Raw genomic sequence first — 57,671 nt, 5'->3', positions numbered from 1 at the left:
GCGGGATAGATGATGCTGCGGATGAACGCGGAAATGATGCGCCATGAAACCAATTTATTTAATTGATACGAATATCTTGTGTCAGTGGTTGACGGCGTACATGCCCAGCTTTCAACAAGATAATCCGCATTTCCGCCTCGTCAGCGCCAATAAAATCCGCCAGTTGATTGAAGGCGGCGATTATCGCATTTATGTACCTGATGTGGTGTGGGCGGAGTTTTTAGGTGTCACGCTACATAAAAATATGGATGTTTCCGCCGATTTTGAGCAGTTTCAATTTTGGTTGTTCCGTTATCAATCCTATATCAAACAGATGCAAGGGTTTATTATCCGCCAGCATCAGTTTTTTCAGTGGCCAGATACAAAGAAATCTCCGCATGTATTGGCAGCAAATTTAAGCGATGATGCGCAACTAGTGAATTTGCCAACGTTTCAATGGCTGAAAAATAAATCTGAACATTACGCCGGGCAGATTAAATTATTGGATGGCATGGATGCCACGATTCTGATTTATTTAGATGCGCTGGCGCAATTGCATCCGCAGCGCATCATCACGCTTTACACTGCCGATAAAGCCTTGGCGCAGATTTTAGCACGGGTAAAAGTGCGGCATAGTGACTGGTTTGCCCAGAATACTGCCGCAAGCTATGCGCTCAAATAAGCGCACGGCTGGCGCTATAAAAAACCCGCTCCCAATTGACTTGGTGAGCGGGTTTTTATTTGCTTCGTTGCACCGTTTGCGCCACAATTATCAGACTGATGCCAGTATCTGCTGTGTTTAAGAGTCTCTCATGCCTCTGTCTTGGAATAAAATCAAAGATCGTGCTCTGCACTTCTCGCGGGAATGGGTAAATCAAGACTCAATCAATCTAAAAGCTGCCGAGCGCATGGGTTTATTGCATGACAAATTAAAAAGCAGCGGTTATGTCGGTCATGCGTTGGAAGTGTATCTGGTGCGGCTGGTGTTTTGTTTATTTGCCGAACACACCGGCATTTTTGAAATGAATCAGTTTCAAAATTTAATTGAGCAACGCACTGCTGAAGATGGGCAAGATTTGGCGCAATGGCTGGCAAATTGTTTTGAAGTATTGAATACACCGCACGAAAACCGTTTAACCCATCTTGATCCGCAGCTTGCTGCGTTTCGTTATATTAACGGTCAATTGTTTGCCGAGCATTTACCGACTGCTGCCTTTGATCGGGAAATGCGCAATCTATTATTGGAAGGTTGCGCTTTGGATTGGGGGCGGATTTCACCTGCGATCTTTGGCGCGTTATTTCAAGCGGTGATGGATACTAAAAACCGCCGCCATCTGGGCGCACATTACACCTCGGAAACCAATATCTTAAAATTGATTAAACCGTTATTTTTAGATGAACTACGAGCTGAATTTGAGCGCGTGAAACGGCAGAGCAAAACCAATTTGTTTGCATTTCAGGAAAAGCTCGCCAGCTTAAAATTCCTTGATCCCGCTTGCGGCTGCGGCAATTTTCTGGTCATTGTCTATCGGGAATTACGGTTGCTTGAATTGGAGGTGTTGCGGGCACTGTTTGGAGCGTCTAAAGATTTATCAATTGGCGTGGGTGAGTTTAACATTCTGTGCAATGTGAATCAGTTTTATGGGATTGAAATTGAGGAATTTCCGGCACAGATTGCGCAAACAGCATTGTGGCTCACCGATCATCAGATGAATCAAGTGGCTTCTCAGGAATTCGGCAAAAACTATTTGCGGATTCCGCTCACCCATTCCGCAACAATTCGTCATGGCAATGCGCTACAAATTGATTGGCGCGAGCTGGTGCCGCCATCAGGATTAAATTATATTTTAGGGAATCCGCCGTTTGTTGGCTCAAAATATATGAGTGATTCCCAACGTGCAGAGGTTGCTAGTATTTTTCACGCGGTAAAAGGCGCGGGCATTCTCGATTTTGTTTCCGCTTGGTATCGTCAAGCGACGGATTACATGACAGATAATCCAGAGATTAAAACCGCGTTTGTTGCAACCAATTCAATCACCCAAGGCGAACAAGTTGGCGTGTTATGGTCAGATTTATTAAAACGCGGCGTTAAAATTCATTTTGCGCATCGCACGTTTCAATGGTCAAGTGAGGCAAAAGGTAAAGCAGCAGTGCATTGTGTGATTATTGGCTTTGCGGTGCGTGATGTGGCGAATAAGTCGCTGTTTGATTACGAAACAGCGCAATCTGAAGCAACAGAAACTAAGGTAAAAAACAATATCAACCCTTATCTTATCAATGCAGCCGATATTGTGGTTAATAAACGCAGTAAACCAATTTGCGACGTTCCAGAAATGTGTTTTGGAAATCAACCCATTGACGATGGCAATTTTATTTTTTCTGCCGCTGAGAAAAAACAGTTTTTAACGGAAAACCCAACAGCGGAGCAGTTTTTAAGATTATTTTTAGGGGCGGAAGAATTTCTGAACGGTGGCGAAAGATGGTGTCTGTGGTTGAAAGACGCTAAACCGGAAGAGTTGCATCGGTTTCCTACGATAATGCGCAGACTTGAGTTAATCAGAAAATTCCGCTTATCTAGTAAAAGGCTCGTAACCCGACAACTCGCAGCAACGCCAAATCTTTTTGCGTTTATTTCTCATCCTGATTCTGATTATCTTGTTATTCCAAGAGTGTCATCTGAGCGAAGACATTATATTCCTTTGGGATTTGTTGATTCACAAACAGTCGTTAGCGATGCAGCACTTATTGTTCCTCATGCAACGCTTTATCATTTTGGCGTTTTAACTTCGGCAATGCACATGGCGTGGATGCGCACTGTATGCGGTCGCCTAAAAAGTGATTATCGCTACTCCGCGAGCATCGTTTATAACAATTTCCCGTGGCCGGAAAAAATCACTGGTCAACAGCGCAATACAATAGGACAGGCGGCGCAAGCAGTATTAGATGCGCGTGCGCAAGCGCCGAATGCGTCACTTGCCGCGCTTTATGATCCATTAACGATGCCGGTTGAATTAGTCAAAGCACATCGCCAAGTGGATGCAGCCGTTGATGCGGTCTATTCTAAACAGAAGTTCAGTGGCGATGCCGAGCGCGTGGCTTTTCTATTCGAGCGGTATCAACAACTCACTGCGCCGCTTGCGCCGCAAAAACCACAACGCCGGAAACGTGTTTAATCGGTTTTTTGTTGATTGCAGTTGACAGCTTTTAATGACTGTGGTCTTCTATGTCTCAGGTGCTAAAGAACACCTCAGTAAGCGTTATCACACACGACAGCTATGTGCTTTAATGTCTCCAGTTTTCGCTGGGGGTGCGGAGAAATAAGGGGAGAAATCCCACGAATAATCCCGCCGTCTTACTGCGGTCTTTAGCCCCACAGCGGCCCTTCGGGGCTTTCTTAAAGAGAATCAATTTTAAGGAGTCCTTCATGGACAACTGTAATATCATCCCCTTTTTATTCGGACAACAGCAAATTCGTGTTATCACTGATGATAACGGTAATCCTTGGTTTGTTCTGCGTGATTTGCTAGATGGCATGGGTAGTTCAACCACGACTACTAACGCGATTGAGTCTATAAAACGAGGTCTTGGAAGAAATTTTAATAAAGTTATACCAATTCAGACAACAAGGGGTGAACAGCAAATTATTATTGTTGCTGAACCTGCCGCAACATATTTAGTTGCGAGATCGAATACTGAACGCGGACGTAAGCTCAATCGTTTTATTCATGTTGAACTGCTACCAGTAGCTAAAAAATCTTCCGAGTTAATTTATGCTCTAAATAACTTTGAAATACCTAACAATTTGCCTGATATGTACGTTTACGCCATTCGGGAAAAAAATACTGGAAACATTAAGCTAGGTATTAGTAAAGACCCTGAATCTAGGCTGCAACAACTACAAACAGCCAATTCTGGTGAACTTGAACTGGTAGCTTATCGCAAAGCGGTTAATAAATTTCAAGACGAGAAAAACATTCACCAGTTAGCGGCTGATTATCATATTCGTGGGGAATGGTTTACTTCTTCTGCATTGAAAGTGATGCAGTGACAAAAAGTTTGGAGTTTAATTGCAGCGGTTGGAGACATTTATTGCTGACCACGCGCTGCTGAGTACCAACCCGCAATAACGCATCGGCGCTATAAAAAACCCGCTCCCAATTCACTTGGTGAGCGGGTTTTTTTATGCGGTATCTTCACTTAAACGGCAGCATTTACTGTAATTTGCGCAACTGCCATGCGCATAGCGGCGCTACATGACAAATGAAACAGTAGCCGTTATGATAGTCATGCGTTAGCCGTGTCTTTCGTGCGACTGGTTTTTGATTCCGGCGATAACAACAGCATTGAGAAAAACAACATTGATTGCCACTTAAAAAACGAGCGTTGAGACCATGACTGAATTAAGCACGCTATATCAAACTGATTATTCCGCTTGGGCAACACGCAATGCTGAATTGCTCCGCGCTGGGCGTTATGCAGAATTGGATGTTGAGCATTTATTGGCAGAATTGAGCGATATGGGTAAAAGCGAACAGCATGAGCTTGAAAACCGGTTGACGATTTTGCTCGCACATTTATTAAAGTGGGAATATCAATTAACGACTTTAAGCGCACGCTGGCGCGAATACAAAGGTGACAGTTGGCGTGCAACGATTATCGAGCAACGCAACCGCTTAAATACACGGTTAAAAAAATCACCCGCGCTTAACTCACTGCTTGCTGTAACGATTATTGAAGCCTATGCTGAAGCGATGCAATTAGCCAGCGATGAAACGCAGTTGCCAATTGCTACTTTTCCGCCAGTTTGTCCTTATTCAATCGCACAATTATTGGATAAAAATTATTATCCCAGCACTTTCGATCATTAAATGTCCACACCTGCTCCCTTTCAATTCCCCGGTATTCATCCCGAACTCAAGACGTTAATTGCGTTGCGCGGACAAGCGCAGCGTCTCAATCTCGCTCCGCGTGGGCGCGTGTTGGCGATTCGCAGCGGCGGTCATCTGTCCCGACTGCGCGGGCGCGGCATGGAATTTGACGAAGTGCGGGTGTATCAGCCCGGCGATGATCCGCGTCACATGGATTGGCGCGTCACCGCTCGCAGCGGCATCCCGCACGTCAAGTTATTTCGGGAGGAGCGCGAGCGCCCGGTGTGGCTGCTGGTCGATCAAAGCGCCTCGCTGCAGTTTGGTAGCCGCGTCGCTTTCAAAAGCGTGATCGCCGCCGAAGTCGCCGCCGTGCTGGGTTGGGCGGCAGTGGAGCGCGGCGACCGCGTGGGCGGCTTGGTGTTTGATGAACAGCACCAGTTTTATCGCCAACCTGCGGCGCGTAACGCCGGTTTATTGCCTTTATTGGAGCGCCTCTGCGCCGCGCCCCGCGCCAGCAGCAACGGCTATTCCTCAGTGATGGCAGCGGCGACTGCGTTGGCGCGACACCTGCGCCCGGGCAGTTTGCTGGCCGTTATCAGCGATTTTGCGGGCATTCACGCAGAGCACAGCGCCTGGCTCGGACAACTCACCGCTGGGCATGAAGTGGTGCTGATTTTGATTTACGACCCGCTGGAAGCGGTCGCGCCACCGCCGGGGCGCTATCTCATCAGCGATGGACGCCAGCAGCGGGAGTTGGATGTAACCCGCGCCGATCAGCGCCGCGCCTATCAACAGATTTTTCAGCACCGGCTGACCACGTTGCAGCAGCTCGCGCAGCGTCATCGGGCGCACTTGCTGCAAGTGGCGACCGATCAACCGGTCGCAGCAACGCTGGCGCAGGGGCTGGGTGCGCGGCTGAGGACGCCGCGATGACGCCGGAGACTGCGTTGGAATTACGCGCTTGGCATCTGCCGGAACCGATGAGCTGGTGGCCGCCCGCGCCGGGCTGGTGGCTGGTTGCGGGAGTATTGTTATTGATGATCTGGCTGCTGTGGCGCGGCTGGCAGCAGCGCCAACGTCGCGCCAGCACGCGGCAGGCATTGCGGGAATTGGCGGCGCTGCACGCGCAATTTCAGGTCGATGGCGACGGACGCCGCTTTGCGGTTGAGGTGTCACAACTGCTGCGGCGGGTGGCGTTGACGCGCTGGCCAGCGCCGCAGGTCGCCGGTCTCAGCGGACGCGCATGGTTAGAATTTCTTGATGCGAGCGGCGGCGAGTTTATGGACAGCACGGCGGGACAGGTGCTGCGTCATGCGGCATATCGGGCGGATGCGGTGCCGGCGGCGGATGCTGAACGCTTGCATCAAGCGGCGCGGGAGTGGATTCGCAAAGCGCATCCGACCGCCCTTTTTCAAAGAGAGAAGATGTGATGCTCACTTTTGAATGGCCGTGGCTATTACTCACGCTCCCGTTGCCAGTGTTGGCGCGATGGCTGCCGCGAGCGCCAGAAACCATCGGCGCAGCATTGCGCCTGCCGTTTTTTGCGCAATTGCCGAGCGCCAGCACCGCGCCAGCCGGTCGTGCGCATTGGCTGCATTTATTGCTTGCGGGGCTGGCGTGGACGTTATTGGTGCTGGCGGCAGCGCGTCCGCAATGGCTGGGCGAACCGCTCGGACTGCCGGTTGCTGGACGCGATCTGATGTTGGCGCTCGACATCTCCGGCAGCATGGAACAGGACGATTACGAGCTGAACGGGCGAGCAGTGTCACGTTTGGCGGTGGTGCAGGCGGTGGCGAGTCGGTTTGTGCAGCGCCGGGCGCACGACCGACTGGGGCTGATTCTGTTTGGCAGTCAAGCCTATTTGCAGACGCCGCTGACCTTTGACGGCGCGACGGTGGCGACGTTGTTAAATGAGGCGGTGATTGGGCTGGCGGGGCGCGAGACGGCGCTCGGCGATGCGATTGGGCTTGGCATCAAACGCCTGCGCGAGCAGCCAGCCGGTCAGCGGGTGTTGATTGTGCTCACTGACGGGCAGAACACGGCGGGCACTTTGGAACCCATCGCGGCGGCGCAGTTAGCGGCACAAGCGGGAGTGCGGGTTTATACCATCGGCATCGGCGGCGGTGAGTTGGGCGTGCGTACGCCGTTTGGAATCCGGCTGCGGCGACAAGGCGATGATTTTGATCCGGCGACGTTGCGGCAAATCGCCTCGCTCACGGGTGGGCAATTTTTCGCTGCGACCAACCGCGAGGAGCTGGAGGCGGTGTATGCCCAGCTCGATGAATTGGAACCCACCGACCGCGAGCAGCGGATGTTTCGTCCGCAGCGAGCGTTATTTCTGTGGCCGGCAGCGGGCGCATTGCTGTTGAGCGTAGGTTTGGCGCTGGCGCGGTGGTGGCGGCAATGACACAGCCAGCGCAGTTGAGGACGGAAACGCTGGCGCTGGCAGTGATTGCGGCGCTGGTGCTGTGGCGGTTGGCCATCGCGGCGCTGGTGCCGGTGACGCAGGATGAAGCCTATTACTTTGATTGGGCGCGACAGTTAGCGTGGGGTTATTTCGATCATCCGCCCGGGGTGGCGGTGCTCGGACTGACGACGTGGCTGGAGCCGGGTTCGGCAGTGATGGCGCGGCTCGGTGGTCTCGGCGCTGGACTGATCACGCTGTTGGTGCTCGCCAGTTTTTATCGTCATTGCGGTTTTACGCGGTACGAATTGGCGCTGGCGCTGCTGGTGGTGGGCACGACGCTGCCGGCGTTAATCGGCGGGGTTATCACCACTCCAGATACGGCGCTGGCATTGGGCTGGGCGCTGGCGCTGCACGAAAGTGAGCGGGCGTTGGCGGGAGCGCGACGGCGCTGGCTGACGGCGGGTGCGGCGATGGGGCTGGGGCTGCTGGGAAAATACACGATGGTGTTGATCTGCCCGATTGTGCTGTGGGCGCTGCTCCGCCACGATTGGCGGGCGCTGCGGACGCCTTGGCCGTATCTCGGCGCAGCGGTGGCGCTGATCGTGTTTGCGCCGCATCTGCTGTGGAACGCGCAACACGACTGGCTGACGATGCGGTTTCAACTGGGGCACGGTTTGGCGACGGATATGGGCACGTTGGCGGCGACGCAGTTGCCACCGCCGGAGCCGTTATCCAGCGGTGAGCGGGTGGCGAGCGTGGCGGAATATGTGGCGACGCAGTTGGGATTGTGGGGGGCGCTGCTCGTTGTGATCGGGCGCAAAGTGGTCAGTGGTGTGGATGCGACGGCAAGGCGGAGCATGTTGGGTGAGATGACGCCGCCCGCGCGGTCGTTGCTAGTTGCCGCGACGTTGTTTCCATTGGCATTTTTTGGCGTGATTGCCAGCTTCAGTTCAGTGGAGGCGAATTGGCCAGCGATGGCGCTGTTGACGGCAGCACCGTTACTGGTGCGTTGGGTCGGCGACTGCTGGCGCTGGGTGTTGGGCGCAGCAGTGGCTAATGTGTTGATTGTGAGCATTTATGCGGTGCAGGCGACGACTGGCATCATGCCGCTGCCGGAGGGATTCAAGCGGTTGGGGCGCGAAACGCACGGCTTCGCGGAATTAGCCGCTGTCGTGACGATGCTGGATGCGCCGGTGTTTGCAGATCGCTATCAAACCACGGCGATGCTGCGCTTTTACACGCACAATCAAGCGATTACCCAATGGCCGGGGCTGACGCGCCCATCGGAATATCTGCGCGGTGAAACTGCGCCGCGAGTGGCGCTGGACACCATTAAACCGCCGTTGTGGATAGTTGCCCGCGCTGCGCAGTTGCCGCCGCAGCCGGGGTTGCATTGCACGATGAAGCGCGCAGTGACGGCGTGTCCACCCGGATCAGCGCCGACTGCGCCCTGTCCCCAGCCGCTGCAAGTGTGGCATCTGCATTGGTGCGACACGAAACGCTAGACACAAAAAAAGGCGGAATCACCGCCTTTTTTTATAAGCCCGCAACCACGCGATTAGTCTTTTACCCACTCGCCGAAATTGTCAGTATTTTTCTCCTCACCATCGCCGTAGCCCGCTTCATAGGCATCGTTCAGACGTTGTTCTTCGCGCTTGGGGTTTTGAAGGAAGCCGCACTGCCAACCTTGAATGTATTCATCATCGACGCCGAGTTGTTCCATTTTGGTGACGGCGTCGTAGTAAAACTGGTTCATTGTTTCCGGTCTCCGCGCAATTCCGCTTGTTGTATGAGGTCAGTGCATAAGAATACAGCGTTACTCTAACAGGCGACAAGCCAACGCGCCGTCGGCATAAGCACGGGCGGCGTTGGCAAGCCGTCGGTCGAGAGAGTGGTGATAAAAATAGTGAAATCAGCGGTGCTGCGCTGACGCGGTGGTCAATGCGTGGCGCGGCAGTTTGGCATCATCATTGCCGAAGCAGACACCGCCGCGCCAGCAGCGCCAGATGAATGCAGCAGTGCGTATTGATCGCTAACGCCGCTGAATGCAATACGCAGCCAGAAAATGGTGCAGCAACTGCTGGCGCAATCATGCCATAACCGTTGTTTTAACAAACAGTTAATCTCTGAACTAAAGCAATTAACACGCGCCGCGGGCAATAAAAAACCCGCCACTCGGCGGGTTTTTATGTTGAAACGAACGCTTAAAGAATATAGCCGCGTTCGTCGTGTTGCGAGAGATCAAGACCAATTGTTTCTTGCTCTTCGTTGACCCGCAAACCAATCGTTAAATCAAGCAATTTGAGAATGATATAACTCACCACTGCCGTATAAACCAGCGTGACCAAGACGCCCTTGGTTTGTGTCCACAATTGACCGCCGATGGTGACGCCTTCTGCCAAGCCCGCTCCGCCCAAGCTCGCCGCTGCGAATACGCCCGTCAACAATGCGCCGATGATGCCGCCCACCGCGTGAACGCCAAACACGTCCAGCGCGTCGTCATAACCGAGTTTGCGTTTCAACTTGGTGGAGGCGAGAAAACAGATCACGCCTGCGCTCGCACCAATCGCTAATGCACCCAGCGGTCCGGCGGTGCCCGACGCGGGAGTGATGGCGACTAAACCGGCGACTGCGCCAGAAGCAATGCCCAATACGCTGGCTTTACCGTGACTGATCCATTCTGCAAACATCCACGCCAGCGCCGCCGTTGCGGTTGCGACCTGCGTCACCAACATCGCCATACCTGCGCTCTCATTTGCCGCCACTGCGCTGCCTGCGTTAAACCCAAACCAGCCCACCCACAGCATCGACGTTCCGATCACGGTGTAACCGAGGTTGTGCGGCGGCATCGCGGTGGTCGGATAGCCTTTGCGTTTGCCCAGCACCAGCGCCGCCACCAAGCCTGCGATGCCCGCGTTAATGTGAACGACGGTGCCGCCAGCGAAATCAATCACGCCCCAATCCCACATCAGCGCCCCGTTGCCGCCCCAAACCATGTGCGCAATCGGCAGATAAACCAGCGTGAACCAAATCCCCATAAACAGCAGCAAGGCTGAGAACTTCATCCGCTCGGCAAAGGCACCGACAATCAACGCCGGCGTGATAATGGCAAACGTCATTTGGAAGGTCGCAAACACCGTTTCAGGAATTGCCAGCGTCAAACTCTCACGGGTCACGCCGCCGAGCAGCACCTTGTCAAAACCACCGATAAACGAATTGAGATTGACCACGCCCTGTTCCATGCCAACGGTGGAAAAAGCGAGGCTGTAGCCATACAGCACCCACAGCACCGTCATCAGCGCCGTGATCGCAAAACACTGCATCAAAATCGACAGCACATTCTTTGCCCGCACCATGCCGCCATAAAACAGCGCCAGCCCGGGAATCGTCATAAACAACACCAACGCAGTTGCCGTCAGCATCCACGCGGTATCGCCGCTGTTGAGCGTGGGCACTGCTTCCTGCGCCAACGCCAGCGTCGGAGCCAGCGCCAGCACGCTCGTCAATACTGGCGCGGCAACCTTCAGATTTCTTCGCATCATCACAACCTCCGGCGATGTCGTCATAGCGCGTCAGAACCGGTTTCGCCGGTACGGATACGCATCACTTGATTGAGTTCAAACACAAAAATTTTGCCATCGCCGATTTTGCCGGTACGCGCCGCATTACTGATGGCCTCAATCACCTTCTCAACCATCTCATCATCCACCGCGATTTCCAGCTTAATTTTCGGCAAAAAATCCACAACATATTCCGCGCCGCGATACAGCTCGGTATGCCCTTTTTGGCGTCCAAAGCCTTTCACCTCAATCACGGTAATGCCCGACACGCCGATGTCACTGAGTGCTTCGCGCACATCATCGAGCTTGAAGGGTTTAATGACGGCTGCAACCAATTTCATAATGCTGTGTGCTCCGAATCAATACCGGGGCAATTGCGCCCCGGTGAGTGGGTTGATGTCGTGACTGGCAGAATTAAACCCTAAAACGTTTTATTCCAACCAATCCAGATTTTGGGGTCTTCATCATACATATCTGGCTCATCACCATCGACCTGATCATAATTCAAACTGACGGTTCCGAAGTCGCCCGCATCGCGGCTCACTGATAGTCCCCAATGGGTATAATCAACCACCTGCGGCGCATCAAAATCGTAATAACCAGCGCGAACATTCAGCTTGAGGTTATACATCAAATTGAAATTCAACGCGCCGTTGTAATACAAATCGCCAACGTCATAAGGCTCTGTGTTATCGGCCTGTCCATAGATGGTATAACTCAAACCGAGAGTTAAAAATTGGTAGGTGACGCTGCCGCCCAATTCCGCCATATCGGCATCATCAATATCGGGATAACCGACATAAAGCAGATTCACGTCATAGCGCAAATCATCATTAACCGCACCACCAAAGCCAGTTTTCAAATCGACTTCATAATTGGTGTCATCGCCAACGCCGAAATCCACATTTGAAACCCAAGCGCCAGCATATAAACCGCTGGCGTGGCTGTAATCCAAACCGCCCTGCACCGCTGGTTGATTGTCGGTCTGGGTGAGACCGCGCCAGATGTAATTGCTGACCACGCCAAAATTCGCGGTGACGGTATGCGGACCGCCGTCTTCAGCAACTGCGGATTGACCGGCGAGTGTTGCGCATACGCCCATCGTCAACGCGGCGCGGGTGAGTGTTGCTTTCATGTAAAAAAGCCTCAGATGGTCCAAGCGAATCAATGAATAAACACGAGAACTAACCGCTGCTTGGATAAAAACAGTTAGCCGCGTTGACACGAGGTCGTCAGCATATTACATGCCACTTATGAACTGCGGCAAAAACAAAACACTGTGCCCTGCCGTGTCGCTCCTGATTGTCGCATTCGCACCAATTTGATTCGCTGGGTGACGCGCCTGATTTGACGCTGCCCTGCAATAGGGCGCTGCGAGCGGGCGCGGGCGGCTTATACTTTGCAGCAGTTAAATGAGTTGTCAGTTGTCGGTTGTCAGTAAAAAATCACCGCCAACTGATCACTCGTTTAACCACCTCATTCCTCGTTTTCATCCTTTTATTCAGGACTTTTGCCATGTTTGATCCCAAACAGTTTGATGATGTATTGCAACGCTTTTCCTCCGCGTTGCCCAAAGGATTGCAAGTGCTGCAAGACGACGTGCAGCGCAATCTCCGCGCTTCGCTGGAGTCTGGATTGGCGCGGCTGGATTTAGTGACCCGCGAGGAATTCGAGGTGCAATCCGCCGTTCTCGCCCGCACTCGCGCCAAAGTCAGTGCGCTGGAAACGCAGGTCGCCGCGCTCGAACGGGCGCTGGCTGCCAAACAACCCAGCGCCCACTGAACGCAGCGCACTCGTGGCACTGTGTACCCTGTACAGCCGCGCTCGCGTTGGCATTCACGCGCCAGCAGTCACGGTGGAAGTTCATCTCGCCAACGGACTGCCGTCACTGTCGATGGTCGGGCTGCCGGAAATGGCGGTGCGAGAAAGCAAAGATCGTGTGCGCGGGGCGCTGCTCAACGGTCGTTTTCGCTTTCCCGACGGGCGCGTCACCATCAATCTCGCGCCTGCCGATCTGCCGAAAGAAGGCGGACGGTTTGATTTACCGATTGCGCTCGGCATTCTCGGCGCGTCAGATCAAATCGTCACGACTGCGTTGCAGCGGTATGAATTCATTGGTGAATTAGCGTTATCTGGCGCACTGCGTCCGGTCAACGGCGTGTTGCCGGTGGCGCTGGCAGCGCGTGCTGCGGGACGAGAATTAATTTTGCCGCACGCTAATGCCGCTGAAGCCGCGCTGGTCAACGGTTTGGTGCTGCGTCCTGCCGGACATCTCAGCGAGGTTTGCGCCCATCTCAACGGTCAACAGCAACTGCCCGAATTCATGCCGGAGCACTCGCCGCGTCAGGTGGAGCCGAGTTATCCCGAATTGGCGGAAGTGCGCGGGCAAGAACACGCCAAACGCGCTTTGGAAATCGCCGCTGCCGGGGCGCACAGCCTGCTGTTGATTGGTCCGCCCGGCACGGGAAAATCCATGTTAGCCAATCGCTTGCCGGGCTTGCTGCCGCCGTTGACGGAAGATGAAGCGTTGGAAACGGCATCAATTCGCTCGGTGAGCGACCGCGATTTGTTTGATCCGAGCTGCTGGCGCGAGCGTCCGTTTCGGTCGCCGCATCACACTGCGTCGGGCGCGGCGCTGGTGGGTGGCGGCAGCAATCCGCGTCCGGGCGAAATCTCGCTGGCGCATCAAGGCGTGTTGTTTTTAGACGAATTGCCGGAATACGACCGCAAAGTGCTGGAAGTGCTGCGTGAGCCGCTGGAATCCGGTCATATCGACATTTCCCGCGCAGCGCGGCAGGCGCGATTTCCAGCGCGATTCCAGTTGATTGCGGCGATGAATCCGTGTCCGTGCGGCTATTTGGGCGATCACAGCGGACGCTGCCACTGTTCTGCCGACCAGATTGCGCGGTATCGCGCCCGCATTTCCGGCCCGCTGTTAGATCGGATTGACATGCACATCGAGGTGCCGCGTTTAGAAGTGGCGCGGCTGGCTGGCGCTCGTCCGCTGGATACGGAAACGACCGCGCAGGTGCGAGCGCGAGTGATGGCGGCGCGGGAACGGCAACAGCACCGGGCTGGCAAGCCGAATAACGTGCTCGGCCCAACGGAGATTGAGCGGGATTGTGCGTTAGATGACGCCGGACGGCGCTTGATGGAGCAGGCGTTACAGCGGCTGGCGCTGTCAGCGCGGGCGTATCACCGCATTTTGAAAGTTGCCCGCACCATCGCCGATCTTCACGCCACGCCCGCAATCACGCTGACGCATTTGAGTGAAGCGATTGGTTATCGGCGTTTGGATCGCGGGGCTGGTGGAGCGACTTGAGTTGACAGTTAAAAACCTAAAAAAATTGCTGAACTGTTGTCACTTTTTTTTAATCACCAGATTAAAAAATAACCACTCATTTTTAATGCGCTTTACTGACAACTGCAAACCGACAACTGACAACTTATTAAAAAGCGAGTGTGCCATGATATTACCGTTCAAAGAACATCCTTTGCGCCATCAGGGCGTGGCCGAATTACACGCCCGCACCTATGAACCGCTGACTGCGCCAGCGCGGGTGTCGCATGTGGCGATGCTGTGCGGCGAAAAAGGCAGCGGGCGCAATCAAACCCATCTCAATAAATTGCTGGCGCATTACGGCTTGCCGCAGCCAGCAACGCTCGATCAACATTATTTTGCACGGCTCGGCGATATTCAAATGCGCTGGGAACGCCACACCGAATTTGTGACCTACACCTTCAGCAAAGTCGGCGCGTATGACCATCCATTTGATCCGCCCGTGCTCGCCGAGCTGCCGCCCGATTGGTTGCGCGAGCTGCCGGGCGAAGCGGTGACGGTGGTGGCGCTGGCGCTGGATGCCGCGACGCAGCCCGAACGCAGCGCGGAAGAATTGAGCGCGTTATTCGCCGAGAACACCCTGATCGGCTCCGAAGTCGTCGGTGGCGCAGCGCGGGCGTGGTCAGATTTGCGGATTCATCCCGACGGCGTCTCGCGGATGTTATTGCGCGATCAAGGCTTGTCGCCCAATCAAGCCGGGCGGCTGGTGAAACGCTTTTTGGAAATCAACGCCTATCGTGCGATGGCGCTTCTGGGCTTGCCGGAAGCGCGAGAAGCCAATCTCACGCTGGCGCAGGCAGATCGGCGACTGGTCGGCGTCGCAGCGCGGATGACTGACGAGGCGCTGGGGCACGGCGTTCCTGATGCGGAATTGTTGGCGGAATTGACCACGCTGGCAGCCGAGATCGAAGCGGTCGCAGCGCGAACCAGTTCCCGCTTTGAAGGCTCGCGGGCGTATTACAGCGTCGTCGTGCAACGCCTCGACCAATTGCGGCAAAAGCGCATCGAAGGTCTGCAAACGTTCAGCGAATTTCTTGATGCCCGCCTCGCGCCAGCGATTGCCACTTGCAGCTCAACGGCCAAGCGCCAGCAAGGTCTCGCCGAACGCGCAGCGCGACTCACCAGCTTGCTGCGAGCGCGGGTGGAAGTGCGGCTGCAAGAGCAAAATCGCGGCTTATTGGAATCAATGAATCGGCGGGCGCAATTGCAACTGCGCTTGCAAGAAACGGTGGAAGGCTTATCCGTCATCGCCATCGGCTATTACGGCGTCGGCTTAATTGGCTATTTACTCAAAGGTTTAGAAGCGCACGGCGTCCCGATTCATGCCACCTACGCCACCGGCTTAATGGCACCGGTGATCGTCGGCTTGGCATGGTTTAGCATTCGGCGCATGAAAGAACGCTTGCTCAATGATGACCTTAACGACGACTAGCCGGGCGCAGCGTCAACTCGCCAGCGGCCAGCGTCAGCTCCAAATGCTTGAGATACGACATGCCCAATAACACCCGCTCGCCGGGCAAATTGGGCAACACCGTTGCCTTGACCTGCGCGGCAACAAAACCGCCGACGTTCACGTGCTCCAGCCACGCCGTCCAATGTTCCACGTTGCCATTGCCCGTCATACTGACCCCGCCGGGCAACAGCACCAGCCGCAGCCGCTGCGCCAGCGCGTGCGATAACGCCACATCCACCGAACCGGTATCAATTAAAAACTCCACCGGCTCGCCATTGATGGTGCCGCCGGTGACGAATTGATCGACCTGATTCGGTTTTAATATCACCTGCAACGTTCCCGCCGCACTCACTGTCGCCACCGGCTGCGGATTGGGATTATCACTGGGATTAAAAAAGCGCACCAACAGAATAGGCAACAGACTGACCAAGACAAATACCACCCCGCCACTGAATTGACTCAGCCACGCGGAGCGTTTGAAACCAGCGGTTAATTTGTTCATCGCACCCTTGCTCCGTGATTGACCAATTTGACGCTATTATCTGCCGACAAGCGCCCATCATTTCCACAACTTGCCCGTGAATGAATTGAACATGCCCGTCTCTGCGACCACCACCAAAACCACTGCTTTTGGCATTCTCGGTGCCATTAGTTTTGCCCACTTATTAAATGACACCATGCAATCGTTAATGATTGCAATTTATCCGCTGTTCAAAACCGCATTTCAGCTCAATTTTGCGCAAATCGGTTTAATCACTTTGGCGTTTCAATTCACCGCCTCACTGTTGCAGCCTTTAGTGGGTTTATACACCGACCGGCATCCTTTACCGTTTTCACTCGCTGCCGGCATGGGCTGCACCTTTTTAGGGTTAATTACTCTGTCATTTGCCAGTAGCTTTCCCATGTTATTAGTTGCAGCAGCAATGGTTGGCACCGGTTCAGCGGTCTTTCATCCTGAAGCCTCACGGGTCGCACGCATGGCATCAGGCGGACAACACGGGCTGGCGCAGTCAATCTTTCAAGTCGGCGGCAACACCGGCGCAGCACTGGGGCCGCTCCTCGCTGCCGCCATCGTTTTGCCGCACGGTCAACGCAGTATCGCCTTGTTTTCATTGATCGCTTTACTGGCGATGGTGGTTTTAACTGGCGTTGGGCGCTGGTATCGCCAGCAGCAGCAACGTCCGCACCCAGCGGCAGCCACCGCTGCTGCGCCGCTGCCGCAGCGCCAAATTGTGCAAACGGTCTTGGTGTTATTGGGGCTGATGTTTTCCAAGTTTTTCTATTTCGCCAGCATCAGCAGTTATTTACTGTTTTATTTGATGACGCATTACGGCATCACCACCCAAACTGCCCAATATCATCTATTTTATTTCTTCTTTGCAGTCGCTGCCGGTACGCTGTTAGGTGGCCCCATTGGCGACCGCATTGGTCGCCGACAAGTGATTTGGGCGTCCATTTTAGGAGTTGCGCCTTTCACTTTAGCATTGCCGTATGTGAGTTTAGAAATGTCGGCAGCTTTAACCATCATCATTGGCTTTCTATTGGCGTCTGCATTTCCCGCTATTGTCGTATATGCCCAAGAGTTAATTCCGGGGCGTGTGGGCATGATCTCAGGTCTATTTTTTGGCTTTGCATTCGGCTTGGCGGGAATTGGCGCAGCGATTTTAGGGCAGGTCGCCGATCATTGGGGTATTGAAACGGTGTATCACCTGTGTTCATTCCTGCCTTTACTTGGGATTATTGCCGTGTGGTTGCCAGATTTGCGCCGCACATCACGCGCTTAAAAATGACAATTTAAGCGGCGATGGTGAATGGTGGGGAAATTGCGGCGAATGGATTCCTGATATTCACGATCAATGGCGCTGCAAATAAAACCGCGACCGCGTGGCACCTGCGCGAGCACCGTGCCCCACGGATCAACAATCATGCTGTGACCGTGCGTTTCGCGCCCGTTGAGATGAAATCCGCCCTGCGCGGCCGCGACCACATACGCGAGATTTTCAATCGCTCGCGCCCGCACCAAGGTTTCCCAATGCGCCTTGCCGGTGATCGCAGTGAACGCGGCCGGAATCGCCACCACTTCGACGCCCTGATCCAGCAAGGTGCGAAATAATTCGGGGAAGCGCAGGTCATAACAAACGACGACGCCCAGCCGCCCAAACGGGCTATCAAGCACCAGCGTTTGCGTGCCATTTTCGATGGTTGCCGATTCGTGATACCGCTCGTCTGCGCCCGGCAGCGTCACATCAAACAAATGCACCTTGTCATAACGGGCGACGCGCTCGCCCTGATCGTTGTAAACCAAACACGCAGCGCGGGCTTTTTGCGGATCGTTGGCCACCATCGGAATGGTGCCGCCCACCAGCCAGATGCGCTGTTGTTTGGCAACCCGCGCTAAAAATGCCTGCAACGGGCCGTTGCCATCGCTCTCACGCAGCGCGAGTTGATCCTGATCTTTTTGCCCCATAAAGGCGAAATTTTCCGGCAAGACCACCAATTTCGCCCCATTCTCAACCGCCTCTTTAATCAGCCGCTCGGCCTCGCCGAGATTGGCGTTGATATTGGGGCCGGTTGCCATTTGAATTGCGCCAATTTTTTGTTTCATCGTGATGTTATCCATTGCTGATATCAAATCACCGCGCTGGCGTTTGATAGTAAAGGTGGCGCTGGCAACGTGTGATTGTTTCAGCACCATTTTTGGAATTCAGTGCGCTATTGCGCGTCTCAAACTGCTTATTAAAAAATTGTGTATTTCATAACGCACATTCATCCTCTGAAATCGCATTATTTCACTTCTCAGGCGCAGCACCCTCACGGTGGCGCTGCGCAAATTGTGCGCCCAACACCTCCAGCAAGCGATTCACATCAGCGGGGCTGTGCGCCGCCGACAGCGTGATGCGCAGGCGAGCAGTGCCGACCGGCACCGTTGGTGGGCGAATGGCGCTGACAAAAATCCCCGCTTGTTCAAGGGCTTGACTCCACGCCAGCGCCAGCTCACTGCTGCCCACCAGCAACGGCTGAATCGGCGTCACCGAATCGGCCAGCGGCAATCCCAACTGCGTCGCGCCGTGTCGAAATTGCGCAATCAGGGCGCGTAACTGTTCCCGTCGCCAGTCTTCTTGCATTGCCAAGCGCAAGCTCACGCGGGTGGCTTCTGCCAGCGCCGGCGGCATGGCGGTGGTGTAAATGTAACTGCGGGCGCGTTGAATCAGCGTCTCAATCACTGCATCAGCACCGGCGACGAATGCGCCAAAGGTGCCAAACGCCTTGCCCAAGGTGCCCATCAAGATCGTCGTTGCTGCTGGGCGCATTCCAAACTGTGCCAGCGAGCCGCGCCCGCCGGTTCCCACCACGCCCAGCGCGTGCGCATCATCAATCACCACCCACGCGCCCGCGTCCTGCGCCAGCTCCATGAGCGCAGGCAGAGGCGCGAGATCGCCGTCCATGCTGAATACGCCATCGGTGGCGATCAGGCGCGGCGGCGGTTCGGTCAGCAGGCGCTGGCGCAGGATGGTGAGGTCGGCGTGGGGATAACGGCGCAAGGTTGCCTGCGCGAGCTGCGCCCCATCCAACAAGGAGGCGTGATTGAGACGGTCGGCAGCGATGCGGTCGCCGCGCTGCGTCAGCGCAGTGAGGATGCCGAGATTGGCCATGTAACCGGTTGAAAATAATAGCGCCCGCTCGTAGCCGGTGAAGGCTGCCAGCTCCGTTTCTAGCGCGTGATGGGCGCTGGTGTGACCGCTGACCAGATGCGCGGCTCCGCTGCCGACGCCCCACCGCGCTGCGCCGAGCTGTAATGCGGCGATGAGGTCGGGATGATTGGCAAGTCCGAGATAGTCGTTGCTGCAAAAGTTGAGCACGGCGCGTCCGTCACTGTTGCCGTGCGGTTGTGCTGGCGCGTCCTGCACCCGGCGGCGGCGGTACAGATGCGCCGTTTCAAGGGCGGCGAGTTGGGTGGTGAGGGCGGACAGCGTGGACATTAGCGGGCGGCGCTGACGGCGTTGGCAAGCTGGGCGTAGTTGGCGACGCTCAAATTCTCGGCGCGTAAACTGGGATCAATGCCGGTGGCGGTAAATAATTCGGCGCTGACGACTTTGGACAGGCTGTTGCGCAGCGTTTTGCGGCGTTGCCCAAAGGCGGCGGCGACGAGGCGAGCGTGGAGCGCGGGATCATCAATTGGATACGGCAGCGGGTTGAGCGGGCGCAGTCGCAAAAATGCCGATTCGACTTTGGGGGCGGGGGTGAACGCGCCAGCGCCGATCCGCAATAAACAGCTCGCCTGACAGCGGCTTTGCACCATCACTGACAGCCGTCCATAAATTTTGTCACCGGGCGCGGCGACGATCCGATCAACCACTTCTTTTTGCAGCATTAAATGCAGATCGCTGATGCAGTCGGCGGAGTCCAAAAAGTGAAACAGCAGCGGCGTAGAAATGTTGTAAGGCAGATTGCCGACGACGCGCAGCCGTTCTCCGGCACTGACCAACGTGTGCAGATCAAATTTGAGCGCATCGCAGTTGTGAATGCGCAACGCCGGGTCGGGAAACCGCTGCCGCAGCGGTTCCAGCAGATCGCGGTCAAGCTCCACCACGTCCAGCGCCCCCGCTGCCGCTAATAATCCGGCGGTGATGGCACCGGTGCCGGGGCCGATTTCGAGCAGGCGTTCACCCGGCTGGGCGGCGATGGCGTGATGAATTTTGGCGATAACGGCTTGATCGTGCAGGAAATTTTGACCAAAACGCTTGCGGGGGTGGTGGGGCATCGAAGTGGGTATCGGTTGTCAGTTGTCAGTTGTCAGTTGTCAGCGGAAATCGCGGTGCTGTCAACCACTTGTCTGAGGCGCTGGCGCAGGTGGCGCTGAGTGTCGGGATCAAGCGCATCGCCGAAGAGCGGCAGCGCGACGCGCCGCCAGCCGAGTTGAAAATTGAGCACGATCAGCGGTTGACTGATAAAGGTCGCTGGCGTCAGTTGCGCCACGCTGGTCGCGCCAGATTGCCAAGTCAGTTGCCACCGCTGATCTGACCGCCACAGCGCGGAGTGAATGGAACGCGCCGTGCAGCGCAGAACATGCTGGCGCAGTGCGTGGACGGCGCAAATCACGACGGCGGTTGCGAGTAAAATCGTTGTTAAATCAAGCGGAAACGTGGCGATCACGCCCAGCGCCAGCGCGTGCGTCGTCGCAATCCAACCCGCCAAGCGCCACGAGCGGCGCGGTTGAATTAACAGCGGCGGCACAGCATAAATAGTCATTGGCGCTGCGCTGCGGCGATAATTTGCGCCACCACTTCGCGCACCTGCGGCTCTGGTGGCACGGCTCGCGCCAGCAACCAATCGCTCAATTGCACATCGGACGCAGCCAACAACTGCACAAACGTCTGGCGCTGCGTCGGATTCAATTCGGCATAACCCTGTTCGAGAAATCCGCGTAATAAATAATCAAGCTCCAACATGCCGCGCCGACATTGCCACCGCAAGCGACAAATAGCAGTCAATTCAGCGTCTTGTTCAGAAACAGTATTCATATAACCAGCCAGTGCGTTATTAAAAAATAGAGAGTGTGACATTCAACTACCGACAACTGACAACTCACTTAAAAGTCCGCCCCGCTATCAATTGCAGTTTACACTGCGCTACCCGATAGCGATTTCTGCCATCCCCCTAAAATAGGTCTTTTATCATGCTACGTACTTGGTCAGCGGTATACAACGTTGGTATTGATGACATTGATCATCAGCATCAAGGTTTTTTTGCAGCAGCGCATCGTTTATATGACGATATTTTGGAGCGCGAAGGGAAAAATGCCGTAGAAGACGCAATGGCATTTATGCGCAATTATGCGGAAGAACATTTCCAGACTGAGGAAGCGTTCATGCGCAAACATGAATATCCCGGTTTGAAAGAGCATTTAATGCTCCATGCTGGATTTTTTCGGCGACTGGATGAGTTAGAAAATGATTTAATGATGTTTGGCCCCAGCCAAGCATTAGCAGATCGCGCTTTGGATATTACGCAAGATTGGCTCATTGACCACATCGCGGATGAAGATATGCTGTATTCATTGCATGTAAAAGCCAAAGGCGTCACTGATTTAAGGGCAATTTGAATAAAAGCCCCCCTTTGAAAAAGGGGGGTTGGGGGGATTAGTCAATCGGCAGTTGGTTATTTAACAATTAACCGCCTTATCTCAAATCCCCCCAACCCCCCTTTTTCAAAGGGGGGCTTTTTTGCTTGTTTGAGTGGAATAGACATGAAAGAACCGCTAACAAAGCCCCCCTTTGAAAAAGGGGGCTTGCTTGAATTCAACAGCGCGGCTGATAACGCAAATCCAATGTATACGGCTGCTCACCCGCTGGCAATTCTGGCGGCGGATCAATCACTCCTGCCGTGTGTCCCATCACTCGAAACCGCGCAATCCGCCGACTTTCCGCCTCATAACTATTCACCGGAAACCGCGACTCGCTGCGCCCGCCGGGATGCACGACATGATAGGTGCAGCCGCCGAGACTGCGCTGATTCCACAGATCAACAATCTCAAAAATCAACGGGTTATGCGCCGGAATCGTCGGATGCAACCCCGATGGCGGACTCCACGCTTTAAACCGAATCCCCGCGACAAACTCCGCTTTGCGACCCGTTGGGCGCAGCGGCACCCGCCGTCCGTTGCACACCAAGACATGCCGCTCACCAACTAAGCCGTTGATTTTGACCTGCATTCGTTCGACCGAACTGTCCACAAAGCGCGACGTGCCCTGCGCAGTGACTTCTTCGCCCAAAACGTGCCAAGGTTCAATTGCAGTGCGCAATTCCAAATGAATGCCTTCGGCAGTGACGAGATCGCCGCAGTGCGGGAAACGGAATTCAAAAAACGGTTCAAACCATGCCGTTTCAAGCGGATAACCAGCGCGACGCACATCGCAAATCACGTCTTCAAAATCCAACCGCGCAAAATGCGGCAATAAAAAACGGTCGTGTAATTCAGTGCCCCAGCGAATCGGTTTGCGCGTATAGGGTTCTTGCCAAAACCGCGCAACCAATGTGCGCAATAATAGCATTTGTGCCAAACTCATTTGATAATGCGGCGGCATTTCAAACCCGCGAAATTCGACCAAACCTTGGCGTCCAGCCGCGCTGTCTGGTGAATAGAGTTTATCAATACAAAACTCAGTGCGATGGGTATTGCCGGTGACATCCGTTAAGAGATTGCGCAGAATGCGATCCACTAACCAAGGTTGCGGAATTGCGCCCGTTGGCATCTGTTGAAATGCAATGTCCAATTCATATAAACGATCATCGCGGGCTTCATCGACACGCGGCGCTTGACTGGTCGGGCCAATAAATAAACCCGAAAACAAATACGATAAACTCGGATGATGTTGCCAATACGCAATCAAACTCTGCACCAAATCAGGTCGGCGCAGCAGCGGACTGTCTGCTGGCGTCGCGCCGCCGAGCGTGACGTGATTGCCACCGCCCGTGCCGGTGTGGCGTCCGTCCAGCATGAATTTCTCGGTGCCCAGCCGCGTCAGTCGCGCTTCGTCGTACAAAATCCGCGTGTCGCGCACCAGCGCATCCCAACTGTCTGCCGGATGAATGTTGACCTCAATCACGCCGGGATCGGGCGTCACCGCCAATTTTTGCAGACGCGGATCACGCGGCGGTTCATAGCCTTCAATGATGATCGGCAGTTGCAACGTTGCCGCCGTCTCTTCGATGCACAGCACCAAATCCAGCCAGTGCTCCAAATGCGTCAGCGGCGGCAAAAAGCAGTACAGCCGCCCCTCTCGCGGTTCCACGCACAGCGCGGTACGAATCAGCTCCGGCGGCAGCGTGTCTGGCAACGCGAGCTGCGCCCGCAGATCAGGCGAGATGGGGCCAGAACGCGCTGCATGACGCACCGCTTGTAACTTTTGCTCGCACATGGTTTGCGGCGGGATGGACACGCGATGCTGGCTGTAACGCCGCGCCAGCGCGTCAAACGGCGAGCGCAGCGGCGCGACCGGTTCCAACGGATTGCGCTCAGGCACTTGATCTAGTTCACTTTCTGGTACATGCGGCAGCGCATCCAGCGGCAGCCGGAATCCCAGCGGTGAATCGCCCGGAATCAGAAATAACGTGCCGTCGCGCAGCGCCCAGCGTCCACTTTTCCAACTGCCGGCAGCGCCCACGCCCCACCACCGCAGCGGCAGCACAAAACCCGCAATCTGGTTTAAGCCCTTGTTAAATAACCGCGCAATGCGCTGGCGCTCGTTGGGATCATTCAGTTTGTTATCCAGCGGATCGACGTTGACCGGCAGCCGTGCCTCGCGCCACAGGTAATACCAAACGTCCTCATGCGCGGGCGCAGCGTGGTCTGGATCAACGCCGAGATGCGCCGCGAGGGTGCGGATAAACCGCTTGGCGTCTGCCGCAGTGTGTTGATAATCTTGATTTTCTTGCCCCAACAGCGCCGGATCGCGCCACACCGGCGTACCATCTTTGCGCCAATAACAAGACAGCGCCCAGCGCGGCAACTGCTCGCCCGGATACCATTTGCCCTGACCGAGATGGAGCACTCCGCCCGGCGCAAACTGCTGTTGCAAGCGCCGCAGCAACTCCTCCGCCAGCGGTTTTTTTGTCGGGCCGAGCGCGTCGATGTTCCATTCCGCGCCTTCCATGTCATCAACCGACACAAACGTCGGCTCACCGCCCATCGTCAAGCGCACATCGTTGGCGTTCAGTTCGGCATCGACCTGATGCCCCAGCGCCTCAATCGCCGCCCACTGCTCCGGCGTGTACGGCTTGGTGACACGCGGGTCTTCATGGATGCGGCTGATATCATTGTGAAAATAAAACTCCACCTCGCACTCATCGGTTGCGCCGCTGATCGGTGCGGCACTGCGCGGCGCGGGTGAACACGCCAGCGGAATATGCCCCTCGCTGGCAAACAGCCCCGAAGTTGGATCAAGCCCAATCCAGCCAGCGCCGGGCACATACACCTCCGCCCACGCATGTAAATCGGTGAAATCTTTTTCCGGGCCCGACGGGCCATCCAGCGCCTTCACGTCAGCGGTCAACTGCACCAGATAGCCAGAGACAAACCGCGCTGCCAGCCCCAGATGGCGCAGAATCTGCACCAACAGCCAGCCGGTATCGCGGCACGAGCCTTTACCGCTGCCGAGCGTCTGCTCGCAAGTTTGCACGCCCGGCTCCAGCCGAATCACATAACCGATGTCAGCTTGCAGCCGCTGATTCAAATCAACCAGAAAATACACCGTCTCGCGGCGGGTAAGATTCACTCCGGCCAGCCATTTTTTTAATAACGGGCCACTTTCAGTGCATTCCAAATAAGGCGCGAGTTCTTGGCGCAATTCCGGTTCATATTGGAATGGATAATAAAAGGCGTATTCTTCGAGAAAGAAATCAAAGGGGTTAATCGTAATCATCTCAGCGATGACATCAACCTCAATGGATAACTTGCGCGTTTTTTCTGGAAACACGATCCGCGCTAAATAATTGCCAAAGGCGTCTTGCTGCCAATTGATGAAATGTTCTGCGGGTTCAATGTTTAACGCATAAGAACGAATGGTGGTGCGGCAATGCGGCGCGGGACGCAGGCGCACAACATGCGGCGACAGAGTTACCGCCCGATCAAAGCGGTATTCAGTTTTATGATTGAGCGCAACCAAAATCGACATCTGGGGTGAATTCCTTAACGTGAGTGCGGCAGAATTAAGCAGAAATCATGCCGTGTGGCAAAACAGGCTCACTGCGGCACTTCTGGCTCTGGCAGCGGGGCGGGCGCAAGGTCTGGAATCCGGTGCGATTCATCAAACCACGCGCCGAGATCAATCAAGCGGCAGCGGTGGCTACAAAACGGACGCCACCGCGCCGCTTCATTCCAAATCACCTCAGCGCCACAGTGGGGACAATGCACTACAAGTTCAGTCATTCGGTGCAACCTCAATTAACCGGCAATAAAAACGGCAGAGTATTTTGTGCTGAAATTGCATTTGCAACGCAGCGTTGTTGTGATGAATTGCGCAGTCACGGCGCTATATTTTTTAATTCAATTTGGACATTGTTTGGAATGAATCATCGCTTTCTATTGCTCATCGTATTGAGTGTAGTAGTGCCACTTGCGCCAGCAGCGCCAGCCGCTGCGCCCGCACCGCGTATCGGTTTGGTGCTTGCTGGCGGCGGTGCCAAGGGTGCCGCGCATATCGGCGTATTAAAAGTGTTGGAAGAATTGCACATCCCGATTCACGCCATCGCCGGCACCAGTATGGGATCGCTCGTTGGTGGTGCGTATGCCGCTGGTATGACGGCGACGGAATTGGAGCAGCGGGTGACGCAGGTGGATTGGGATGTGTTGTTTGATGACGATCCGCCGCGCCCCGTTTGGCCGATGCGCCGTAAAGAAGCCTCGTTGACGCCGACTTGGAATTTTACGGTAGGCGTGCGCGACTGGCAGTTGCAATTGCCCAAAGGGGCGCTGGCGGGACAGCAGGTGCAGCTATTTTTCAACGATTTGGTGCGCGAAGTGGAGATGATTCACGATTTTGACGCGCTGCCAATTCCATTTCGCGCCGTCGCCACTGATTTAGAGCACGGCACGCTGGCGGTGTTTGCGCGTGGCTCCTTGCCGATGGCGATGCGCGCCAGCATGGCAGTGCCGGGCATCTTTGCGCCGGTGGAATGGGAACAGCATCTGTATGTGGACGGCGGGCTGGTGCGCAACGTGCCGGTAGACGTGGCGCGGGCGATGGGCGTGGATGCGCTGATCGTCGTCACGCTTGGGAGTGGGCTGCTGCCGCGACAGCGCCTCAACAACATTCTCGGCGTTACCGAGCAGATGATCGCCATTTTGACTGAGCAAAACGTGGACACCTCGCTGCGCCAGCTTGATCCGCGCTGCGACGTGTTGATTGAACCCGATCTCGGCGACATCGGCGCTGGTGATTTTGCGCGGGCGGCAGAAGCCATTCAAACCGGCATTGTCGCCGCTCGCCGCGCTGCGCCGCAGTTGGCGCGGTATCGCCTCAGCGCCGCTGCGTATGCGACATGGCGACAGGCACATGCGCGTCCCGCCGCGTCCCCGCTGCCAGTGACGAAGGTGCGCATTGTCGGGCTGGAACAGGTGAATGCCGGCATCTTTGCGGATTTGCAAACCATCCACAGCACCCAGCCGTTTGATCGGGCGCGTCTCGCGGCGGATTTGCAGGCGCTGTATGGACGCGGTGATTTTGAGCGTCTCAGCTACCGCTTTACTCCAGATGACGAGCGCGGCTCCACGCTGGTGATTGATGCGCTTGAAAAACGCTGGGGGCCGGGTTATCTCAGCTTTGGTTTGGATTTACTGAGCGACAATCAAGGAGATAGCCGTTTAGGACTGCGCAGCACCTACGATCAAACATGGGTCAATAGTTGGGGCGCGGAATGGCGCAACCTGCTGACTTTGGGCAATGCGCCACAAGTGAGCAGCAGCTTTTATCAGCCGCTGGCGCTGGATCACCCGATGTTTGTGGTGGCAGAAGTGGATTATGTGCTGCAACCCACCAGCGTCTTCGTCAACGACCAGCGGCTGGCGCGTTACGACGTGAGTCGCCACCAACTTGGGCTTGATGTCGGCACCACGCTGGGGGCTGGCGAGTGGCGAGCGGGCGTGTTTGGGCGGCAGACCACGACGGATTTGGACACTGGCAGCGCGGTGCTGACGGAAGAATCCCGCACCGCCATTGGGCTGCACGGGCGACTGGTGTACGACACTTTAGACAGTGCGGGTGCGCCGCGCTCCGGGCAGCGGCTGACGTTGGACACTCACGCGCCGCTGCGGGCGCTCGGTTCGACGCGCGACTACCGCCGCGCCAAACTGACGGCCACCGCTGCGCACAGCATTGGTGCGCACACGCTGGCAGCGCGGATGACGCTCGGCAGCGGTTTTGGGAGTGAATTGCCCTATGACGAGCAATTCGCATTAGGTGGTTTTTTACAATTATCTGGCTATGCCAATGAGCAATTTCGCGGTAACGATGTCGCTTTTGCAGCCTTGAGTTATTACCGACAAATTGCCTCATTGCCGCCACCATTAGGGCGCGGTTTATATGCAGGCGCATCATTAGAAATGGGCTGGTTATCTGCCAGCCAGATCACATTACAATCGGGAATGAATACCGAACTCACACCGGCAGCAACGCGCTTGGGGAGCAGTCTTTTTTTAGGTTCTGATACTTGGGTTGGTCCCGCATATCTAGGCATTGGTTTTGCAGAAAGCGGAGCGCACACGCTCTATCTTTTAATTGGTCAACCCTAAATTGCTGCGCTCGTTATGCGTTGGGTTGATTGCAACAACCCAACCGACTGCGCCCAATTAAAAGACGCAGCAGGTTAAATTAAACGGCACATTGGCGGTGCATTGGCTCACCCGCCCCTCCGCATTCACAGTCATAAACCGCACGCTATAGCGATTTTTATGCCCGCTGATTTCAGGATAGCGTTCTTTAGTCGCCGCCACGCGCACCCGCAATAATTGCGCGGGAGCTTCGGGATTCAATGCTTCTTGAAAAAAACCACCTTCTGCTATTTCCGAACGCATCGCCGCACTGCTGCGAATTAACGATAAAATCAATTGCACCGCCTCAATCGCTGGCTCCAAATCATCCAGCCAATGTGTAAATCGCGCTTGATGCACGTCGGGAGCTTGCAATAACCAATAATGATATTGCGGCAAATCAAAGCTACACGCGCCACCGGGTAAACTGCTGCGTTGTCCAATTGCTTTCAAAAAGTCATCTTCACGCGCATTCAAACCAATTGGGCTATAAAAACGCCGCAGCCGCTCGCCAGCGGCTTCCAAGTTTTGCATCACCTGTTCCAAAGCGTGCGCATTGACATTCGGTTGCTTACTAATGCGCTGTAAGCTGGTGGAGATGCGTTCTAATTCTTTAATAATTTCGTTTTTCAAATCAGAACGCGCCGTCACCATAACCAAATCAAGCAGAGTTGTCGTCGCAATGCGCAATGCCGCGACATCGGTTTGCGCACGAAAATGACGGAGTTGTTCATCCAGATGTTCAATCCGCAAAAAGGTGCGGATGCGTTCATTCAGCGGATGTTCAAAAGTGATTAAAATCGACACGATGCGTTCTCAAATAACGAAATGGCACGAATGAAGAGCAAGGGTGAATTAGCGTTTTTTGGACATCAGTGTATCCAACAACGCGATGAAATTACGTTTTGCTTTATACTGCACCCGCAACGCATTGAGATACTCAAGCAATGGTTGCTGTTGATTCAACGCGAGCATCAAAGTTGCAATTTGTTTAATCACTATCATCGCTTCTTCATACGCGGATTGTTTTGTTTTATCAACGAAGGTAGGCACGATCTGCTGATAAATGACAAGCGCATCTTGAGGACGGGTTGATGCGAATGCATCAGCAGTTTTCATTAGCAAACTCTGCTCGCAAAACCCTTGCTGTATCGCAGCATGTGCGGCATCAAGATCGTTTTCCCACAGCGCAATTTCAATGCGGCGTGAATAATTAGGTGTTTTGCCACCTGGTTTCCATGCTCTGGCAGTACTTGCAGCCTGCATGATGTCGTCATTCAGGCAATTCAACGCGCGCTCGCGGTATTCAGACCAATTACCAACGGCGCTCGTTACTGTATGTAACCGTTGATAATCTGTTAATGAAGGCTGTTCTAAAAATTGCGCCCACGCGAGTTGCGCGGCTTCATCATTGCGCCCGCGTTCGAGATAGGCATCAATTAAAAAATTGCGCAAACGATTATCCGGTTTTTCGGGAAATGCTTGCAGACCACGCTCTGCCCAATCGAGCGCTTTTTCCGGTTGTTGCGCTTCAGCCCAAATCTTAGCGATGTTCAGATAAGCATAAGCAGATGATAAATCAGTGGCATGGATCGCTACCAATTCCTCAGTGTCACCGAAGGCTTCGGCTAATGTTTCCATGATGCGTTTAATCTTAAAGTATTGGCTGTCGTAATTAGTGCGTGTTGGAAGATGGGCATATTTGCGCCATTCCATTTCTGCTAATTCCCGATACCGCTGCAATCCAATTTTACCCAGTGCTTCGCTATAAGTAATCGGATCGAAGCTGTTCGCAGTTTCTGATGGCGTTATTTCCAATTGAAAGAGGCGATCAGCCAATACGCCGGGCTCAATTGGTGCCAACAGACTGGCTTGTAAATGCAGCTTTCCTAAACGCTCATCAATACTAAAAATGTCGCCTTCTTCATCGTAATCGCTAAGATCGTCTCTGGTTTTTTCAAGTCGTTCCATAGCATATTCAGTGAGTTCAAGCAGCGTCATTGCGCCGTTTGGCGTCAACAATTCTTCTAATGAATCAATGGTTTCGTCGAGACCAGTGATAATATTTTCAATTCCATTGAGACCCGTAAAGCTGTTGGTGTGGGTAGCTTTTTCAATGGCTTTCCGCAGCGTCTTTAACGTGTTGGCGTTCACCTCTGGCGGCTCTGCTTTCAGTAGGAGTGAGCGGTAAATTCGCTCATCATACTTGGCAACATCCAATAGAATTTTGATCAGCGTTTCTGGTGATTGAATTGCGAGATAATCACGGATTTTCTGCCAAGAATCTGTTGGCAATGGTTCATCAGTGTGATTGAAGTCGGTAATACCCGCCAGCCACGTTAAACCCACAGCGACGCAGTGTTTGCAAAAGTAGCCATCATTGGCATGTGGGCAGTTGCAGTCATACGCCAATTCGCCGCGTTCTTCCCATAACTTGACGTTATACAGCTCGGTTCCTTGGACTTGCGCGGTAATGCGGTCATCCTTGACCTGTAGTTGTTTGATTGCGCCATTTGTACAATAAGATTCACCGCGCCCAAAGACTTTTTTTCCGGCAGCGGATTTCAGTGTTGCAATGGTGATTAAGTTGGTGAGCATGGGATGTAAATACCAAATTAATTTGTGGGGCGCTCAATCATACCGTTGTGCAAATGGCGCTAAAACTTGCGGTTAGCTCCGCATCACTACTGGCAGAGTCGCTAAATTAACGGTGCCATATTGACTGCTAAAGGTGATTGAAGTGCCGCCACCTTGTTGTTGAGAAAAACCGCCAATCTGATGGTCTAATGTGTCATAGACCCAGCAATTGCCGCCAGTATCTACTGCCAAGCGCCGACTATTGGCGAAATAGGCATATTTAAGATTGTTTTGTGAACCCGTTGCGCTCGGTATTCCCAATTCTGGCGGCCACCAATTCACTGCGGGATCAGGAACGAATAAGCTGGATTGTCCAAATGCGCCACCCGCAGTTTGCGTTTGGTTATGAACGCCGCCTTGGGTTTGTGATTGAAAACTGCCGCTGGAAAGTAACCCCGGTTGGCGAGCGAGTACATTGGCAATCTCACAACACAGCGCATCAACGCGCCCTTTTAAGTGCTGATTGAACATGTCGCCCAGCATAATCATGCCGCCGCTCATCCATTGTCCATTGCCGCCAAATTCAAAATGTCCAAATTGCGCCATCGTGCCATTGCCATTGCGCACCGCAAGCAGCATGTGCGTGACCGCGTCGGTGCTAAACCCGTGACGGGCGGCGAGTTCGGCAACGAGACTTTGCCCGGCGGAAGTAAGTTGTTGCATCGACTGAACCTTTAAGGTGAATGAAAAACACAAATAGGCTAACACGCACGGCGCACTTCTAGCGGATGTGACGGCAAAACCGCTGCAAGAACGGCTATGATTTAGCGCCAGCGCGAGTGGTGCGGGCGCTCTGCACCGGACGCGATTTTATCCATTGACCACACGATTTGCGGAGCTTGATTCCATGCGCCTGATCCAGGAAGCCCTGACGTTTGATGATGTTCTTCTCGTGCCCGCGCATTCGCAGGTGTTGCCCAATGAGGTGAGTTTTCACACCCGCTTGACGCGCCAGATCGAGCTGCGCATTCCGCTGGTGTCGGCGGCGATGGATACCGTCACCGAGGCGCGGCTGGCAATTGCGATGGCGCTGGAGGGCGGTATCGGAATTATTCATAAAAACATGAACATCGAGCGCCAAGCCCGCGAAGTGCTGGCGGTGAAAAAATACGAGAGCGGGATCATCCGCAATCCGATCACGGTCGCGCCGAATATCAGCGTGGGCGAGGTGTTGGAACTCACTCATGCCCATAACATTTCGGGTGTGCCGGTGACGGAAAACGGCAAATTGGTCGGCATCGTGACTGGGCGCGATTTGCGATTTGAAACGCGGATGGATGCGCCGGTGGCGGCGATTATGACGCCGCAGGAACGGCTGGTGACGGTGCGCGAGGGCGCGAGTCGCGCTGATGTGCTCAAACTGCTGCATCAACATCGGATTGAAAAGGTGTTGGTGGTCAACGATCAATTTGAGCTGCGCGGGCTGATTACCGTCAAAGATATTCAAAAAGCCAAAGATTTTCCCAAAGCGTCGCGGGATATGCAGGAGCGGCTGCGCTGCGGTGCGGCAGTCAGCGTCGGGCGCGGCACTGAAGAGCGGGTGGCGGCGCTGGTCGCGGCGGGAGTGGATGTGATTGTGGTGGATACCGCACACGGGCATTCGCAGGGTGTATTGGATCGAATTCAATGGGTTAAAGCACATTATCCCGATTTGCAGGTCATCGGTGGCAATATCGCCACAGCGGATGCGGCACTGGCGCTGCGCGATGCGGGCGCAGATGCGGTGAAGGTGGGGATTGGTCCGGGCTGTTTTGCGGCGGGTACGCGGGTGTTGATGGCGAACGCGACTTATAAAAACATCGAGGACATTCGCGCCGGCGAGCGCGTGATTAACCGCGACGGGCAGCCAGTGACGGTGGTCAAAGCGTGGTGTACCGGCATTCGTGAAGTGATGCAGATTCGCCACAGCGCCTCATTTTTGGGCACGTTGGCGACGCCGGATCATCGTTATTTGGTTGGCGATTTAAGCACTGCCAGCGCCGCGACCGTCACATCAAAGGGTTACGCCAACGTGCTGGAGCGCCCGACGCGCAGCGGAACCACTAAAATCGGCTGGCAAGCGATTGGTGAAGTCGAACGCGCCACCTGTTTATTTCCGCGCCAAGTGCAATTTGAATTGCCTGCTGCGCTGAAAATTGATCTCGGTGCAAATAGCGTTTGCGATTCTTATGCGCTCGGTTATTTATTCGGTGCTTTCCTCGTTGGAGGTAACACTGAATCTGCACAAATCCATTGGACAATTGCGACTGATCAAGCATCTGTTGCAGACAAATTGAATGCTTGCATTGGAACAGTCAGCGGCATTCAACCTGAGCAAACGCTGTGCGCCAATAGCATCGCCATTGATTTTAGTTCGCTGCAATGGGCGCGTTTGCTGGCGCAGTTTGGCGATCAGACGGATAGGCATTTACCCGCTGACTTATTATGCGCTAATCCAGAATATCTGCGCGGATTACTAGATAGTTTGATCGAAAACTCCGGCTACGCAGCTCGTAACAGTTTTATTTGTTTTAGCAGTACCTCGCAGAGTGTGGTCGAACTTTTCAATGTGCTGTGCCTTATTATTAAAGGCAGCCTGCCCAGTTGCAATATGGACTCAACAGGAATCATTGACGATGAGAATGATTGTACAGATTGCCGCGATTATTACTGTGCAGACCTAACTGTTTTACCGGAAAAAGAACCGACCAATCATTATCAGGTCTTAAAAATTCTTGATCGCCAACCGCTCAATCTTGCGCTGCCGGTATATGATATCGAAGTCGATTGTCCGACCCACAGTTTCATTGCTGACAACGCAATTGTGCATAATTCAATTTGCACCACGCGCATTGTTGCTGGCGTCGGTGTTCCACAAATTACTGCCGTTGCGAATGTCACCGAAGCATTAGAAGGCAGCGGGATTCCGGTAATTGCCGATGGTGGATTGCGCTATTCGGGCGATATTGCCAAAGTCATTGCCGCTGGTGCGCATAGTGTAATGATTGGCGGCATGTTTGCGGGTACTGATGAAGCGCCCGGCGAAGTCGAGATTTATCAAGGGCGGTCATATAAATCCTATCGCGGAATGGGTTCGCTCGGTGCAATGGGTGCGAATGAAGGATCAAGTGATCGCTATTTTCAAGAAGGGACGGCGAAAGAAAAACTCGTTCCCGAAGGGATTGAAGGACGGGTGCCGTATAAAGGCAGTTTGGTGAATGTGATTCATCAATTAGTTGGTGGTTTGGGTTCCAGTATGGGTTATACCGGCTGCGCGACGATTGAAGAAATGCGCACTAAACCGCAATTCGTGCGCGTGAGCAGCGCCGGAATGCGCGAATCGCACGTTCACGATGTACAAATCACTAAAGAAGCGCCGAATTATCGCATTGATAGTTAATGAATACTTGTGGGTGCGCGTCCAGAATATGCTGCCGCGCTCCTTATTCTGTCATTAGGAATTCACATCATGTCCCAGCCACTGCCGCCACCGCCATCTCTCATCGTGCCGCCACATCCGCAGTGGCCGCCATTAACGGCGGCGGCAAAAGCCGAGCTGAAGGCGGAGATTCGCGCCCTGCTCCGCGCCCAGAACGCGGTGTTGGTGGCGCATTACTACACCGCTGACGATTTGCAGGAACTCGCTGAAGAAACCGGCGGTTGTGTCGCCGATTCGTTGGAAATGGCGCGTTTTGGTGCTGCCACTGACGCTGCGATGGTGGTGGTGTGCGGCGTGCGCTTTATGGGCGAGACCGCCAAAATTCTGAATCCCGAAAAGCGGGTGGTGATGCCAGATTTAGATGCAACCTGTTCGCTGGATGAAGGCTGCCCGGCAGCGACGTTTAGCGCCTTTTGCGACGCCCATCCTGAGCACACCGTTGTCGTGTATGCCAACACCAGCGCCGAGGTGAAGGCGCGAGCGGATTGGGTGGTGACTTCCAGCATCGCGCTGCCCATCGTTGCGCATCTCAAGGCGCAAGGTCAGAAAATTTTGTGGGCACCGGATAAACATCTCGGCCGCTACATTCAACGGGTGACGGGCGCAGACATGCTGCTGTGGAATGGAGCCTGCGTGGTGCATGAGGAATTCAAAGCGGTGGCGCTGGAGCGGGTGCGCAAACTTCATCCAGATGCCGCCGTGCTGGTACACCCTGAAGCGCCAGATGACATCGTGGCGCAAGCAGATGTGGTGGGTTCCACCACGCAATTGATTCAAGCCGTGACTACGTTGCCCAACCCGGCGTTTATCGTCGCCACCGATGCGGGCATTTTTTGGAAGATGCGCCAGCTCGCGCCACATAAAACCTTGCTGGCAGCGCCCACCGCAGGCGAAGGCGCGACCTGCGAAAGTTGCGCCCATTGCCCATGGATGGGCATGAATTCATTGCACAATTTGGCGCAGGTGTTGCGCGAGGGCACACAAGAGATCGTGATTGATGCGGCGATTCGAGAGCGGGCGGTGGTGCCGATTCAGCGGATGCTGGAGTTTGCGCGGATGCGCGGCATCGGCAGCACCAAAGCGGTTACTGCGGCGAGCAGTCAGTAGCGGCTTGCGCGGTCAACGCCACGAAACGGCGGCAGTTTTCAACCAGATCGCTGCCGTGTGCGTGAAGATCGCCGCCGATCAATAACATGCAGTCGCGCCCATAAAATGCGACCAATTCGTTGACGCGCTCCAGCGTCATCCCGCCGCCGGGCACCGGAAATATGGGGCGTAGATGATTCAACGGTGCGCTCGCACCCGCCACCACCTCGCGGCATTCCTCCGGCGTAAACGCAAAACGCCCGCCCCAACTTGGAAAAATCGTGCCATCTGCGCCCGCCAAACGGTTGAGTTGTCCAAATAATACGCGGTGCGCGATGCCCGCGTCGGAATGCAGGCACAGCGTGCCCTGAAAAGCGGGATGGCTGAGAATTGGCAGCGCCAAACTGTCGTCATCTGCCAACTCGCGCAGCGCGTCAAATCCCGCCAAGCCGGGGCAAAACAGCAAACCCCCCGCGCCAGCCTGTTTAGCGAAGTGAGCGCGGCGCTGAATGGCAGCGGCTGGCGCAGTGACGTTGGGAAAATACAGACACTGCCGTCCGCTCTCGCGGTTCGCTCGCGCCACCGCCGCCGCGCACTGCGCAACCCGCGCTTCAAACGGACAAAACGCCTGATCGCTCAAGCCGTGATCGTCCTTAATCACATCCATCCCGCCGAGCGCCAATTGATAAGCCAACTCCGCCAGCGCCAGTGCTGATAATCCCATTGGTTTCAAGGCTGTACATAACAACGGACGGTCGTACACGTTGAGCAAAGTACGCAGCCCGCTGCTGCCAAAACGCGGCCCGCGATACTGCGCGGCGAGCGCGTCCGGCAGCGCGAAGTGGATCAAGCGCACGCCGGGCTTGATACTGACATTGCCAAACAACACGTTGAGCAACTGCGTCAACTCGCGTCCGGCAGCCTCAATTGGATAACTGATGGCGACCACAAATGCAGCGGAATCGATCTGGTGTAGCACCGCCACCTGTCCGATGATGTGGTCACGAATCACCGGATCAGTGACCAACGCGGCAGGAAATTCAATCGTTTGCTCAATCGCAATGTCACGCGCCCGCTGCGCAATTTCAGCGGCGGGGCATTGAATTTGATAATGCGCAACAAAACGTTCACCACTGAGCGCATCGCTAAGAATCATTATGGCGTATCCTCATTCACCGTTAGTTCTATTGTTTATCAACAACACATCAATTTATAACACATCATTGGAGCATCATCATGGCAATTACTTTAACGGCTGCTGCCGCCCAACACGTTATTAAAACGATTGCGCAACGCGGGCAAGGCGTGGGATTACGTTTAAGCGTCACAGAAAGCGGCTGCCAAGGCTTATCTTATGTCGTGGATTTCACCGATCAAGTGACTGATGCCGATCAAGTCTTTGAAAGTCATGGCGCGTGCGTCATTGTGAGCCACGATGATCTCCCGCAAGTGGATGGCACCGAGATTGATTTTGTGAAAAAGAATCTGCTGCATGATACCTTTGAATTCCACAATCCGCAGGCAAAAAGTAGTTGCAATTGCGGCGAGTCTTTCAGCGTTTAATTGCGCTCCGCATCAACACGAGTGCCGCCAATGTATCACGCCGATCTGCAACACATCATCGACGACTTTGAATTATTAGGTGATTGGGAGCAACGCTATCAATACCTCGTGGAACTCGGCGAGCATTTGCCAGCGATGCCGGTAGCATTAAAAACGCCCGCGCATCGCGTGATTGAATGTATGAGTGTTGTGCATGTTGCCGCCCAACCTGATCCCGCGCAACCGGAAATTCTGCATTATAGCGGCGATTGTGACACCGCTATTATTAAAGGTGCGGTAGCATTATTAGTGGGGCTATTGTCGGGGAAAACAGCAACCGACATTATCAATTTAGATGTTGATGCGCTGTTTCAAGAATTACAACTCGAAGAGAATTTGAGTCCTAATCGGCATGTTGGCATTTACGCAATCGTCAATAAAATGAAAGCGCAAGCGGCAGCACTGCAATAGCGCAACGTGCATATCAGCGCGGCGCGGTCATCAACGCATTCGCCTCCACCACCACATCTTCCAACAATACTTCCAATTGCGCGAGCTTGACCTCGCGCAATCCTAATGCCTGCGCTTCCGTAGTCGCTGCTAAAACAATATCAGGATCAGGAGTACAACCAACGCCCAATTTATGGCAAATGATGTCTGATAAGCGGGTGATGACTAAAATCACATCGGTTTCATTAAATTCTTGCGCGTGATGATCGCGGGCAACGCGAGCATAGCTTTCGGGAAGTTCCCATTTCATCAATAACCGATAGCCAATATCTTGGTGCATCGCTTCCAATACTTCAAAGACCAACGATTTCGTCATTGCGGCAGGACGCACCGGATCGCGGGCAATTAAATCCAATACTTTTAATAAAAAAAGTTCGCCGATGTCATGCAATAATCCCGCTAAAAAGACTTCTTCTGCCAGCGTTTCATAACCAGTTTGTTGCGCTAACCAGCGCCCGCCCGTCGCACACACAAAAGAATGACACCACAAGTTCGGCATATAATGCGCTGCGACCTTGGTTTGGAGATCATGCGCCATCAATTGCGAGGCAACCATTGCTAAATTAGCAACGCGATTCATCCCCAAGCGCACAACAGCGGCACTGATGGTTTCAACTGGTTTTAAGCCGCCATAAAAAGAAGAATTCGCTAACCGCAACACGCGACTGGTGAGCGATTGATCTTTCATAATCAAATCAGAAATATGATGAATGGTGACGCCTTGTACTTGTTTTAGTTTTTGCAGTTCTAAGGCGACGCGATTAAATACCGGCAGTTGTAAACTATCAGATTCAAAGCGTTCTTCAATGAGTGCTTTTAGTGATTTTCCAGTCACGTTGTTATCGTTCTCTGTGTGGATTAGATACTGGATTATACCCGAATATCACCAATGAGCCGCTGAATTTCTCGAAAGGGGCGCGGTTTTCCTAACCGAGGTAAATGGCGCAACACTTCTTGAATGCTCGTTGCGCCCATTGCTGCTTTTGCTAACCCATCCTCCAATAATGTCACCAAGCCGGCAGTTTCAATACCAATGCGCCGAATCTCTGAAGAAGAGCGTTTCGCAATAATTGCATCTTTAATGGGTTCGTTGGAAATGAGCAATTCAAATATGCTCACGCGCCCAAGATAACCAGTGTATTGGCAATCGCTGCAACCGCGTCCTTTGCGAAAGTTGGCTCCCACTAAATCTGCTTGATGGATGCCTAAACGATGTAATTCTTGCGCGTTAGGACGATAGGGTTCGGCACACGTTTCGCAGACGTGACGCAAGAGACGTTGTGCCAATACTGCTATCACGGTCGAGGCAATTAAAAAAGGTTCAATTTGCATATTGGTGAGCCGCAATAAGCAGCCGATGCTGTCTTCGGTGTGAAATGTCGTCAACACTTTATGCCCGGTGAGGGCGGCTTGAATAGCGGATTCGGCGGAGAATTGATCTCGAATTTCGCCGAGAACGATAACATCAGGGTCTTGCCGCACCATGTGGCGCAGGGTTTCTTCAAAAGTTAAATTAATTTTAGGATTTAAGTTACATTGCGCAATGCCATCAATGACGTATTCAACTGGGTCTTCGGCGGTAATGATGCAGCGTTCGGAATCGTTTAAATAGTTAATACATCCATATAAACTGGTGGTTTTACCAGAACCGGTGGGGCCGGTCACTAAAATGACGCCGCTGGGTAAATCTAACGCTTCTGCTTTTAAGCGTTCCAGCATTCGAGATGCCATGCCAATTTCTTTCACATCAAGCAATTCAACTTTACGACTGAGCAGCCGCAATACGATTTTTTCGCCAAAAATCGTCGCAAAAAATGAGGCGCGGACATCGCTGCGGCGACCGGTGCGCGGATCGTCAAAGCGAAATCCGCCGCCTTGATGACGGCGTTTTTCAGCAATATCGGCTTGACAGAGGATTTTGAGGCGGCTGCTGATGGCCGGTGCCAGTGTGCGTTCCAGCTCGCGGTGCAGAACCAAAACGCCGTCGCGGCGAAAACGTACCCGCAATTGTTGGCGCATCGGTTCGATGTGAATGTCGCTGGTGCCCTGCTCCAGCGCGTCGATGATGATGCTATCCACGACGCTGGTGACGTCGGCTTCGTTGAGTTCGAGCGGACGGGCGCGACTGTGTTGGCGGCTGTTTTCGTAGGTGCTGATGCTGTCGTCAATGGCGCGACGGGTGCTGATGGCGGGCACGATCTTGCCGTAGACACTTTCGGCTGCTTGCCGTCCCACGCTGTCGAGCGGATTGCGAAAGGCGATGATGGTGCCATCGGCGTCGCGGCGAATCGGTACGGCTTGATGACGGCGACACCAATCTGGCGTGACTTGAAACAGAATTTCGTGATCAATGTCGGTGAAACTCGGCTCTTCGTGCAAAAAACCCAGTTGATCGCCCAGCACTTCAATTAACTGCTGTTCCTGAATTAAATGCTTTTCCAGCAGAATTTCGCCGAGGCGTTTGCCCTGAAATTCGGGATATTGCTGCGCTTGCAAGGCGGCGCGTAAATCCTGCGGTTTGAGATAACCCAGCTCCACCAACAAATTGCCCAGCGGCACCACCTGCCGTTGTTCGCGCAACGCCTGCCGCAGTTGTTTGGCATCGAGATAGCCCAACTCCTGCAACACCTTGGTCAGCGAATACTCATCGGGCAGCTTGCTGTGGACGCGCCGCGCTTGCGTCAATTGATCGCGGGTGATGATTTGGCGCTCTTCCAGCAGCGTCGCAATTTGCTTGCTGGTGTCTTGCGCGGGCGGCGTCGGAACGGACGCTGGCGTCACGATTCCTCGTGTTTCAAGGATGGCAGCAATCTGTTGGGGGGGAGTTGGCATAACCGGCGGGGAGGAATCACGACTAGAATGCTCGAATCATTGCACGATGGTTGGTTCTTAAAACAGATTGCTCCAAATGGCGATCTGTTGTCTGCAATGCAGACAACAGATTGCCTCAACGCAAGTGCTAACGCTAGACTTAACGGCTGAATTTCGACGCCTTTTCGCACGTTGACCTCCTTCTAGTCCTCATAATTGATCCTTTTTGTGGAGTCCCGCATGGCTATTGAACGCACTCTCTCAATTATCAAACCCAACGCTGTCGCCAAAAACGCCATCGGTGCCATTCTCGCCCGCTTTGAAACCGCTGGGCTGCACATCGTCGCCGCCCGAATGCTGCATCTGAGCCACGAACAAGCCAGCGCGTTTTATGCGATTCATCAGGGCAAGCCGTTTTTTGATGAACTGGTGGGCTTTATGACCTCCGGCCCGGTGATGGTGCAGGTGTTGGAAGGTGAGGACGCCGTTGCCAAAAACCGCGACATCATGGGTGCAACCAATCCCGCCAACGCCGCACCCGGCACCATCCGCGCCGATTTCGCCGACTCGTTCACCGAAAACGCCGCACACGGTTCTGACGCAGTGGAAACCGCCGAGGTGGAAATTGCCTTCTTTTTCCCCGAAGGCGCGTGTCCGCGCACCCGTTGATTTATCCCCACTTGATGACCGCTCCCACCCCGTTACCGAATCTGTTTGACCTGCGGCTTGCCGAGTGCGAGGCGCTGGCGGTCGGGCTGGGCGTCAAACCTTTTCACGGGCGCAATCTCTTCAAATGGTTACATAAACATGGCGTTACTGATTTCGACGCCATGTCCGATTTACCCAAATCGTGGCGCGAGCGGCTGCGCGAGGTCACGCGGCTGGAGCTGCCGCGCATCATTGCTGACCATCCGTCTGCCGATGGCACCGTGAAATGGGTGCTGGAATTGCACGACGGGCAGCGAGTGGAAACCGTCTGCATTCCCGAAGGTCGCCGCCGCACGTTGTGTGTCTCTTCACAAGTGGGCTGCGCGTTGAATTGCGCGTTTTGTGCCACCGCGCAACAGGGCTTTAATCGCAATCTCACGGTGAGCGAAATCATCGGGCAGGTTTGGCACGCAGCGCGTCAGCTTGACCAACCGCTGACCAACGTGGTGCTGATGGGAATGGGCGAGCCGCTGGCGAATTTTGATGCCGTGATCGCCGCGCTGGAGATCATGCAGGACGATCTGGCGTACATGCTCGCCAAGCACCGCGTGACCGTCAGCACTTCCGGCGTCGTGCCCAACATTTATCGGCTGCGCGAGGTCAGCAACGTCTCGCTGGCCGTCTCGCTCCACGCGCCCACCGACGCGCTGCGCGATGAGCTGATGCCGATCAATCGCAAATATCCGCTGGCGCAACTGCTGCCGGCGTGTAAGGCGTATCTCGGCCGCGATCCGCGCCGTAAAATCACTTGGGAATACGTCATGCTTGATGGTGTGAATGACAGCCTGACACACGCGAAGCAATTGATTCGCTTATTAGAAGGCATTCCTTCCAAGCTCAATCTCATCCCCTTTAACCCGTTCACCGGCAGCACCTTTGCCACCTCGCCACCGGAGCGCGTGGAGGCGTTTCGCCTGCGGCTGACCGGCGCGGGGATTTTCGCCATGACGCGCAAAACGCGGGGCGATGAGATCGCTGCTGCTTGTGGACAATTGGTGGGGCGGGTGAATGATCGCACCCGCCGCGTGGCAGTGCCGGTGGTGAACTGAATGAACACAGCGCAGAGGCGACGGTTGCTGATGCTGGGACTCTGCTGCGGGCTGGTGGCTTGCGGCAGTCTCAAAAAGCAGACGCAGCACACTGATGAGGCGTTGGGTTTAGACCCGGAAGATAGCCCGGCGGAGCTGTATGTCCGCATGGCGGAGGAGTATTACAACCGGGGTCAAACTGATGTTGCCTTTCGGCGGGCGCAGCAGGCGCTGGAAGCCGATAAAAAATATCCGCGTGCGCACGTTTGGGCGGCGTTTTTATACGAAGAAATCGGGCAAGCAGCGCAGGCTAAGGAACATTACGACCGCGCCATCGCGCTCGCGCCTAACAATTCCGACGTGCGTTATGCCTATGGCGCGTATGAATGTCGCCAAAAACATTACGCCGAAGCCGAGACGCAGTTTCAAAAGGCGCTCGCCAATCCGCTGTATGCCACGCCATGGCTGGCGCTGACCAACGCCGGCAATTGCGCCGTGCAGGCGGGCAATCTCACGCAAGCGGCAACGCATTATCAAGCCGCGTTAGTCGGCAATCCGAGTTTTGGCCCGGCGCTGGTAAAGTTGGCAGACCTCGCGCAGCGGCGCGGTGATGCCAAAGCCGCTAAAGGCTATTTAGATCGTTATTTTGAACCCGCAACTGTGCGCACTCCCGCCACTGCCTATCAGGCGCTGACGCTGGGCGTTACGGTGGAGCAGCAGTTGGGCAACCGCAAACGCGCCAGCAATTATGAACAGGCACTGCACAAAAATTTCCCCACTGCGCCCATCACCAAATCCGGTAACTTGTGAGCCTGCGGCACCTGCCACTGCTTTGAACTAGCGCCATTTTTTGAGGCGCGACCTGCTTTTTTTGTTCCCAGTCCTGTGACTGGGATTTTTCGCAGAAATGGAAATACTGATGAACGCATTGAATGTGATCGAAACAGCGGTACCAGACCGCGTCGATCCTGCCGAGCGCCCCGGTCAACACCTCCAGCGCGAGCGGCAATCACGAGGTCTCGAACTCGAGCGCGTCGCCACCCAACTGCACCTGCGCAAGGATGTGGTGGACGCGCTGGAACAGGGTCGTTACGACGAATTGCCAGCGCCGGTCTACGTCGCCGGTTATCTGCGCAACTATGCGCGGCTGTTGGAAGTGGATGCCGAGCCGCTGCTGCAAGCGTATTACGCCAGCACCCGTTCTGATGTCACCCCGCCAGTGACGCCAGCGCCGTTGCCGGTGGCGGAGCCGGAGCTGGAATTGCCAACGCCTGCTGCTGCGCCGCTGGAGCTGACGCCAGCGCCGACTCCAGAATTGCCACTTGCGCCCGTCATCCTCGCGCCAGCAGCGCCGCCGCCGATTGTGCTCCCAACGTTTGCCCACCCAGCGGCAGAGCCTGCTATCACAGCGCCACGCAGCAACACGACGCTGCTGCTGATTGTGGGCGCATTGCTGCCAGTGCTGGCGCTGGGTTGGTATTTTCGTGCTGATCTCGCGCCAACGTTGTTTGAATCAGCAGTTGAGCAGACGGCGGAAAACGCAGCCCCATCTCAACTCCCACCAATTCAAAATGAGGCTGAGGAGGCGACGGCTGCTGCCAGCGCCACCGCGCCAGCAGTGGTTGCTCCGGCACCAGCGCCGTCGGAAGCCGCGCCAACAGTTGCGGCGAGCACTGCACCTGCGCCGGATGCTGGCGCGGAAACAACCGCTCCAGCAGCACTTGCGCCGCTGGAGGTGACGCTGGAATTTATGAGCACGGCGTGGCTGAGTGTCACCGGCGGCAATGGCCGCACCGTGCTCACTGGCAAAATCCGCGAGGGCGAACGGCGCGTGCTGACCGGGCAGCCGCCATATCAGTTCATCATCGGCAAAGCCAACGCGGTCAAGGTGACAGTGAATGGCGAACCATTTGATGTGATGACTCATGCGCGAGGCAATGTGGCGCGGTTCACCTTGCCGCTTGCGCCCGCACCAGCGGCTGACGCTGCCACCGATTCCGCAACTGCGACGACCTCCGAATATGACTAAATCTCTGCAAGCGATTCGCGGAATGCACGACATCTTGCCGGCGCAGGTGGCGCTCTGGCAGCACGTTGAAGATACCGTGCGCGAGGTGTTGACCAGCTACGGTTATGCGGAAATCCGCACCCCGCTGGTGGAGGTCACGGCGCTGTTTCACCGTGCCATCGGCGCTGTCACCGACATCGTTGAAAAGGAGATGTACAGCTTTGATGATCGCAACGGCGACAGCCTGAGCTTGCGCCCGGAAGGAACGGCAAGCTGCGTCCGCGCTGCGCTGGAGCACGGGCTGTTAATCCAGCCGCAGCGCCTGTGGTATCGCGGTGCGATGTTCCGTTACGAGCGCCCGCAGCGCGGTCGTTATCGCCAATTTCACCAGATCGGCGTTGAAACCTTCGGGCTGGCGGGTGCGGAGATTGATTTGGAATTGATGTTGCTGACGGCGCGGCTGTGGCGACGGCTCGGCTTGACCGATTTACGCTTGGAACTCAACTCGCTCGGCGATGCCGAGGAGCGGGCGGCGTATCGGGCGCAATTGGTCACCTATCTCAGCGCCCACGCCGATCAGCTTGATGCCGACAGCCAGCGCCGTTTGACCACCAATCCGCTGCGGGTGCTGGATTCCAAACATCCGGCAACGCAGGAGATCGTCGCTGGCGCTCCCACGTTGTTGGCACATCTGGGCGCGGAGACGCGCAGCCATTTTGAGCAAATTTGCGCCGGACTCGACGCGGCGGGCGTGAGTTATCAACTCAATCCGCGTTTGGTGCGCGGTTTGGATTATTACAACCGCACCGTGTTTGAATGGGTCACTGACGCGCTCGGCGCACAGGGCACGGTCTGCGCGGGCGGGCGCTACGATGGTTTGGTGGCGCAATTAGGCGGCAAATCGGTACCAGCGATTGGTTTTGCGATGGGTTTAGAGCGGCTAGTGGAAGTGCTGGCAGCCGCTGGGCAGATGCCGGATAGCGCCGTTGATGTGTATTTGGTCGCAGTTGGCGCGGCAGCACAACAGGCTGCGCCGGTGGTGGCAGAACGGCTGCGCGACGCGGTGCCGGGCTTGCGGATGTTGACCAATTGCGGCGGCGGCAATTTCAAAAATCAATTCAAAAAAGCCGATAAAAGCGGGGCACAATTTGCGCTGGTGCTGGGTGAAACGGAATTGGCAGAGAATCGCTTTGGGTTGAAATCATTGCGCTTGGATTCTGAACAACAGTCATTCACTTTTGAAGAATTGACCGCATTTTTAACTGCGCATTTAACGGTATAAAAAACGCACTGCGACGGAGATGATTTTGAGTTACGAAACTGATGAAGAAAAAGTAGAAGCCATTAAAAAATGGTGGAAAGAAAACGGTTTATCCGTGATTGCCGGCACCGTGCTGGGTTTGGGCGCGATTTCGGGCTGGCGACTGTGGGTTGACCATCAACAGCGCGTGGCGAGTGCGGCATCTGCGGCATTTGAGCAGGTCGTGACGGCGGCTGATACTGAGGGCACGGCGGCGCTCACCACCGCAGTGGCGGCGCTGAAAGATGATTTCAATTCAACCGCTTACGCCAGTTTGAGCGATTTAGTGGCAGCCAAAGCGTTGTATGAAACGGGCGATGCGGCGGGAGCGATCACGGCGCTGCAACAGGCGCTGGAGGCTGCGCCCGATCCGGCGTTTGCGACCATCGCGGCGCTGCGGCTGGCGCGGATTCAAGTCGCCGAAAAACAATGGGATGCGGCGGCGGCAACCATCGCGGCGCACGATCACAGCCCGGCATTTGCGGGAGCGTTTGCGGCGGTGCGCGGTGATGTGGCAGTTGGGCGCGGTGACATTGCCGGAGCGCGGGTGGCGTATGAACAGGCGCTGGCGCAGGGCTGCGGCTTGGCGGAATTGGTGCGGTTGAAACGCGACAATTTGCCACCGGCGAGTTGAAAATAGTTGTCAGTTGTCGGTAAAAAAACAGCGTTTCACTGCCAACTGACAATTTTTTAATTACCACTTTTATTGAACATTCACGACGGATCAGGGGCACATGAAATTCCAACGCAGGTCGGGAATTTTTCGCATCGCGGCGCTAATTTTAATTGGCGCGTTGAGCGGTTGCAGCTCGGTGCCTTGGTTTGGTCAAGATAAAAATCCGACGCCGCCAACGGAATTAACGGCGCTGACGGCGGAGGTGACGCTGACGCCGCGCTGGTCGGTGCGCCCGACACGCGGCACGGAAGGGCGGCGGCTGTATCTGGTGCCGGCGCTGCACGGCGGGCGGTTGTATGTCGCTGATGCCAGCGGGCTGATCGTGGCGGTGGATGCTGACAGCGGGCGGACGCTGTGGCAGCGCGAGACGGGTTTGGCCTTCAGCGGCGGGCCGGCGGTGGCGGGCGAGCGGTTGGTGCTGGGCACCAGTCAGGGCGAATTGGTGGCGCTGGCGCTCACCGACGGGCGCGAACTGTGGCGCCATCAGCTCGGCAGCGAGGTGCTATCGGTGCCGAGGTCGATCAGCGCGGAGGCGATTTGCGTTCACACGCTGGATGACACGCTTTACGCGCTTGACGCGGCGACTGGTCAAGAACGTTGGCATGTGAATTATCCCGCGCCGGTGCTGACGTTACGCGGCAGCAGTACGCCAACGCTGACGCCGAGCGGAGTGGTTGTCGGTTTATCCAGCGGTAAATTGGTCAAAATTGATCCGCACGACGGGACGCCGTTGTGGGAAGTGGTGATTTCGCGCCCCAGCGGACGTTCTGAGCTGGCGCGGATTGCTGACCTTGACGCCGATCCGCTGCTGGTTGATGACCAAATTTACGTCGGCTCATATCACGGCGATCTCGCGGCAGTGGACGTGTTGACCGGCGCGGTGCGTTGGCGGCGCGAGTTGTCGGCATACGCTGGGCTGGCAGTCGCCGCTGACAATTTGTTCATCACCGATTCGCAAGATCAAGTTTGGAGTGCGGATATGCACTCTGGCGCGGGGCGCTGGAAACAGGATGGGCTGCGTTATCGTCAATTGACTGCGCCGACGGTGGTTGAGCAGTGGCTGGTGGTCGGCGATGTGGAGGGTTATCTGCATGTGCTCAATCAAAGCGATGGGCGCTTGGTCGGGCGGTTGCGGCTCACCAAAAAAGCGGGAATCACGGCGCGGCCGCTGCTGGCAGATGGTCGCCTTTACAGCTACGCCGATGATGGGACGTTGGCGGCGCTGACGGTGCTGAAATCTCAAGCTGCCGCTCTTAAATCCAGCCAACCGCCCGATCTCAAATCCCCCCAACCGCCTGATTTCAAATCCCCCCAACCCCCCTTTTTCAAAGGGGGGCTTTCTGCGTCGCCGCCTGCGTCAGCTAAAACACCTGCGCCGGTCGCTAAAACCAATCCCGCTCCGGCGCATTAAACGCCTGTTTGTTATCGAGTATTCAAACCATGTTGCCTGTGATTACCCTGATTGGCCGTCCGAATGTCGGCAAATCGACGTTGTTTAATCGCCTGACCCACACCCGCGATGCGTTGGTGGCAGACTTTCCGGGCTTGACCCGTGACCGCCAATACGGCGTCGGTCAAGGCGGTCCGCGCCCGTATGTGATCGTGGACACCGGCGGCATCGGTACGGCTCCCGAAGGCATTGAGGCGCTGATGGAGCGGCAGGTGTTGCTGGCAGTCGAAGAAGCCGATCATCTGTTATTTTTGGTCGATGCCCGCGATGGCTGTACGCCAGAAGATTTTGAAATTGGGCAGCGGCTGCGGCGCTTCGGCAAGCCGATCACGCTGGTGGTCAATAAAAGTGATTCCACCAATAGCGCCATCGCTGCGGCTGAGTTTCATCGGCTGGGGCTGGGCGAGCCGCTGCCGGTGTCGTCAACGCAGGGGCACGGTATCCGCGAGCTGCTGGAGCTGGTGTTCGCGCAGTTGCCGGACGCCGCCAGCGATCCCGCTCCGGCAGCAGATGGAGTGCGCGTGGCGGTTGTTGGGCGTCCGAATGCGGGAAAATCGACGTTAATCAATCGGTTGCTCGGTGAGGAACGGGTGGTGACCTTTGATCTGCCCGGCACCACCCGCGACAGCATTTTTATCCCGTTTGAACGGCTGGGGCGGCACTACACGCTGATCGATACCGCTGGTTTGCGGCGGCGGGCGCGAGTTCACGATGCGATTGAAAAGTTCAGCGTGATCAAAACGTTACAGGCGATTGCGGCGGCAAATGTCATCATTTTGGTGCTGGACGCGCATCAGGGCATCGGTGAACAGGACGCGACGCTGGCGGGTCACATCATCGAGAGCGGACGGGCGCTGGTGGTGGCGGTCAACAAATGGGATGGTTTGTCGGTCGAAGAGCGCGAGCGGGTGAAAAGCGAATTTGTGCGCAAGTTGGCATTTCTCGATTTTGCCAAGCAACATCTGATTTCGGCGTTGCACGGCAGCGGCGTGGGGCTGCTGTTGGATGAGGTGGATCGCGCTTACGCCAACGCGACCCGTGATTTAGGAACGCCGATTTTGACGCGGATGTTGGAAGCGGCAGTGCAGGAACATCAGCCACCGTTGGTACATGGGCGGCGCATTAAATTGCGGTATGCGCATCAGGGCGGGCGCAATCCGCCAATTATCGTGATTCACGGCAATCAAACCGAATTGGTGCCAGAAACGTATCGGCGTTATCTCATCAATCGCTTTCGTAAAGAATTAAATTTATTGGGAACGCCGCTGCGATTGGAATTCAAAACCAGCAACAATCCTTTTCAAGGGCGAAAAAATAAACTCACGCCCCATCAAATAAAACAGCGCCAGCGGTTAAAAGATTTTACGAACCGGAAAAAGTAGTGATTTAATCCCCCCTTTTCAAAGGGGGGGGCTGGGGGGGGATTATCAAAACGGGCTTGAGATAACTACCACCAAACATTCACACTTTACCCATTAAGTATAAATGCCCCAATTCACCGAAGCAGTGCAATCATTTTTATAACACCTTGCTCACCAGTTTAATCGCTAAATCTTGTGGATCGCTTTCAATCCGAAAACCCAAAGATTTAACCAGCGCCAGCATTCGCGTATTCGCCGTTAATACTTCGCCATCCATCACGCGCAATCCCCGCAACCGCGCATTTTGCATCAAAGATCGCATTAACCGAGCGCCAATTCCTAAATTGCGCCAGTGATCAGAAACGACAATCGCAAATTCACAATCTTCACCGCCCGGGCGTGTCATATATCGCGCCACGCCAACTTCCACTTCTGCGCCATCTTGTTCAATCACGCCAATTAACGCCATTTCACGGTCGTAATCAATTTGCGTAAAGCGCACCAGCATTTCTGGCGATAATTCTTTAATCGTCTGCATAAAACGAAAGTATTTGGTTTGCTCCGACAAACCGCGCACAAATTCCTGTTCTAATTCGGCATCTTCTGGGCGAATCGGGCGAATCACCAAATCTTTACCGTCTGGCAATTGCACCCGTTCAATTAAATGACTCGGATACGGATGAATCGCCATGTGACCATAGGTTGTCTGCTGCGGCGGGCGATAATCAACTTGAATTCGCGCATCAACCGCAATCACTTCTTTATCGTTGCCAATTAACGGATTGATGTCCATGCGAATAATTTCTGGTAATTCGCACACCATTTCCGAAACGCGCTGGAGAATTTTTGCCAGCGCGACCCGATTCATTGGCGGCATGTGCCCAAACGCGCCCATCAAACGCACGATGCGCGTGTGGTCAATCATCGTTTCCGTAATAAACGCGTTGAGCGGCGGCAAACCCAGCGCCCGATCCGCCAGCACTTCTTCTTTCGTGCCGCCCGCGCCAAAACTAATCACCGGCCCAAAAATCTTGTCGCGGAACACGCCGATCATCAGCTCACGGGCAGCGCGAGTGGACGCCATGTGCTCAACGGTGATGCCCTCCAAACGCAGCTCCGGACGCAGCCGTTTGGCGCGGTCGATGATCTCGCTGAAAATGCGCCGCACCGACTGCGCGTCGTCGATATTCAACCGCACGCCGTCCACGTCCGATTTATGTTCTAAATCAAAGGCGTTGAGCTTCATCACCACCGGAAATCCCAGCATTTCCGCCGCCATCAGCGCCTCATTCGGGGTGCGCGTGAGCACCGCCTGCATGGTCGGAATTTGAAACGCCGCCAAAATCGCCTTCGCCTCCACCGTGCCCAGCGTTTTGCGCCCTTCCGCCATCACGCCCTCAATAATCAACCGCGCTCCCTCCACATCCGGCGGGTTTTCATGTGAGAGCGGCGCAGGCGATTGCATCAGCAATTTTTGATTGCGGTGATACACGGCGAGAAATGAAAACGCCTCCGCCGCAGCTTCGGGGCTGTCAAATTGCGGCACATCGTGCTCCGCCAACAGCGCCTGCGCCGCCGCCACCCGCTTGCCGCCCATCCAACACGCCAAAATCGGTTTACGGCTGGCTTTGGCAGCGGCGATCACCTGCTCGGCAGCCGCCACCGGATCGCCAAACACCAGCGGCGCGAGAATGCACAACACGCCGTCCACTTCGCTATCAGCCAGACACGCATCCAGCGCCAGCCGATACCGCTCCGGCGGCGCGTCGCCGATGATGTCCACCGGATTACCGTGCGACCAATATCCGGGCAAACCCTGCTCCAACGTCTGCCGCGTCGCGTCGCCGAACTGCGCCAGCGTCAAGCCCAATTCCACCATCCGATCTGCCGCCAACACGCCGGGGCCGCCGCCGTTGGTGATGATGGCGATGCGATCTCCCGCCAGCCGTCGCCGTGTTCCAAACACCTGCGCTGCCGCAAACAGTTGATCTAAATCAGACACCTGCACCACGCCCGCCCGCTCGGTGACGGCGCGGAATACGTCTGGCGAACCGACAAATCCGCCGGTGTGCGATTTGATCGCACGGGTGCCAGCGGGATGGCGACCGGCTTTGACGACGATCACCGGCTTGAGTCGCGCTGCCGCTCGCAGCCCGCTCATAAAATGCCGCGCATGACGAATTCCTTCGACATACAACAGGATGCACTGCGTTTGGGTGTCGAGCGCGAGGTAATCGAGGATGTCGCCAAAATCGACATCAGCCGCTGCGCCCAGCGAGACGACGGCAGAAAATCCCACCTTGCGCCGTTCTGACCAATCAATCATCGCCGTGCAAATCGCGCCCGACTGCGACACCAGCGCGACGTTGCCGGGCTGCGGCAAATCCTGTCCGACGCTGGCATTTAAGCCGTGCTGCGGGCGCATCACACCGAGGCAGTTGGGGCCGAGCGCCCGAATGTGATTGCGCCGCGCTGCTTCCACCATCTTTTCTTGCAGCACCACTCCGCGCTCGCCGTGCTCACCAAAGCCGGCGGAATGCACCACCGCGACCTTGACGCCATAACTGCCGCATTGATCGAGAATCGCCGCCACCGCTTCGGCTGGCGCGGCAATCAGCGCCAGATCAATCTGCTTATCCAGCGCCTTCAAATTGGGATAACAGGGCTGATCGGCGACCTCCTCATATTTCGGATTGATCGCGTAACAATGCCCGCTAAAACCGCCTGCGAGCAGGTTACGAAACACCAGCCCGCCGATGGAGCCGTCGCTATCGCTGGCACCAAATACGGCGACGGCGCTGGGAGTAAATAATTGGTCAATGTCGGACAAACGCATGAGAGCGATCCTGTAAATGCAGCAAAAAACGGGCGACGCTGGCGCTTAAAAACGCAGTGTCAAGTAAAAAAATGCAGTGCCACCAATGAGTTGTAATAACAGCGCGGCCTGTGGATAACCGCCATCGTTGACCAACAGACTCAACACCATCGGCGCAGCGAGACCGAGTAACACGCGGCGACTGCGGCGCGTCAACGTTGGTGCTGACCAACGCGCAGCGAGCCGTGCGCCCAATTCTGCGGCCAAGAACCCGCCGCTCAAGCCCGCAGCGACATCAATTGGCCAATGTGCGCCGACGGCGATGCGGCTGATGCCGATTAAAATGACGAATAAAATCAACGCGATTCGCGCCTCAATCCAGCGCAATTGCAGCAGCAACACGCCGCCGACCATGCCCGCCGTGACGCTGTGACCGGAGGGAAAGCTGTACTGGCGCAGTTCGCAGCCGAGGCGCTGGAAACTGTCGGCGGCGAGCACGGCAGCGGGGCGGGTGGCGTCGAATAATTCTTTTAAGCCGCGACTGTAAAGCGTTGCAAGGATTGCGGCGAATAATAGCGGCCACAACAATTGGGGATAACGCCATGCCAATACTAGCATTAAAGTGAATGCAACGCGCTCATCACCCAATACAGTCAGCCATTGCCATAACCATTCTGGATAAGCAGTTGCCCATTGATTGATAAAGTAAAAACCAGCGTGATAACCGCCAACAAAAAACAGGCTGGCGGTAATAAAAAACCCAATGAATGCCAAGAGCAATAACGGTTGTTTCACGGCATGAACTCCGACTGAGCTGTTAATTTCAACAAGATGAAGGCACCGCGTTGATAAATCAATTCAGCGGTCAATTCAGGATATTCACACTGCAATGCTGCGCGTTTATCCACCCGCAAAAAAACCAGATCGCCAGCTTGCAACGGTCTTTTCGGCGTGATGGCTTGCCGATACACGCTAAAACTGGGCGCTGACGTGCGATACATCACCGTTGGTAGCGCCATGTGCTGCGCAATTAACGCCGCTTCTTTGACTGGCAATTGTAAGGCGGTAAAGATGCGCGGCATGACCACGCCATAAACCACAACTGTTTGTAATACACCCGCCAAAATCAGCCGTTGCCATAACGACATTGTGGCGTGTTGCCATAACCAAATGATGACCGCCAAACTGATTAACATCGCAATGCCATATAAAAGATCAAACTCCTGTTGCGCAACAGTGAGAATTCCCGCTAGTTGTGGATTTAATTGCCACATGGCGCGGACTTCGGCGGAATGACTGGTGGCGATGCCGTGCGCAACATGCAGAATAAAATCGACAATGAGCGGTAGCGCCACGAATAATATAATCAACAGCAATGGCGGCAGCAGTGCCAAACTGCGCTGAGTCAATTGTTCTCGATATTTTGCCATCAAAATAAATAACGGCGTCGCGCCATATAATAAATAATGCGGCAATTGCGTGGCGGAAAAAGAGAAGAAAATGAACACGCTGATAAACCATAGCCATAAAAAGCGTTCCAATTGATCCTGCCACGCGCTGCGATAATTGCGCCACAAATTGATTAACCAGCCGCTAAATGGCAGCACAATTAACGGTAACGCGATGACATAATAGCCCGGAAACCCCGCATGACCGTGCATGACAGCAGTAAAGCGTCCAGCGTTGTGTTGGAGAAAAAAGCTCTCGAAAAAACCGATGCCGTCATCAAGATAAATTGCTAAATACCAAGGAACGGTGACGAGGAGAAAAATCAACCATCCCAGCGGTGAAATGGCAGCAAATAACCAGCGTTTTAAGACTTGCCAACTGTGTAGCGACCAGCGAATTTCCGTTAATGTAAATAGAAAACTCACCAACACGGGAAAGAATACGGCAACAGGGCCTTTCGTTAAAAATCCCAATCCCATCCATAAATAAGCACGATATAAGCTGCGGCGCTGCGTTTTCACTGCTGGCGCAGTAAAATAACGATACATGTCAAAAAAAGTCAGCGCCAAAAATAAATTGAGCAACGCATCCGCGACTGCCGCTTTACCAATTAACGAGACTTGCAGCGCCAGTGCCAAGGTTAATCCCGCTACCGTTGCTGTTGGCGCATCAATGTGTTTGCGTACAAAACCCCATAACGCTAACACCCAGAAACTCGCAGCAAGTGCTGACGGCAGGCGTAAAGCGAATTCATTCAAGCCGAATACTTGCGTGGAAGCTGCTTGCAGCCAATAGATTAAAATCGGTTTATCATAACGCGGCTCGCCGTCTTTATGTGGCGTGATAAAATTGCCGCTCTCTAACATTTCCCGCGTTGCTTCTGTGAATGCACCCTCGTCAAGATTGTATAATGGCATCGCGCCAAGTTGCCAAAAAAAACTCAGCGCAATCACGAATAACAATGTCCAAGGTGAGGTCAGTATGCGCTCGAATAATGAAGCGCTTTTTAATGTCGCTGTTATCATAAAATCCTCAATTGTATCTATTCACATGAAACGACAATTGCTGTTTGTCACGGCGCTGTATTCTATTCTATGCGCTGCTTGTTTATTCGGCAGTGAATCCGCGCCAATTTACGGTTATCGCATCGTCGCCAGCTTTCCGCACGATCCGGCGGCGTTCACCCAAGGATTGCTGATTTTTAACGGGCAACTGTTTGAAAGCATTGGGCTTTATGGGCATTCGGCGCTGCGGCGCGTTGACCTGACGACCGGGCGCATTGAACAGGAAACGCGCCTGCCTGCCGACTGTTTTGGCGAGGGGATCGCCATCTGGCGCGATGACATCGTGCAACTGACGTGGCGCGAGCAGCGCGGTTTGATTTATGCGCGGACGACGTTGCAGCCCCGCGCCAGCTTCACCTATTCCGGCGAAGGTTGGGGCATTACGAGCGATGGGACGCAGTGGATTATCAGCGACGGCAGCGCCGAACTGCGGTTTTTTGAGCCGACAACGCGGCGCGAAGTGCGGCGGGTGCTGGTGCGCGATGGCGAACAAAAAGTGATGGCGCTCAATGAGTTAGAATGGGTGGCGGGCGAAGTTTGGGCGAATATCTGGCAGCAGGAGCGAATTGCGCGGATTGATCCGGCGACGGGCGCAGTCGTGGGCTGGCTGGATTTGCGCGGGCTGCGTCCGCTCGCAGCGCGGCGCAATCCCGACGCGGTGCTCAACGGCATTGCGTATGATGCTGCGAGCGGGCGGCTATTTGTTACCGGCAAATACTGGCCGCAAGTGTTTGAAATCACGCTGATACCGCCGCCCCGCTCATAGCCATCGCCTGCGCCGAATCCCGCCGCCGCCTTATCATAGAGCGATCTTTCCCTGAATTTTGAGTACTGCCAATGTTGGTTCTTCATGGCGCACCCGCCCTCTCTGCTTTTCGTCTCCGCAAACTCGCTGACCGCCTGAGCGCACATCTCGACATATCGCTGCAAATTAGCGCCTTTTATGTGCATTTTGTGGAATTAAACGCGCCATTGAGCGCCAGCGAGCAGGACATTCTGACGCGGCTGGTGCTGGATGACGCGCCAGCGCCCAGCGCCAACGCAACCGCGCAGTTGATTTTGAGCGTGCCGCGTCCGGGCACCATTTCGCCTTGGTCATCCAAAGCCACCGATATTGCCCACAATTGCGGTCTCAATAAAATCAAACGCTTGGAGCGCGGCATCGCCTATTTTCTCAACGGCGATCTCAGCACCGCCCAGCTCCATCTGCTCGCGCCGTTGCTGCACGACCGCATGACGGAAACGGCGCTATTTGATCTCGCTGCCGCGCAGCAATTATTTAATGAACATCTCCCGCGTCCATTGCAAATCATTCCATTTTTAACTGAAGGTGTTGCGGCATTAGATGCTGCCAATACTGCATTAGGTTTGGCATTGTCCGCCGATGAAATTGCATATTTAGCCGATAGCTTTACGGCATTGCAGCGCAATCCTACTGACGTGGAATTGATGATGTTTGCGCAAGCCAATTCTGAGCATTGTCGCCACAAAATTTTTAATGCGAAGTGGGTGATTGATGGTGTGCCGCAGCCAGATTCATTATTCCAAATGATTCGCCGCACCACTGCACACTCACCAATCGGCGTGTTATCCGCATATCAAGATAATGCGGCGGTAATTGAGGGCGGAATTGGACAACGTTTTTATCCCGATCCGAATACCGGCATTTATGCGGAACACGCAGAACCGATTCACATTTTAATGAAAGTGGAAACCCATAATCATCCGACGGCAATTGCGCCGCATCCGGGTGCGGCAACCGGTTCTGGCGGTGAAATTCGGGATGAAGGCGCGACCGGACGCGGAGCAAAACCGAAAGCGGGTTTATGCGGGTTTTCGGTGTCTAATTTGCGCATTCCCACTTTTATTCAGCCTTGGGAAGACGATTACGGCAAACCCGACCGCATCGTTTCCGCGCTGGACATCATGTTGGATGGCCCGCTGGGCGCGGCGGCATTTAATAACGAATTTGGCCGCCCGAATCTCGCCGGTTATTTCCGCACCTATGAACAAACGTGTGTGGATGCGAGCGGCGCTGCCGAACGGCGCGGTTATCACAAGCCGATCATGCTGGCAGGTGGTTTGGGCAACATTCGCGCTGAACATGTGGAAAAACAACCATTTCCACCCGGCACGCCGCTGATCGTGCTCGGCGGGCCGGCGCTGTTGATTGGTTTGGGTGGCGGCGCGGCATCCAGCATGGCAGCGGGTAGTTCGGCGGAGAATTTAGATTTTGCCTCGGTGCAACGCGCCAATCCCGAAATGGAGCGGCGCTGTCAGGAAGTGATTGATCGCTGTTGGGCGCTGGGCGCGGCGACGCCAATTTTATTTATTCACGATGTCGGCGCGGGCGGTTTGTCGAATGCGTTGCCGGAATTGGTACACGACGGCGGGCGCGGTGGTCAGTTTGAATTGCGGCAAGTGCCGAATGACGATCCGGGCATGTCGCCGTTGGAAATCTGGTGCAATGAGGCGCAGGAGCGGTATGTGTTGGCAATTGCGGCCGAGCGGCTGGCGCAATTTGCGGCGATTTGTGAGCGCGAGCGGTGCCCATTTGCGGTGGTGGGCACGGCGCTGGCGAGTGAGCAATTGCAGTTGAATGATCAGCACGGGGCGCAGCGCCCAATTGATATGCCGCTGGCGCTGCTATTCGGCAAGCCACCAAAAATGGTGCGAGAAGTCATTCGTCAATCGCAACTGCCGATTGATAAATCCCCCCAACCCCCCTTTTCCAAAGGGGGGCTTGAAGCAGACTTTTCCAAAGGGGGGCTTTCTGATTCTCCGCCCTTAGAAAAAGGGGGGCTGGGGGGGATTTTAGAGGCAATTGAGCGCGTGCTCCGTTTGCCGACGGTCGCCGATAAATCGTTTCTCATCACCATCGGCGACCGCAGCATCACCGGCTTGGTTGCCCGCGAGCAGATGGTTGGGCCTTGGCAGATTCCGGTAGGCGATTGCGCCGTCACGCTCGCCGATTATCACGGCTACAGCGGTGAGGCGATGGCGTTGGGTGAACGCGCTCCGTTGGCGCTGCTGGATGCGCCGGCTGCCGGTCGCATGGCGATTGGCGAGGCGTTGACCAATTTAGCCGCCACCCGCCTCAACCAACTCAGCGACATCAAACTGTCGGCCAATTGGATGGCGGCAGCAGGTCATCCCGGCGAGGATGCGCGGCTTTATGACACGGTGGCGGCGGTGATGGAGCTGTGTACCGCGTTGGGCGTGGCGATTCCGGTTGGCAAAGATTCGATGAGCATGAAAACGGTCTGGCAAGACGCGGCTGGCGCTCGTCGCACCGTGACTGCGCCGTTATCGCTGATCGTGTCGGCATTTGCGCCGGTGGCGGATGTGCGGGCGACGGTGACGCCACAACTGCGCACCGATCTCGGCGCTACTGAATTGATTTTATTGGATTTAGGCTGCGGAAAATACCGGCTCGGCGGCTCGGCGCTGGCGCAGGTTTACGGACAACTCGGCGACCTCGCGCCCGATTTGGAGCGACCGGAATTGCTGCGCCAATTCTTTAATGCACTCCGCGCTTTACACGACGCCGAGCAATTATTGGCGTATCACGACCGTTCTGATGGCGGTTTAATTGTCACCGTATTAGAAATGGCATTTGCGGGGCATTGCGGAATTGATCTTGATGTCACCGCATTGACTGCCGCGCCGCTCGCAGTCTTATTCAGCGAAGAATTGGGTGCGGTGATTCAAGTGCGGCAAACAGATTGCGCGGCGGTATTCAATACGCTGCACCAGCACGGTCTCGGCGCATACAGCCATCGCATTGGTTGTGTGAATGAAGATGATCAAATTCGGCTATTGATCAATCCCCCCCAACCCCCCTTTGCTAAAGGGGGGCTTTCTTCTCCCCCCTTTGAAAAAGGGGGGAGAAGA

50 protein-coding genes and 2 pseudogenes (1 of these 52 running past the window's edge) are annotated in these 57,671 nt (G+C 55.0%); 30 read left to right on the top strand and 22 right to left on the bottom strand.

The window, feature by feature from the left end; translation table 11 throughout:
* The 9 genes from CKO12_RS08810 to CKO12_RS08770 form a co-directional block, all read left to right on the top strand.
* On the top strand, positions 1 to 47 hold the final stretch of the coding sequence (locus CKO12_RS08810; protein ID WP_200154368.1) for a hypothetical protein. Its footprint begins 580 nt before the window's first position; only the last 47 of its 627 coding nucleotides appear in the window; its start codon lies beyond the left edge, outside the window; the stop codon is at positions 45 to 47.
* A complete protein-coding gene (locus CKO12_RS08805) occupies positions 44 to 661 on the top strand; it encodes a PIN domain-containing protein (protein WP_200154367.1) in 618 nt (205 codons plus the stop codon). Before CKO12_RS08810 ends, CKO12_RS08805 begins: the two co-directional genes overlap by 4 nt.
* Before the next feature lie 130 nt (positions 662 to 791).
* Entirely contained in the window at positions 792 to 3,152 is a 2,361-nt protein-coding gene (locus CKO12_RS14935) for a class I SAM-dependent DNA methyltransferase (protein ID WP_242466269.1), read from the top strand.
* A 251-nt stretch (positions 3,153 to 3,403) separates the two neighbouring features.
* Entirely contained in the window at positions 3,404 to 4,027 is a 624-nt protein-coding gene (locus tag CKO12_RS08795; protein WP_200154366.1) for a GIY-YIG nuclease family protein, read from the top strand.
* Between the two features lie 343 nt (positions 4,028 to 4,370).
* On the top strand, positions 4,371 to 4,847 hold the full coding sequence (locus CKO12_RS08790; protein WP_200154365.1) for a DUF29 domain-containing protein: 477 nt from the start codon (positions 4,371 to 4,373) through the stop codon (positions 4,845 to 4,847).
* Positions 4,848 to 5,780: a DUF58 domain-containing protein gene (locus tag CKO12_RS08785; RefSeq protein ID WP_200154364.1), complete on the top strand. Its 933-nt coding sequence runs from the start codon at positions 4,848 to 4,850 to the stop codon at positions 5,778 to 5,780. It begins immediately after the preceding gene.
* Positions 5,777 to 6,277, top strand: a complete 501-nt coding sequence (locus tag CKO12_RS08780; RefSeq protein ID WP_200154363.1) for a DUF4381 domain-containing protein — start codon at positions 5,777 to 5,779, stop codon at positions 6,275 to 6,277. Before CKO12_RS08785 ends, CKO12_RS08780 begins: the two co-directional genes overlap by 4 nt.
* The gene (locus CKO12_RS08775; RefSeq protein ID WP_200154362.1) at positions 6,277 to 7,254 is read left to right on the top strand and encodes a VWA domain-containing protein; all 978 of its coding nucleotides are present in this window, start codon (positions 6,277 to 6,279) and stop codon (positions 7,252 to 7,254) included. The genes CKO12_RS08780 and CKO12_RS08775 overlap by 1 nt, the downstream gene beginning before the upstream one ends.
* Positions 7,251 to 8,759, top strand: coding sequence for an ArnT family glycosyltransferase (locus CKO12_RS08770; RefSeq protein WP_200154361.1), 1,509 nt, complete (start codon positions 7,251 to 7,253; stop codon positions 8,757 to 8,759). The genes CKO12_RS08775 and CKO12_RS08770 overlap by 4 nt, the downstream gene beginning before the upstream one ends.
* A gap of 53 nt (positions 8,760 to 8,812) precedes the next feature.
* On the opposite strand, the gene CKO12_RS08765 is transcribed toward CKO12_RS08770, so the two are convergent.
* From CKO12_RS08765 to CKO12_RS08745, 5 genes are all read right to left on the bottom strand, one after another.
* Positions 8,813 to 9,010, bottom strand: coding sequence for an Alvin_2107 family globule sulfur oxidation protein (locus CKO12_RS08765; RefSeq protein WP_200154360.1), 198 nt, complete (start codon positions 9,008 to 9,010; stop codon positions 8,813 to 8,815).
* A gap of 182 nt (positions 9,011 to 9,192) precedes the next feature.
* Entirely contained in the window at positions 9,193 to 9,369 is a 177-nt protein-coding gene (locus CKO12_RS08760) for a hypothetical protein (protein WP_200154359.1), read from the bottom strand.
* An 89-nt stretch (positions 9,370 to 9,458) separates the two neighbouring features.
* A complete protein-coding gene (locus CKO12_RS08755; protein ID WP_420826835.1) occupies positions 9,459 to 10,796 on the bottom strand; it encodes an ammonium transporter in 1,338 nt (445 codons plus the stop codon).
* A 20-nt stretch (positions 10,797 to 10,816) separates the two neighbouring features.
* Complete coding sequence (glnK, locus tag CKO12_RS08750; RefSeq protein ID WP_200154358.1) at positions 10,817 to 11,155, bottom strand: P-II family nitrogen regulator; 339 nt, start codon at positions 11,153 to 11,155, stop codon at positions 10,817 to 10,819.
* Positions 11,156 to 11,235: 80 nt separating this feature from the next.
* Positions 11,236 to 11,949, bottom strand: a complete 714-nt coding sequence (locus tag CKO12_RS08745; RefSeq protein WP_200154357.1) for a TorF family putative porin — start codon at positions 11,947 to 11,949, stop codon at positions 11,236 to 11,238.
* 380 nt (positions 11,950 to 12,329) lie between these two features.
* On the opposite strand from CKO12_RS08745, the gene CKO12_RS08740 reads away from it, so the two are divergent.
* The 3 genes from CKO12_RS08740 to CKO12_RS08730 all read left to right on the top strand — a co-directional run bounded on the left by CKO12_RS08740 (position 12,330) and on the right by CKO12_RS08730 (position 15,586).
* Complete coding sequence (locus CKO12_RS08740; protein ID WP_200154356.1) at positions 12,330 to 12,596, top strand: accessory factor UbiK family protein; 267 nt, start codon at positions 12,330 to 12,332, stop codon at positions 12,594 to 12,596.
* A 13-nt stretch (positions 12,597 to 12,609) separates the two neighbouring features.
* The gene (locus tag CKO12_RS08735; RefSeq protein WP_200154355.1) at positions 12,610 to 14,136 is read left to right on the top strand and encodes a YifB family Mg chelatase-like AAA ATPase; all 1,527 of its coding nucleotides are present in this window, start codon (positions 12,610 to 12,612) and stop codon (positions 14,134 to 14,136) included.
* A 145-nt stretch (positions 14,137 to 14,281) separates the two neighbouring features.
* Positions 14,282 to 15,586: a DUF3422 family protein gene (locus CKO12_RS08730; protein ID WP_200154354.1), complete on the top strand. Its 1,305-nt coding sequence runs from the start codon at positions 14,282 to 14,284 to the stop codon at positions 15,584 to 15,586.
* Here the strand turns inward: CKO12_RS08730 and CKO12_RS08725 are convergent.
* A complete protein-coding gene (locus tag CKO12_RS08725; RefSeq protein ID WP_200154353.1) occupies positions 15,573 to 16,109 on the bottom strand; it encodes a retropepsin-like aspartic protease family protein in 537 nt (178 codons plus the stop codon). The genes CKO12_RS08730 and CKO12_RS08725 overlap by 14 nt on opposite strands.
* A gap of 91 nt (positions 16,110 to 16,200) precedes the next feature.
* Here CKO12_RS08725 and CKO12_RS08720 point away from each other — a divergent pair, with 91 nt between their 5' ends.
* The gene (locus tag CKO12_RS08720) at positions 16,201 to 17,391 is read left to right on the top strand and encodes an MFS transporter (RefSeq protein WP_200154352.1); all 1,191 of its coding nucleotides are present in this window, start codon (positions 16,201 to 16,203) and stop codon (positions 17,389 to 17,391) included.
* Here CKO12_RS08720 and CKO12_RS08715 read toward each other — a convergent pair.
* The 5 genes from CKO12_RS08715 to CKO12_RS08695 all read right to left on the bottom strand — a co-directional run bounded on the left by CKO12_RS08715 (position 17,388) and on the right by CKO12_RS08695 (position 21,129).
* On the bottom strand, positions 17,388 to 18,227 hold the full coding sequence (locus CKO12_RS08715; RefSeq protein ID WP_274599911.1) for a carbon-nitrogen hydrolase family protein: 840 nt from the start codon (positions 18,225 to 18,227) through the stop codon (positions 17,388 to 17,390). The genes CKO12_RS08720 and CKO12_RS08715 overlap by 4 nt on opposite strands.
* A 169-nt stretch (positions 18,228 to 18,396) precedes the next feature.
* Entirely contained in the window at positions 18,397 to 19,587 is a 1,191-nt protein-coding gene (gene bioF, locus CKO12_RS08710) for an 8-amino-7-oxononanoate synthase (RefSeq protein WP_200154351.1), read from the bottom strand.
* Complete coding sequence (rsmA, locus tag CKO12_RS08705; RefSeq protein WP_200154350.1) at positions 19,587 to 20,369, bottom strand: 16S rRNA (adenine(1518)-N(6)/adenine(1519)-N(6))-dimethyltransferase RsmA; 783 nt, start codon at positions 20,367 to 20,369, stop codon at positions 19,587 to 19,589. The genes bioF and rsmA overlap by 1 nt, the downstream gene beginning before the upstream one ends.
* 32 nt (positions 20,370 to 20,401) lie before the next feature.
* Positions 20,402 to 20,857 carry a protein YgfX gene (locus CKO12_RS08700; protein WP_200154349.1) on the bottom strand — a complete coding sequence of 152 codons (456 nt, stop codon included), beginning with the start codon at positions 20,855 to 20,857 and terminating at the stop codon, positions 20,402 to 20,404.
* Entirely contained in the window at positions 20,854 to 21,129 is a 276-nt protein-coding gene (locus CKO12_RS08695; RefSeq protein WP_200154372.1) for an FAD assembly factor SdhE, read from the bottom strand. The genes CKO12_RS08700 and CKO12_RS08695 overlap by 4 nt, the downstream gene beginning before the upstream one ends.
* Before the next feature lie 155 nt (positions 21,130 to 21,284).
* Here CKO12_RS08695 and CKO12_RS08690 point away from each other — a divergent pair, with 155 nt between their 5' ends.
* Positions 21,285 to 21,710: a bacteriohemerythrin gene (locus tag CKO12_RS08690; protein WP_200154348.1), complete on the top strand. Its 426-nt coding sequence runs from the start codon at positions 21,285 to 21,287 to the stop codon at positions 21,708 to 21,710.
* A 196-nt stretch (positions 21,711 to 21,906) separates the two neighbouring features.
* Here the strand turns inward: CKO12_RS08690 and CKO12_RS08685 are convergent, their stop codons facing one another.
* Both CKO12_RS08685 and CKO12_RS08680 read right to left on the bottom strand, forming a co-directional pair.
* Complete coding sequence (locus CKO12_RS08685) at positions 21,907 to 25,281, bottom strand: transglutaminase family protein (protein ID WP_200154347.1); 3,375 nt, start codon at positions 25,279 to 25,281, stop codon at positions 21,907 to 21,909.
* 68 nt (positions 25,282 to 25,349) lie between these two features.
* Positions 25,350 to 25,535 carry a DNA gyrase inhibitor YacG gene (locus CKO12_RS08680; protein ID WP_200154346.1) on the bottom strand — a complete coding sequence of 62 codons (186 nt, stop codon included), beginning with the start codon at positions 25,533 to 25,535 and terminating at the stop codon, positions 25,350 to 25,352.
* A 138-nt stretch (positions 25,536 to 25,673) separates the two neighbouring features.
* On the opposite strand from CKO12_RS08680, the gene CKO12_RS08675 reads away from it, so the two are divergent.
* Positions 25,674 to 27,896, top strand: a complete 2,223-nt coding sequence (locus CKO12_RS08675; RefSeq protein WP_200154345.1) for a patatin-like phospholipase family protein — start codon at positions 25,674 to 25,676, stop codon at positions 27,894 to 27,896.
* A 57-nt stretch (positions 27,897 to 27,953) separates the two neighbouring features.
* On the opposite strand, the gene zapD is transcribed toward CKO12_RS08675, so the two are convergent.
* From zapD to CKO12_RS08660, 3 genes are all read right to left on the bottom strand, one after another.
* Positions 27,954 to 28,721 carry a cell division protein ZapD gene (gene zapD, locus CKO12_RS08670; protein WP_200154344.1) on the bottom strand — a complete coding sequence of 256 codons (768 nt, stop codon included), beginning with the start codon at positions 28,719 to 28,721 and terminating at the stop codon, positions 27,954 to 27,956.
* A gap of 48 nt (positions 28,722 to 28,769) precedes the next feature.
* Entirely contained in the window at positions 28,770 to 30,512 is a 1,743-nt protein-coding gene (locus CKO12_RS08665) for an SWIM zinc finger family protein (RefSeq protein ID WP_200154343.1), read from the bottom strand.
* A gap of 72 nt (positions 30,513 to 30,584) precedes the next feature.
* Entirely contained in the window at positions 30,585 to 31,214 is a 630-nt protein-coding gene (locus tag CKO12_RS08660) for an SHOCT domain-containing protein (protein ID WP_200154342.1), read from the bottom strand.
* A gap of 184 nt (positions 31,215 to 31,398) precedes the next feature.
* On the opposite strand from CKO12_RS08660, the pseudogene guaB reads away from it, so the two are divergent.
* The 3 genes and pseudogenes from guaB to nadA all read left to right on the top strand — a co-directional run.
* A pseudogene (gene guaB, locus CKO12_RS08655) lies at positions 31,399 to 32,517 on the top strand (IMP dehydrogenase); the annotation flags it as partial.
* An 846-nt stretch (positions 32,518 to 33,363) separates the two neighbouring features.
* A pseudogene (locus CKO12_RS08645) lies at positions 33,364 to 33,930 on the top strand (IMP dehydrogenase); the annotation flags it as partial.
* A gap of 69 nt (positions 33,931 to 33,999) precedes the next feature.
* Positions 34,000 to 35,076, top strand: coding sequence for a quinolinate synthase NadA (gene nadA / locus CKO12_RS08640; protein WP_200154341.1), 1,077 nt, complete (start codon positions 34,000 to 34,002; stop codon positions 35,074 to 35,076).
* Here nadA and CKO12_RS08635 read toward each other — a convergent pair.
* Positions 35,054 to 36,211 carry a RuBisCO large subunit C-terminal-like domain-containing protein gene (locus CKO12_RS08635; RefSeq protein WP_200154340.1) on the bottom strand — a complete coding sequence of 386 codons (1,158 nt, stop codon included), beginning with the start codon at positions 36,209 to 36,211 and terminating at the stop codon, positions 35,054 to 35,056. The two genes, nadA and CKO12_RS08635, sit on opposite strands and share 23 nt — an antisense overlap.
* An 80-nt stretch (positions 36,212 to 36,291) precedes the next feature.
* Here CKO12_RS08635 and CKO12_RS08630 point away from each other — a divergent pair, with 80 nt between their 5' ends.
* Positions 36,292 to 36,618 carry a HesB/IscA family protein gene (locus tag CKO12_RS08630; protein WP_200154339.1) on the top strand — a complete coding sequence of 109 codons (327 nt, stop codon included), beginning with the start codon at positions 36,292 to 36,294 and terminating at the stop codon, positions 36,616 to 36,618.
* A gap of 30 nt (positions 36,619 to 36,648) precedes the next feature.
* Positions 36,649 to 37,068 carry a SufE family protein gene (locus tag CKO12_RS08625; RefSeq protein WP_200154338.1) on the top strand — a complete coding sequence of 140 codons (420 nt, stop codon included), beginning with the start codon at positions 36,649 to 36,651 and terminating at the stop codon, positions 37,066 to 37,068.
* A 13-nt stretch (positions 37,069 to 37,081) separates the two neighbouring features.
* Here CKO12_RS08625 and CKO12_RS08620 read toward each other — a convergent pair whose 3' ends face one another.
* Both CKO12_RS08620 and CKO12_RS08615 read right to left on the bottom strand, forming a co-directional pair.
* Positions 37,082 to 37,942: an HDOD domain-containing protein gene (locus CKO12_RS08620; RefSeq protein WP_200154337.1), complete on the bottom strand. Its 861-nt coding sequence runs from the start codon at positions 37,940 to 37,942 to the stop codon at positions 37,082 to 37,084.
* 35 nt (positions 37,943 to 37,977) lie between these two features.
* On the bottom strand, positions 37,978 to 39,939 hold the full coding sequence (locus CKO12_RS08615; protein WP_200154336.1) for a GspE/PulE family protein: 1,962 nt from the start codon (positions 39,937 to 39,939) through the stop codon (positions 37,978 to 37,980).
* Between the two features lie 219 nt (positions 39,940 to 40,158).
* Between CKO12_RS08615 and ndk the strand changes: the two genes are divergently transcribed.
* From ndk to der, 8 genes are all read left to right on the top strand, one after another.
* Positions 40,159 to 40,587 carry a nucleoside-diphosphate kinase gene (gene ndk, locus CKO12_RS08610; protein WP_200154335.1) on the top strand — a complete coding sequence of 143 codons (429 nt, stop codon included), beginning with the start codon at positions 40,159 to 40,161 and terminating at the stop codon, positions 40,585 to 40,587.
* Between the two features lie 14 nt (positions 40,588 to 40,601).
* Complete coding sequence (gene rlmN / locus CKO12_RS08605; RefSeq protein WP_200154334.1) at positions 40,602 to 41,675, top strand: dual-specificity RNA methyltransferase RlmN; 1,074 nt, start codon at positions 40,602 to 40,604, stop codon at positions 41,673 to 41,675.
* On the top strand, positions 41,676 to 42,464 hold the full coding sequence (pilW, locus tag CKO12_RS08600) for a type IV pilus biogenesis/stability protein PilW (protein ID WP_200154333.1): 789 nt from the start codon (positions 41,676 to 41,678) through the stop codon (positions 42,462 to 42,464).
* A gap of 109 nt (positions 42,465 to 42,573) precedes the next feature.
* Positions 42,574 to 43,683: a helix-turn-helix domain-containing protein gene (locus tag CKO12_RS08595; protein ID WP_200154332.1), complete on the top strand. Its 1,110-nt coding sequence runs from the start codon at positions 42,574 to 42,576 to the stop codon at positions 43,681 to 43,683.
* Positions 43,676 to 44,944: a histidine--tRNA ligase gene (gene hisS, locus CKO12_RS08590; RefSeq protein WP_200154331.1), complete on the top strand. Its 1,269-nt coding sequence runs from the start codon at positions 43,676 to 43,678 to the stop codon at positions 44,942 to 44,944. The genes CKO12_RS08595 and hisS overlap by 8 nt, the downstream gene beginning before the upstream one ends.
* Positions 44,945 to 44,963: 19 nt before the next feature.
* Positions 44,964 to 45,596, top strand: coding sequence for a YfgM family protein (locus CKO12_RS08585; protein WP_338032723.1), 633 nt, complete (start codon positions 44,964 to 44,966; stop codon positions 45,594 to 45,596).
* A 100-nt stretch (positions 45,597 to 45,696) separates the two neighbouring features.
* Positions 45,697 to 47,049, top strand: a complete 1,353-nt coding sequence (gene bamB / locus CKO12_RS08580; protein ID WP_200154329.1) for an outer membrane protein assembly factor BamB — start codon at positions 45,697 to 45,699, stop codon at positions 47,047 to 47,049.
* A 29-nt stretch (positions 47,050 to 47,078) separates the two neighbouring features.
* A complete protein-coding gene (gene der / locus CKO12_RS08575; RefSeq protein WP_200154328.1) occupies positions 47,079 to 48,470 on the top strand; it encodes a ribosome biogenesis GTPase Der in 1,392 nt (463 codons plus the stop codon).
* Between the two features lie 136 nt (positions 48,471 to 48,606).
* Here der and CKO12_RS08570 read toward each other — a convergent pair whose 3' ends face one another.
* From CKO12_RS08570 to CKO12_RS08560, 3 genes are read right to left on the bottom strand one after another with little or no spacing between them, the layout of a single operon-like run.
* Complete coding sequence (locus CKO12_RS08570) at positions 48,607 to 51,285, bottom strand: bifunctional acetate--CoA ligase family protein/GNAT family N-acetyltransferase (protein ID WP_200154327.1); 2,679 nt, start codon at positions 51,283 to 51,285, stop codon at positions 48,607 to 48,609.
* A gap of 45 nt (positions 51,286 to 51,330) precedes the next feature.
* Positions 51,331 to 52,059 carry a phosphatase PAP2 family protein gene (locus tag CKO12_RS08565; protein ID WP_200154326.1) on the bottom strand — a complete coding sequence of 243 codons (729 nt, stop codon included), beginning with the start codon at positions 52,057 to 52,059 and terminating at the stop codon, positions 51,331 to 51,333.
* Positions 52,056 to 53,738, bottom strand: coding sequence for an ArnT family glycosyltransferase (locus CKO12_RS08560; protein ID WP_200154325.1), 1,683 nt, complete (start codon positions 53,736 to 53,738; stop codon positions 52,056 to 52,058). The genes CKO12_RS08565 and CKO12_RS08560 overlap by 4 nt, the downstream gene beginning before the upstream one ends.
* A 25-nt stretch (positions 53,739 to 53,763) precedes the next feature.
* On the opposite strand from CKO12_RS08560, the gene CKO12_RS08555 reads away from it, so the two are divergent.
* Together CKO12_RS08555 and purL are read left to right on the top strand one after the other, a co-directional pair.
* Complete coding sequence (locus tag CKO12_RS08555; protein WP_200154324.1) at positions 53,764 to 54,543, top strand: glutaminyl-peptide cyclotransferase; 780 nt, start codon at positions 53,764 to 53,766, stop codon at positions 54,541 to 54,543.
* A 71-nt stretch (positions 54,544 to 54,614) separates the two neighbouring features.
* A partial coding sequence (gene purL, locus CKO12_RS08550; RefSeq protein ID WP_200154323.1) for a phosphoribosylformylglycinamidine synthase occupies positions 54,615 to 57,671 on the top strand: 3,057 nt, incomplete at its 3' end.

It is taken from the genome of Chromatium okenii (assembly GCF_016583745.1).
GTDB lineage: Bacteria > Pseudomonadota > Gammaproteobacteria > Chromatiales > Chromatiaceae > Chromatium > Chromatium okenii.
This window is presented reverse-complemented; position numbering and strand designations above follow the sequence as displayed.

Excerpts from the sequence above, each read along its gene's own strand:
- rlmN (WP_200154334.1), top strand. The coding sequence starts at position 40,602 with ATGACCGCTCCCACCCCGTTACCGAATCTGTTTGACCTGCGGCTTGCC.
- CKO12_RS08660 (WP_200154342.1), bottom strand. The coding sequence starts at position 31,214 with ATGCAACAACTTACTTCCGCCGGGCAAAGTCTCGTTGCCGAACTCGCC.
- CKO12_RS08745 (WP_200154357.1), bottom strand. The coding sequence starts at position 11,949 with ATGAAAGCAACACTCACCCGCGCCGCGTTGACGATGGGCGTATGCGCA.
- CKO12_RS08685 (WP_200154347.1), bottom strand. The coding sequence starts at position 25,281 with ATGTCGATTTTGGTTGCGCTCAATCATAAAACTGAATACCGCTTTGAT.
- CKO12_RS08675 (WP_200154345.1), top strand. The coding sequence starts at position 25,674 with ATGAATCATCGCTTTCTATTGCTCATCGTATTGAGTGTAGTAGTGCCA.
- CKO12_RS08625 (WP_200154338.1), top strand. The coding sequence starts at position 36,649 with ATGTATCACGCCGATCTGCAACACATCATCGACGACTTTGAATTATTA.
- CKO12_RS08785 (WP_200154364.1), top strand. The coding sequence starts at position 4,848 with ATGTCCACACCTGCTCCCTTTCAATTCCCCGGTATTCATCCCGAACTC.
- CKO12_RS08770 (WP_200154361.1), top strand. The coding sequence starts at position 7,251 with ATGACACAGCCAGCGCAGTTGAGGACGGAAACGCTGGCGCTGGCAGTG.
- CKO12_RS08765 (WP_200154360.1), bottom strand. The coding sequence starts at position 9,010 with ATGAACCAGTTTTACTACGACGCCGTCACCAAAATGGAACAACTCGGC.
- CKO12_RS08695 (WP_200154372.1), bottom strand. The coding sequence starts at position 21,129 with ATGAATACTGTTTCTGAACAAGACGCTGAATTGACTGCTATTTGTCGC.
- glnK (WP_200154358.1), bottom strand. The coding sequence starts at position 11,155 with ATGAAATTGGTTGCAGCCGTCATTAAACCCTTCAAGCTCGATGATGTG.
- pilW (WP_200154333.1), top strand. The coding sequence starts at position 41,676 with ATGAACACAGCGCAGAGGCGACGGTTGCTGATGCTGGGACTCTGCTGC.
- CKO12_RS08715 (WP_274599911.1), bottom strand. The coding sequence starts at position 18,227 with ATGGATAACATCACGATGAAACAAAAAATTGGCGCAATTCAAATGGCA.
- nadA (WP_200154341.1), top strand. The coding sequence starts at position 34,000 with ATGTCCCAGCCACTGCCGCCACCGCCATCTCTCATCGTGCCGCCACAT.
- CKO12_RS08555 (WP_200154324.1), top strand. The coding sequence starts at position 53,764 with ATGAAACGACAATTGCTGTTTGTCACGGCGCTGTATTCTATTCTATGC.
- CKO12_RS08635 (WP_200154340.1), bottom strand. The coding sequence starts at position 36,211 with ATGATTCTTAGCGATGCGCTCAGTGGTGAACGTTTTGTTGCGCATTAT.
- CKO12_RS14935 (WP_242466269.1), top strand. The coding sequence starts at position 792 with ATGCCTCTGTCTTGGAATAAAATCAAAGATCGTGCTCTGCACTTCTCG.
- CKO12_RS08690 (WP_200154348.1), top strand. The coding sequence starts at position 21,285 with ATGCTACGTACTTGGTCAGCGGTATACAACGTTGGTATTGATGACATT.
- CKO12_RS08680 (WP_200154346.1), bottom strand. The coding sequence starts at position 25,535 with ATGACTGAACTTGTAGTGCATTGTCCCCACTGTGGCGCTGAGGTGATT.
- CKO12_RS08615 (WP_200154336.1), bottom strand. The coding sequence starts at position 39,939 with ATGCCAACTCCCCCCCAACAGATTGCTGCCATCCTTGAAACACGAGGA.
- CKO12_RS08795 (WP_200154366.1), top strand. The coding sequence starts at position 3,404 with ATGGACAACTGTAATATCATCCCCTTTTTATTCGGACAACAGCAAATT.
- CKO12_RS08700 (WP_200154349.1), bottom strand. The coding sequence starts at position 20,857 with ATGACTATTTATGCTGTGCCGCCGCTGTTAATTCAACCGCGCCGCTCG.
- hisS (WP_200154331.1), top strand. The coding sequence starts at position 43,676 with ATGACTAAATCTCTGCAAGCGATTCGCGGAATGCACGACATCTTGCCG.
- CKO12_RS08740 (WP_200154356.1), top strand. The coding sequence starts at position 12,330 with ATGTTTGATCCCAAACAGTTTGATGATGTATTGCAACGCTTTTCCTCC.
- CKO12_RS08790 (WP_200154365.1), top strand. The coding sequence starts at position 4,371 with ATGACTGAATTAAGCACGCTATATCAAACTGATTATTCCGCTTGGGCA.
- CKO12_RS08630 (WP_200154339.1), top strand. The coding sequence starts at position 36,292 with ATGGCAATTACTTTAACGGCTGCTGCCGCCCAACACGTTATTAAAACG.
- CKO12_RS08665 (WP_200154343.1), bottom strand. The coding sequence starts at position 30,512 with ATGCTCACCAACTTAATCACCATTGCAACACTGAAATCCGCTGCCGGA.
- ndk (WP_200154335.1), top strand. The coding sequence starts at position 40,159 with ATGGCTATTGAACGCACTCTCTCAATTATCAAACCCAACGCTGTCGCC.
- CKO12_RS08560 (WP_200154325.1), bottom strand. The coding sequence starts at position 53,738 with ATGATAACAGCGACATTAAAAAGCGCTTCATTATTCGAGCGCATACTG.
- bioF (WP_200154351.1), bottom strand. The coding sequence starts at position 19,587 with ATGTCCACGCTGTCCGCCCTCACCACCCAACTCGCCGCCCTTGAAACG.
- CKO12_RS08775 (WP_200154362.1), top strand. The coding sequence starts at position 6,277 with ATGCTCACTTTTGAATGGCCGTGGCTATTACTCACGCTCCCGTTGCCA.
- CKO12_RS08720 (WP_200154352.1), top strand. The coding sequence starts at position 16,201 with ATGCCCGTCTCTGCGACCACCACCAAAACCACTGCTTTTGGCATTCTC.
- CKO12_RS08595 (WP_200154332.1), top strand. The coding sequence starts at position 42,574 with ATGAACGCATTGAATGTGATCGAAACAGCGGTACCAGACCGCGTCGAT.
- CKO12_RS08730 (WP_200154354.1), top strand. The coding sequence starts at position 14,282 with ATGATATTACCGTTCAAAGAACATCCTTTGCGCCATCAGGGCGTGGCC.
- CKO12_RS08725 (WP_200154353.1), bottom strand. The coding sequence starts at position 16,109 with ATGAACAAATTAACCGCTGGTTTCAAACGCTCCGCGTGGCTGAGTCAA.
- bamB (WP_200154329.1), top strand. The coding sequence starts at position 45,697 with ATGAAATTCCAACGCAGGTCGGGAATTTTTCGCATCGCGGCGCTAATT.
- CKO12_RS08780 (WP_200154363.1), top strand. The coding sequence starts at position 5,777 with ATGACGCCGGAGACTGCGTTGGAATTACGCGCTTGGCATCTGCCGGAA.
- CKO12_RS08585 (WP_338032723.1), top strand. The coding sequence starts at position 44,964 with ATGATTTTGAGTTACGAAACTGATGAAGAAAAAGTAGAAGCCATTAAA.
- CKO12_RS08805 (WP_200154367.1), top strand. The coding sequence starts at position 44 with ATGAAACCAATTTATTTAATTGATACGAATATCTTGTGTCAGTGGTTG.
- CKO12_RS08755 (WP_420826835.1), bottom strand. The coding sequence starts at position 10,796 with ATGATGCGAAGAAATCTGAAGGTTGCCGCGCCAGTATTGACGAGCGTG.
- der (WP_200154328.1), top strand. The coding sequence starts at position 47,079 with ATGTTGCCTGTGATTACCCTGATTGGCCGTCCGAATGTCGGCAAATCG.
- rsmA (WP_200154350.1), bottom strand. The coding sequence starts at position 20,369 with ATGCCCCACCACCCCCGCAAGCGTTTTGGTCAAAATTTCCTGCACGAT.
- CKO12_RS08570 (WP_200154327.1), bottom strand. The coding sequence starts at position 51,285 with ATGCGTTTGTCCGACATTGACCAATTATTTACTCCCAGCGCCGTCGCC.